47 protein-coding genes and 4 tRNA genes (1 of these 51 only partly in view) are annotated in these 45,770 nt (G+C 63.5%); 40 read left to right on the top strand and 11 right to left on the bottom strand.

The window, feature by feature from the left end; genetic code table 11:
- From ACN0YF_RS04555 to ACN0YF_RS04535, 5 genes are all read left to right on the top strand, one after another.
- The coding region (locus tag ACN0YF_RS04555; RefSeq protein WP_417493516.1) for an enoyl-CoA hydratase/isomerase family protein at positions 1-863 on the top strand (863 nt) is incomplete at its 5' end.
- Between the two features lie 48 nt (positions 864-911).
- Positions 912-1,805 carry a 3-hydroxyisobutyrate dehydrogenase gene (mmsB, locus tag ACN0YF_RS04550; protein ID WP_417493515.1) on the top strand — a complete coding sequence of 298 codons (894 nt, stop codon included), beginning with the start codon at positions 912-914 and terminating at the stop codon, positions 1,803-1,805.
- Between the two features lie 66 nt (positions 1,806-1,871).
- Entirely contained in the window at positions 1,872-2,363 is a 492-nt protein-coding gene (locus tag ACN0YF_RS04545) for a MarR family winged helix-turn-helix transcriptional regulator (protein ID WP_417481686.1), read from the top strand.
- A 127-nt stretch (positions 2,364-2,490) separates the two neighbouring features.
- Complete coding sequence (gene hemA / locus ACN0YF_RS04540; RefSeq protein ID WP_417493514.1) at positions 2,491-3,714, top strand: 5-aminolevulinate synthase; 1,224 nt, start codon at positions 2,491-2,493, stop codon at positions 3,712-3,714.
- 13 nt (positions 3,715-3,727) lie between these two features.
- Positions 3,728-3,964 (top strand): DUF6898 family protein, encoded by a 237-nt coding sequence (locus tag ACN0YF_RS04535; RefSeq protein WP_417481688.1) that lies wholly within the window; start codon positions 3,728-3,730, stop codon positions 3,962-3,964.
- A gap of 17 nt (positions 3,965-3,981) precedes the next feature.
- Here ACN0YF_RS04535 and ACN0YF_RS04530 read toward each other — a convergent pair whose 3' ends face one another.
- The gene (locus ACN0YF_RS04530) at positions 3,982-4,404 is read right to left on the bottom strand and encodes a MucR family transcriptional regulator (protein ID WP_417493513.1); all 423 of its coding nucleotides are present in this window, start codon (positions 4,402-4,404) and stop codon (positions 3,982-3,984) included.
- A gap of 274 nt (positions 4,405-4,678) precedes the next feature.
- On the opposite strand from ACN0YF_RS04530, the gene glyA reads away from it, so the two are divergent.
- The 10 genes from glyA (at position 4,679) to ACN0YF_RS04480 (ending at position 13,514) form a co-directional block, all read left to right on the top strand.
- Positions 4,679-5,986, top strand: coding sequence for a serine hydroxymethyltransferase (gene glyA, locus ACN0YF_RS04525; RefSeq protein WP_417493512.1), 1,308 nt, complete (start codon positions 4,679-4,681; stop codon positions 5,984-5,986).
- Positions 5,987-5,995: 9 nt separating this feature from the next.
- Positions 5,996-6,481, top strand: a complete 486-nt coding sequence (nrdR, locus tag ACN0YF_RS04520) for a transcriptional regulator NrdR (protein WP_417481691.1) — start codon at positions 5,996-5,998, stop codon at positions 6,479-6,481.
- Positions 6,478-7,056 carry a RibD family protein gene (locus ACN0YF_RS04515; RefSeq protein ID WP_417493511.1) on the top strand — a complete coding sequence of 193 codons (579 nt, stop codon included), beginning with the start codon at positions 6,478-6,480 and terminating at the stop codon, positions 7,054-7,056. Before nrdR ends, ACN0YF_RS04515 begins: the two co-directional genes overlap by 4 nt.
- On the top strand, positions 7,056-7,667 hold the full coding sequence (locus ACN0YF_RS04510; protein ID WP_417493509.1) for a riboflavin synthase: 612 nt from the start codon (positions 7,056-7,058) through the stop codon (positions 7,665-7,667). Before ACN0YF_RS04515 ends, ACN0YF_RS04510 begins: the two co-directional genes overlap by 1 nt.
- The gene (gene ribB / locus ACN0YF_RS04505; RefSeq protein WP_417493508.1) at positions 7,664-8,782 is read left to right on the top strand and encodes a 3,4-dihydroxy-2-butanone-4-phosphate synthase; all 1,119 of its coding nucleotides are present in this window, start codon (positions 7,664-7,666) and stop codon (positions 8,780-8,782) included. The genes ACN0YF_RS04510 and ribB overlap by 4 nt, the downstream gene beginning before the upstream one ends.
- Positions 8,782-9,213 carry a 6,7-dimethyl-8-ribityllumazine synthase gene (gene ribH, locus ACN0YF_RS04500; protein ID WP_417493507.1) on the top strand — a complete coding sequence of 144 codons (432 nt, stop codon included), beginning with the start codon at positions 8,782-8,784 and terminating at the stop codon, positions 9,211-9,213. The genes ribB and ribH overlap by 1 nt, the downstream gene beginning before the upstream one ends.
- On the top strand, positions 9,210-9,692 hold the full coding sequence (gene nusB / locus ACN0YF_RS04495) for a transcription antitermination factor NusB (RefSeq protein WP_417481696.1): 483 nt from the start codon (positions 9,210-9,212) through the stop codon (positions 9,690-9,692). The genes ribH and nusB overlap by 4 nt, the downstream gene beginning before the upstream one ends.
- A gap of 3 nt (positions 9,693-9,695) precedes the next feature.
- Positions 9,696-10,658: a thiamine-phosphate kinase gene (gene thiL, locus ACN0YF_RS04490; protein ID WP_417493506.1), complete on the top strand. Its 963-nt coding sequence runs from the start codon at positions 9,696-9,698 to the stop codon at positions 10,656-10,658.
- Positions 10,659-10,698: 40 nt separating this feature from the next.
- Positions 10,699-11,193 (top strand): hypothetical protein, encoded by a 495-nt coding sequence (locus ACN0YF_RS04485; RefSeq protein WP_417481698.1) that lies wholly within the window; start codon positions 10,699-10,701, stop codon positions 11,191-11,193.
- Positions 11,194-11,426: 233 nt separating this feature from the next.
- Complete coding sequence (locus tag ACN0YF_RS04480; protein WP_417481699.1) at positions 11,427-13,514, top strand: sodium-translocating pyrophosphatase; 2,088 nt, start codon at positions 11,427-11,429, stop codon at positions 13,512-13,514.
- 109 nt (positions 13,515-13,623) lie between these two features.
- Here ACN0YF_RS04480 and ACN0YF_RS04475 read toward each other — a convergent pair whose 3' ends face one another.
- The gene (locus ACN0YF_RS04475) at positions 13,624-14,121 is read right to left on the bottom strand and encodes an outer membrane protein assembly factor BamE (RefSeq protein ID WP_417481700.1); all 498 of its coding nucleotides are present in this window, start codon (positions 14,119-14,121) and stop codon (positions 13,624-13,626) included.
- 100 nt (positions 14,122-14,221) lie between these two features.
- On the opposite strand from ACN0YF_RS04475, the gene ACN0YF_RS04470 reads away from it, so the two are divergent.
- The 8 genes from ACN0YF_RS04470 to ACN0YF_RS04435 all read left to right on the top strand — a co-directional run bounded on the left by ACN0YF_RS04470 (position 14,222) and on the right by ACN0YF_RS04435 (position 19,634).
- Positions 14,222-14,758, top strand: a complete 537-nt coding sequence (locus ACN0YF_RS04470) for a ubiquinol-cytochrome C chaperone family protein (protein WP_417493505.1) — start codon at positions 14,222-14,224, stop codon at positions 14,756-14,758.
- A gap of 93 nt (positions 14,759-14,851) precedes the next feature.
- Positions 14,852-15,907, top strand: a complete 1,056-nt coding sequence (gene plsX / locus ACN0YF_RS04465) for a phosphate acyltransferase PlsX (RefSeq protein WP_417481702.1) — start codon at positions 14,852-14,854, stop codon at positions 15,905-15,907.
- Complete coding sequence (locus ACN0YF_RS04460; protein WP_417481703.1) at positions 15,904-16,884, top strand: beta-ketoacyl-ACP synthase III; 981 nt, start codon at positions 15,904-15,906, stop codon at positions 16,882-16,884. Before plsX ends, ACN0YF_RS04460 begins: the two co-directional genes overlap by 4 nt.
- Before the next feature lie 98 nt (positions 16,885-16,982).
- Complete coding sequence (locus ACN0YF_RS04455) at positions 16,983-17,288, top strand: integration host factor subunit alpha (protein ID WP_417481704.1); 306 nt, start codon at positions 16,983-16,985, stop codon at positions 17,286-17,288.
- A gap of 35 nt (positions 17,289-17,323) precedes the next feature.
- Complete coding sequence (locus ACN0YF_RS04450; protein WP_417481705.1) at positions 17,324-17,770, top strand: MerR family transcriptional regulator; 447 nt, start codon at positions 17,324-17,326, stop codon at positions 17,768-17,770.
- Between the two features lie 130 nt (positions 17,771-17,900).
- The gene (locus ACN0YF_RS04445) at positions 17,901-18,254 is read left to right on the top strand and encodes a hypothetical protein (protein WP_417493504.1); all 354 of its coding nucleotides are present in this window, start codon (positions 17,901-17,903) and stop codon (positions 18,252-18,254) included.
- A 157-nt stretch (positions 18,255-18,411) separates the two neighbouring features.
- Positions 18,412-18,488, top strand: a tRNA-Pro gene (locus ACN0YF_RS04440).
- 123 nt (positions 18,489-18,611) lie between these two features.
- Entirely contained in the window at positions 18,612-19,634 is a 1,023-nt protein-coding gene (locus ACN0YF_RS04435) for a COX15/CtaA family protein (RefSeq protein ID WP_417493503.1), read from the top strand.
- 75 nt (positions 19,635-19,709) lie between these two features.
- Here the strand turns inward: ACN0YF_RS04435 and ACN0YF_RS04430 are convergent, their stop codons facing one another.
- Both ACN0YF_RS04430 and ACN0YF_RS04425 read right to left on the bottom strand, forming a co-directional pair.
- Positions 19,710-20,717 carry a hypothetical protein gene (locus tag ACN0YF_RS04430; protein WP_417481708.1) on the bottom strand — a complete coding sequence of 336 codons (1,008 nt, stop codon included), beginning with the start codon at positions 20,715-20,717 and terminating at the stop codon, positions 19,710-19,712.
- Positions 20,696-22,111 carry an alkaline phosphatase PhoX gene (locus tag ACN0YF_RS04425; protein WP_417493502.1) on the bottom strand — a complete coding sequence of 472 codons (1,416 nt, stop codon included), beginning with the start codon at positions 22,109-22,111 and terminating at the stop codon, positions 20,696-20,698. Before ACN0YF_RS04425 ends, ACN0YF_RS04430 begins: the two co-directional genes overlap by 22 nt.
- Positions 22,112-22,326: 215 nt before the next feature.
- Between ACN0YF_RS04425 and rplM the strand changes: the two genes are divergently transcribed.
- The 3 genes from rplM (at position 22,327) to ACN0YF_RS04410 (ending at position 24,007) form a co-directional block, all read left to right on the top strand.
- The gene (gene rplM, locus ACN0YF_RS04420) at positions 22,327-22,791 is read left to right on the top strand and encodes a 50S ribosomal protein L13 (RefSeq protein ID WP_417481710.1); all 465 of its coding nucleotides are present in this window, start codon (positions 22,327-22,329) and stop codon (positions 22,789-22,791) included.
- Position 22,792: 1 nt separating this feature from the next.
- Positions 22,793-23,287 (top strand): 30S ribosomal protein S9, encoded by a 495-nt coding sequence (gene rpsI, locus ACN0YF_RS04415; protein ID WP_417493501.1) that lies wholly within the window; start codon positions 22,793-22,795, stop codon positions 23,285-23,287.
- A gap of 150 nt (positions 23,288-23,437) precedes the next feature.
- Complete coding sequence (locus tag ACN0YF_RS04410) at positions 23,438-24,007, top strand: HdeD family acid-resistance protein (protein ID WP_417493500.1); 570 nt, start codon at positions 23,438-23,440, stop codon at positions 24,005-24,007.
- Between the two features lie 64 nt (positions 24,008-24,071).
- Here ACN0YF_RS04410 and phaC read toward each other — a convergent pair whose 3' ends face one another.
- Positions 24,072-26,099: a class I poly(R)-hydroxyalkanoic acid synthase gene (phaC, locus tag ACN0YF_RS04405; RefSeq protein ID WP_417493499.1), complete on the bottom strand. Its 2,028-nt coding sequence runs from the start codon at positions 26,097-26,099 to the stop codon at positions 24,072-24,074.
- Positions 26,100-26,218: 119 nt separating this feature from the next.
- Between phaC and ACN0YF_RS04400 the strand changes: the two genes are divergently transcribed.
- From ACN0YF_RS04400 to ACN0YF_RS04355, 10 genes are all read left to right on the top strand, one after another.
- Positions 26,219-26,521: a hypothetical protein gene (locus ACN0YF_RS04400; RefSeq protein WP_417493498.1), complete on the top strand. Its 303-nt coding sequence runs from the start codon at positions 26,219-26,221 to the stop codon at positions 26,519-26,521.
- A 66-nt stretch (positions 26,522-26,587) separates the two neighbouring features.
- Positions 26,588-27,544 carry a class II fructose-bisphosphatase gene (gene glpX / locus ACN0YF_RS04395; protein ID WP_417481715.1) on the top strand — a complete coding sequence of 319 codons (957 nt, stop codon included), beginning with the start codon at positions 26,588-26,590 and terminating at the stop codon, positions 27,542-27,544.
- Positions 27,545-27,569: 25 nt separating this feature from the next.
- Positions 27,570-29,384 carry a single-stranded-DNA-specific exonuclease RecJ gene (gene recJ, locus ACN0YF_RS04390; protein ID WP_417493497.1) on the top strand — a complete coding sequence of 605 codons (1,815 nt, stop codon included), beginning with the start codon at positions 27,570-27,572 and terminating at the stop codon, positions 29,382-29,384.
- A 66-nt stretch (positions 29,385-29,450) separates the two neighbouring features.
- Positions 29,451-29,525, top strand: a tRNA-Glu gene (locus ACN0YF_RS04385).
- A 119-nt stretch (positions 29,526-29,644) separates the two neighbouring features.
- On the top strand, positions 29,645-30,163 hold the full coding sequence (locus ACN0YF_RS04380; RefSeq protein ID WP_417493496.1) for a 6-pyruvoyl trahydropterin synthase family protein: 519 nt from the start codon (positions 29,645-29,647) through the stop codon (positions 30,161-30,163).
- Positions 30,164-30,475: 312 nt separating this feature from the next.
- Positions 30,476-31,000 (top strand): cold shock domain-containing protein, encoded by a 525-nt coding sequence (locus tag ACN0YF_RS04375; RefSeq protein ID WP_417481718.1) that lies wholly within the window; start codon positions 30,476-30,478, stop codon positions 30,998-31,000.
- 74 nt (positions 31,001-31,074) lie between these two features.
- On the top strand, positions 31,075-31,686 hold the full coding sequence (locus ACN0YF_RS04370; protein WP_417481719.1) for a DUF192 domain-containing protein: 612 nt from the start codon (positions 31,075-31,077) through the stop codon (positions 31,684-31,686).
- A 39-nt stretch (positions 31,687-31,725) separates the two neighbouring features.
- Positions 31,726-31,802, top strand: a tRNA-Pro gene (locus ACN0YF_RS04365).
- Positions 31,803-31,851: 49 nt separating this feature from the next.
- A complete protein-coding gene (locus ACN0YF_RS04360) occupies positions 31,852-32,157 on the top strand; it encodes an ETC complex I subunit (RefSeq protein WP_417481720.1) in 306 nt (101 codons plus the stop codon).
- Between the two features lie 32 nt (positions 32,158-32,189).
- Positions 32,190-32,266 (top strand) — tRNA-Arg (locus ACN0YF_RS04355).
- 46 nt (positions 32,267-32,312) lie between these two features.
- Here the strand turns inward: ACN0YF_RS04355 and metC are convergent.
- From metC to ACN0YF_RS04340, 3 genes are all read right to left on the bottom strand, one after another.
- Positions 32,313-33,461, bottom strand: a complete 1,149-nt coding sequence (gene metC / locus ACN0YF_RS04350) for a cystathionine beta-lyase (protein WP_417493495.1) — start codon at positions 33,459-33,461, stop codon at positions 32,313-32,315.
- On the bottom strand, positions 33,458-34,297 hold the full coding sequence (locus ACN0YF_RS04345) for a sulfurtransferase (RefSeq protein ID WP_417493494.1): 840 nt from the start codon (positions 34,295-34,297) through the stop codon (positions 33,458-33,460). Before ACN0YF_RS04345 ends, metC begins: the two co-directional genes overlap by 4 nt.
- Positions 34,298-34,591: 294 nt before the next feature.
- Complete coding sequence (locus ACN0YF_RS04340) at positions 34,592-36,079, bottom strand: cryptochrome/photolyase family protein (protein ID WP_417493493.1); 1,488 nt, start codon at positions 36,077-36,079, stop codon at positions 34,592-34,594.
- A gap of 127 nt (positions 36,080-36,206) precedes the next feature.
- Between ACN0YF_RS04340 and kdsA the strand changes: the two genes are divergently transcribed.
- Positions 36,207-37,055, top strand: coding sequence for a 3-deoxy-8-phosphooctulonate synthase (kdsA, locus tag ACN0YF_RS04335; RefSeq protein ID WP_417493492.1), 849 nt, complete (start codon positions 36,207-36,209; stop codon positions 37,053-37,055).
- A 6-nt stretch (positions 37,056-37,061) separates the two neighbouring features.
- On the opposite strand, the gene ACN0YF_RS04330 is transcribed toward kdsA, so the two are convergent.
- Complete coding sequence (locus tag ACN0YF_RS04330; RefSeq protein ID WP_417493491.1) at positions 37,062-38,258, bottom strand: DUF3089 domain-containing protein; 1,197 nt, start codon at positions 38,256-38,258, stop codon at positions 37,062-37,064.
- Between the two features lie 149 nt (positions 38,259-38,407).
- Here ACN0YF_RS04330 and ACN0YF_RS04325 point away from each other — a divergent pair, with 149 nt between their 5' ends.
- A complete protein-coding gene (locus ACN0YF_RS04325; protein ID WP_417481726.1) occupies positions 38,408-39,082 on the top strand; it encodes a DUF502 domain-containing protein in 675 nt (224 codons plus the stop codon).
- On the opposite strand, the gene recG is transcribed toward ACN0YF_RS04325, so the two are convergent.
- Positions 39,079-41,163: an ATP-dependent DNA helicase RecG gene (gene recG, locus ACN0YF_RS04320; protein WP_417493490.1), complete on the bottom strand. Its 2,085-nt coding sequence runs from the start codon at positions 41,161-41,163 to the stop codon at positions 39,079-39,081. The two genes, ACN0YF_RS04325 and recG, sit on opposite strands and share 4 nt — an antisense overlap.
- Before the next feature lie 76 nt (positions 41,164-41,239).
- Here recG and ACN0YF_RS04315 point away from each other — a divergent pair, with 76 nt between their 5' ends.
- Together ACN0YF_RS04315 and mfd are read left to right on the top strand one after the other, a co-directional pair.
- Positions 41,240-41,533 carry a succinate dehydrogenase assembly factor 2 gene (locus tag ACN0YF_RS04315; protein WP_417481728.1) on the top strand — a complete coding sequence of 98 codons (294 nt, stop codon included), beginning with the start codon at positions 41,240-41,242 and terminating at the stop codon, positions 41,531-41,533.
- A gap of 58 nt (positions 41,534-41,591) precedes the next feature.
- Positions 41,592-45,095 carry a transcription-repair coupling factor gene (mfd, locus tag ACN0YF_RS04310; RefSeq protein ID WP_417493489.1) on the top strand — a complete coding sequence of 1,168 codons (3,504 nt, stop codon included), beginning with the start codon at positions 41,592-41,594 and terminating at the stop codon, positions 45,093-45,095.
- Here the strand turns inward: mfd and ACN0YF_RS04305 are convergent.
- A protein-coding gene (locus ACN0YF_RS04305) for a hypothetical protein (protein WP_417493488.1) crosses the window boundary here: on the bottom strand, positions 45,092-45,770 show its 3' portion. Its footprint extends 638 nt past the window's final position; 679 of the gene's 1,317 nt are visible here — the last part of the coding sequence; its start codon lies beyond the right edge, outside the window; the stop codon is at positions 45,092-45,094. The two genes, mfd and ACN0YF_RS04305, sit on opposite strands and share 4 nt — an antisense overlap.

The following is a 45,770-nucleotide window of genomic DNA, read 5'->3' as shown; positions in this document are numbered from 1 at the left end:
ATCTCAGCGGAGAAGACGCGCTTGAAATCCTGCTCGAGGAATTCTCCGGCGATCCGGGCGATAGCGATCTCGCGCTGGCGCGCACCCTGATCCACCACTATCCCAAACCCTATGTCGCGCTGATTGACGGGATCGTCATGGGCGGCGGCGTTGGCGTTTCGGTACATGGTTCGCACCGCGTCGCTGGTGACAAGACCATGTTCGCCATGCCGGAAACGGGCATCGGCTTTCACCCTGATGTTGGCGGTGCCTGGTTCCTGCCGCGACTCGATGGCGAGATCGGCACCTGGATGGGCCTGACCGGTGCGCGGCTGAAGGCACCCGATTGCATCGCGGCCGGCCTGGCGACGCATTACTGCCCCTCGGCGCAAAACGAGGCCCTGATCGCGGCGCTGGAAAGCGCGGATCTCAGCGGAGAAGACGCGCTTGAAATCCTGCTCGAGGAATTCTCCGGCGATCCGGGCGATAGCGATCTCGCGCTGACGCGCACCCTGATCGATGCCGCCTTCTCCGGCGACAGCGTCGAGCCGATGATCGAGCGCATGACGGCTGCCGGTGATGCCTGGTCGATGAAACAGCTCAAGATCCTGGCAGGCAAATCACCGACCTCGCTCAAACTCACCCTGGCCGCGCTGCGTGCCGGCAGTGATCTGAGCTTCGAGGGCGTGATGCGGCAAGATTTGCGGCTCAGCGCCTGGTGCCTGACCGGTACGGATTTCTATGAGGGCGTGCGCGCCGTCATTATCGACAAGGACAATGCGCCCGTCTGGTCGCCGGCGACACTGGCCGAGGTCGATGATCTCGCCATTGCTGCGGCCTTCGCACCGCTTGACGACGACCATGAAATGACTTTCCTCGGCTGAGGCCTCGACGCGCTCGCGAGCGCAATAATCAAATTCGGGAGATTTCACATGGCAGTGATCGCATTTATCGGCCTTGGCAATATGGGCTCGGGCATGGCGGCCAATCTCGTCAAGGCGGGCCATGAGGTCCATGCCTTCGATCTCAACGCCAGCGCGCTCGCGCATGCCGTCGAGAATGGTGCCAAGGCTGCCAAGTCCACCGCCGACGCCGTGACCGGTGCCGCCGCCGTCGTGACCATGCTGCCCGCAGGCAAGCATGTCCGCACGGTCTATGCCGACGACGTCTTCCCGAATGCTGCGCCGGGCACGCTGTTCCTCGATTGCTCGACGATCGACGTCGACAGCGCCCGCTTTGTCGGCAAGGCGGCGGTCGAGAAGGGCTTTCGTTTCGTTGATGCGCCGGTCTCCGGCGGGGTTGCCGCTGCGGCGGCCGGGACACTGACCTTCATGGTCGGCGGCGCCGAGGCCGATTTCGCGGTTGCCGAGCCGATCCTGCAGGCGATGGGCAAGGCGATCCTGCATGCCGGCGATACCGGTTCGGGCCAGGCGGCCAAGATCTGCAACAATATGCTGCTCGGCATCACCATGATCGGGACCTGCGAGGCCTTCGCCCTGGCCGAAAAGCTCGGTCTCGACCAGCAGAAATTCTTCGACATTTCCTCGAAAGCCTCCGGCCAGTCCTGGTCGATGACGAGTTATTGTCCTGTCGCGGGCCCGGTTCCGACGACGCCGGCCAACAAGGATTACAAGCCTGGTTTCGCCACGGCGATGATGCTGAAGGATCTCAAACTGGCGCAGGACGCCGCCCAGGCCTCTGGTGCGTCGACGCCACTGGGTGCCCAGGCCGAGGCGCTGTACGCGATGTTCGGCAATCTCGGCGGGCAGGACCTCGACTTTTCAGCCATCTACAAGATGCTTAACGGAAGCTGGAAGGCCGGTTAAGCGCTTTTTAGCCAGTCCCTGCTAGCTTGATGCCAAGGATCAGAACGATCAGGTGGAGTGGGTAAAATGGCATTGGCAGAGAATCTGGCACCGGTTCCGGGCGCAAACACGCAATATCTTGAGCTGTTGCAGCTGGTTGAACGCCTGCACCGTCAATTGCTCGACGTTGTGAAGGACGAGCTGGACCGCGACGGTCTCGACAATCTCAACAGCGTTCAGGCGTTGCTTCTGTTCAATATCGGCGACCAGGAGCTGACGGCCGGAGAACTGCGTACACGCGGCCATTATCTGGGCTCCAACGTCTCCTACAATCTCAAGAAACTCGTCGATGCCGGTTATATCCGGCATGAGCGTTCGGCGGTTGATCGCCGGGCCGTGCGGGTTTCCCTGACCGAAAGCGGCTGCGCCGTGCGTGCGAAACTGTCGGCGCTGTTCGATCGCCAGGGCGCTTCGCTGAGCCCGGTGGGCGGTGTCGATGATGACAGCCTGCCGGCCGTCAATATGGCGCTGACCCGCGTCGAGCGCTTCTGGGCCGACCATATCCGCTTCCGCATGTAGGCGTTTTCCGCCTGCTGACTGCGATTTTTCCCGGGTGCGGCGCTTCGTCCATTCGCAGGTCGCGTGTTAACGGTCTATACGTCGATTCAAACCTGAATGGACGAAGCAGACCGCTAACGAGGCCGGCATGGATTACCAGAACGCGTTTGAAGCGGCCGTGCGCCGTGTGAAGGCCGAGGGCCGTTACCGCGTATTCGCCAATCTTTTGCGCCGCAAGGGTGAGTTCCCGGTTGCGCGCTGGCGCGCCCCGGACGGTCAGGTCAAGGACGTCACCGTCTGGTGTTCCAATGATTATCTCGGCATGGGGCAATTGCCCTGCGTCGTGGAGTCGATGAAAAAAGCCATCGATGATGTTGGCTCGGGCGCCGGCGGCACCCGCAATATTTCCGGCACCACCCATTATCATGTCGAGCTCGAGCGCTCGCTGGCCGATCTGCACAACAAGGATGCGGCACTGCTCTTCACCTCGGGCTATATCTCCAACGAGGCGACGATTTCCACCCTCGGCAAGATCCTGCCCGGCCTGATCATTTTCTCCGATGAACTCAATCACGCCTCGATGATCGCCGGTGTGAAGGGCGCACGCTGCGAGAAGCATGTATGGCGCCATAATGATGTCGCGCATCTGGAAGAATTGCTGGCCGCCGCCCCCAAGGGTGCGCCAAAGCTGATCGCCTTTGAATCGGTCTATTCGATGGATGGCGATATCGGTCCGATCGAGGCGATCTGCGATCTCGCCGACAAATACAATGCCCTGACCTATATTGATGAAGTTCATGCGGTTGGCCTCTACGGCCTGCGCGGTGGCGGTATCGCCGAGCGCGAAGGCCTGATGCACCGGATCGACATCATCGAAGGCACGCTGGGCAAGGCCTATGGCGTGATGGGCGGCTATGTCGCTGCCAATGAAACCATTATCGATGCGATCCGTTCGCTCGCCTCCGGCTTCATCTTCACCACCGCGCTGCCACCGGCGCTCGCCGCCGGCGCCCGTGCCAGTGTCGAATACCTCAAATCAGCGCATGAATTGCGCGAGAAGCATCAGGAGCGCGCGGCGACCCTGAAGGCCCGGCTCGCCGAGGCCGGCTTCCCGGTCATGCCGTCGGTGACGCATATCGTCCCGGTGCAGGTTGGCGATCCGGTCCTGTGCAAACGCATGACTGACATGTTGCTCGACGAGCATTGCATCTATGTCCAGCCGATCAATTATCCCACCGTTCCCAAGGGGACGGAGCGTCTGCGCCTGACCCCGACCCCGCTGCATACCGACGCCATGATCGATGAACTGATCGAGGCCCTGCACGATGTCTGGCAGCGTGCGTCCGAGCAGGACGTGGCGGTGACGGGATGAGATGGGCGTCTCGATGAGTGGTCGCGAGATCTACGTCGAGACCCAGCAGGTCGGGGGCAGCGTGCGTGTCGCTGCTGTCGATGCGGCAACCGGTGAGGAAGTCGTCTTCCAGGTTCCGCCGCGCACGACCAAGGCCGAAATCGATCAACTCGCCATGGCCAAGCTGGCCTGGAAAATGAATCGTGGCGAATCCGCCGAGCCGGACGCAAAACGGCCGGGCACAAGGCCCGGCCGCGGTATTTCCGTCTGATCTGCGGTGAGGGCGCGTTACGCGTCCTTCTTGCCGCGTCCCAGGCCGATATCCTTGGCGAATTGCGACCGTTTGCGAGAATAGGCCGGTGCCACCATCGGGTAATCGGAAGGCAGATTCCATTTCCGGCGATAATCGTCAGGTGACATGTTGTATTGCGAGCGCAGGTAGCGCTTCAGCATTTTCAGCTTTTTGCCATCTTCGAGACAGACGATGTAATCATCGCTGATCGATTTCGCCACCGAAACGGCCGGCTTCGATTTCGTTTCCTGTTTCAGTTCAACGCCGGAAACTTCCTTCATTGCCGTGTGAACCGAGCGGATCAGGTCAGGCACATTGTCTGCCGGCATCGAATTGTGGGACAGGTAGGATGCGACGACATCGGTGGTCATCCGCAGCAATTCTTCCTGGTCGACTGCCATGATGTTTTCTTCTGACATATTTGAGGCCTTTCAAATTCGCTTGGCGTGTTCGGGGGAGATGGCGCAAGCCCAATAATTATTTCTTGATGTGTATTGTGAGTTGTTGCTCAGCTCAAGCACTAAAGCATGAATAGCGGTAATCGCTGAACGTATGGGTGGAGGATTGAAATACGCTGCAATCCAGTTGCCGGTTCTGAGTTTGTCCCTGCCGGCGCGGCAACTCGACGCTTGTTTGTCATGCGGACCGGCCTTATCAAGCCGGCAAGCGTGTGTGCGTTGAAGAGGACAGATTATGCCGGAAGATGTCGCGACAGCCGTTCCAGGGAACAGTTTTTTCACCCAGTCCGTGGTCGAATCCGACCGAGAGGTGGCGCACGCCATCCACGCGGAAATTCTTCGCCAGCAGAGCCAGATCGAACTGATCGCGTCGGAAAACATTGTCTCGCGCGCGGTGCTGGAAGCCCAGGGCTCGCCGCTGACCAACAAATACGCGGAAGGTTATCCGGGCAAACGCTATTATGGCGGCTGCGAATATGTGGATGTGGTGGAGCAGCTGGCAATTGATCGGGCCAAGGCCCTGTTCGACGTCCAGTACGCCAATGTCCAGCCGAACTCCGGCAGCCAGGCGAACCAGGGCGTCTTCCTGGCCTTGCTGAAGCCCGGCGACAAGATCCTCGGCCTCTCCCTGAGCGCCGGCGGCCATCTTACGCATGGCGCCAAGCCCAACATGTCCGGCAAATGGTTCGAGGCCCATGCCTATGGTGTGCGCGAATCCGATGCCCGCATCGATTACGACGCGGTGCGCAAACAGGCCAATGAGCTGAAGCCGCAAATGATCATCGCCGGCGGTTCGGCCTATCCACGCGAGATCGATTTCGCCGAGTTCCGCAAGATTGCCGACGAGGTCGGGGCCTATCTGATGGTCGACATGGCGCATATCGCGGGTCTGGTCGCCGGCGGGGCCATTCCCAGCCCGACGCCGCACGCGCATGTCTGCACCACCACCACGCACAAGACGCTGCGCGGCCCGCGCGGCGGCATGATCCTCTCCAACGATCTCGAGCTCGGCAAGAAGTTCAATTCCGCGATCTTCCCCGGCATGCAGGGCGGTCCGCTGATGCATGTCATCGCCGGCAAGGCAGTGGCCTTCGGCGAGGCGCTGCGGCCGGAATTCAAGACCTATGCCCGCGATGTGATCCGCAATTGCCAGGTCATGGCCGAGGCCGTCACGGCTGGCGGCTATGCCATCGTCTCCGGCGGCACTGACAGCCATCTCGCCCTGATTGATCTGCGGCCCAAGGGGCTCAAGGGCAATCTGGCCGAGCAGGCGCTCGAGCGCGCCTATATGACCTGCAACAAGAACGGCGTGCCCTTCGATCCGGAGAAGCCGACCGTGACGTCCGGGCTGCGTGTCGGTTCGCCGGCGGCCACCACGCGCGGCTTCGGCGAGGCCGAATTCCGCCAGGTCGGCGAGATGATCGTGCGGGTGCTCGACGCCTTGGTGGCCAGCCCTGAGGGCGATGCCGAGGTCGAGGGCCAGGTCCGCGAACAGGTGAAGGCGCTCACGGCGCGCTTCCCCATCTATCCAGAATTGGCCTAAGGTACCCGGATGCGTTGCCCCTTTTGCGGACATATGGACACACAGGTGAAGGATTCCCGTCCGGCTGAGGACGGGAATGCCATCCGCCGCCGCCGGCAATGCCCGGCCTGTTCAGCCCGTTTCACCACCTTCGAACGTGTGCAATTGCGCGAACTGACGGTGCTGAAGAAGTCCGGGCGCCGGGTCCAGTTTGATCGCGAAAAACTCAACCGCTCGATCCATCTGGCGATGCAAAAGCGCAATATCGAGCCGGAACGTATCGAGCAGATGATTTCGGGCATCGTGCGGCGCCTTGAATCCACCGGCGAGACCGATGTCACCTCCGACCGGGTCGGCGAACTGGTGATGGAAGCGCTGAAGAATCTCGATGCGGTGGCCTATGTCCGCTACGCCTCGGTCTACAAGGATTTCCACAAGGTCCAGGATTTCCGTGAATTCATCACCGATGAAGATCTCGCGCCGGGCAATCGGGATCCGGAAGACGAGACCGAATGAGGCCGGATGGTCGAGCGCGCGTCACCCTCAAACTCGCCACCTCGCTCGATGGCCGCATAGCCCTGGCGAACGGCGCGTCGAAATGGATTACCGGCCCGGAAAGCCGCGCCGAGGTCCACCGGATGCGCGCCGCCCATGGGGCCATCCTCACCGGTATCGGCACCATCCTCGCCGACGATCCGCAATTGACGGCGCGGCCCGATGGCATCGCAGCACCCGTCCAGCCGGATATCCTGATCATGGATACGGCCGGGCGCACGCCTTCCAGCGCGGCCGTCCATGCCGATATATCGCGCCGGGTGCGGATATTCTGTGATCGCGACCTGGCCGCCGCCATGGCCGGTTATGACAGTGTCATGATCGAGGCTGGCAGTGCCATTGCCGGCGCCGCGCTGGACGCGGGGCTGGTGGACCGCATCGAATGGTTCCGGGCGCCCGTGGTGCTCGGCGGTGACGGTCTGGCCGCGATTGCAGCGCTTGGCCTTGAGCGGCTGGAGCTGGCCCCCACATTCAAACGCGTTGCGCTGGTCGAGCGCGGCCGTGACCTGCATGAAAGCTATGAGCGGATCCTCTGATGTTTACCGGAATTGTCACCGCGCTCGGGCGCATACGCGCCATCAGCGGCGAGGCCGTGAAACGCTTCGAGATCGAGACCCCCTACGCCCCTGACGGCATCGAACTCGGCGCCTCCATCGCCCATGCCGGCGCCTGTCTGACCGTCGTCGACAAGGGTGAGGCGGGGACAGGCGGCTGGCATGCCGTCGAGGTTTCGCCGGAAACCCTGCGCCTGACGACCCTGGGTGACTGGCGCGTCGGCGATTCGGTCAATCTCGAACGCGCCCTGAAAATCGGCGACGAACTTGGCGGTCACCTGGTCACCGGCCATGTCGATGGCGTCGGTGAGGTCCGTGAGCGGCGCGAGGAGGGGGAGTGGATTGTCTTCACCATCACCCCGCCGCCAGTCCTTAATCGCTTCATTGCCCGCAAGGGCTCGATCACGATCGATGGCGTCTCGCTGACCGTCAATGCGGTCACGCCGGAGAGCTTCGACGTGATGATTATCCCCCATACCGCGAGTGCAACTACAATGGGTCAGCTGCGCAGCGGGGCGCGCGTCAACCTTGAGGTTGACCTCATGGCGCGCTACGCCGCGCGTCTGAGTGAATTTCCGGAGGCTTCCGCGTGAGTGATATCCCCCTGTCTCCGATCGAGGACGTGATCGAGGATGCCCGAAACGGGCGCATGTTCATCCTCGTCGATGCCGAGGATCGCGAGAATGAGGGCGATCTGGTCATTCCGGCCAAATTCGCCACGCCCGATGCGATCAATTTCATGGCCAAGCATGGCCGCGGCCTGATCTGCCTGGCGATGAGCCAGGAGCGTTGCGACACGCTCGGCCTGACCTTGATGGCCTCGGATAACCGTTCGCGTCACCAGACGGCCTTCACGGTATCAATTGAGGCACGCGAAGGTGTCACCACGGGCATATCAGCGCATGACCGCGCCCGCACCATCCAGGTCGCGACCGATCCGGCCCTGGGCGCCGATGATCTCGCCACCCCGGGACACGTCTTCCCGCTCGTCGCCCGCGATGGCGGCGTGCTGGTCCGCGCCGGACATACCGAGGCCTCGGTCGATGTGGCGCGGCTTGCCGGTGCTGGCTCGGCCGGGGTGATCTGCGAGATCATGAATGAAGACGGCACCATGGCGCGCCTGCCCGATCTGGTCGCCTTCGCGCAATTGCACGGTCTCAAGATCGGTACCATCGCGGATCTGATCGCCTATCGCCGCAAGCATGACCGCTTCATCGAGCGGCGCCTGGAAACCGAATTCGAGAGCGAGTGGGGCGGGCCGTTCAAACTGGTCGTCTTCCGCAATACGCTCGACGGTGCCGAACACGTCGCCCTGGTCAAGGGAATGCCCTCGGCCGAGGCGCCGACCATGGTGCGCATGCACAAGGTCAGTTTCGTCGATGATGTCCTCAAGGACTCCGGCGGCCGCGGCGGGTTGGTCGAAGCGGGAATCCGCTCGCTGGCAAACCACAGGGGCCCCGGCGTGATGGTGTTGATCCGCGAGACCAGCCATACGGCGATTGTCGAGCGGCTCGGCGCGCATCCGGCGCTGCCGGAAACCGAGCGCCATGCGCGGCGCCTGCGCGAATACGGTGTCGGGGCGCAGATCCTGCTCGATCTCGGCGTGCGCGACATGATCCTGCTGACGACCAAGCCGCAAACCATTGTCGGGCTTGAAGGCTATGGCCTGAGCGTCAGTGAAGAACGCCATTTTCCGGAGGAGTTGTGATGAGCCAGCGTCGAGTCCTGATTGTCGCGGCGACCTTCTATCGCGATATCGCCGATGCCCTGATCGCCGGGTCCATTGAGGCCCTGACCGCTGCCGGTGCCAGTTTCGACCTCGTCGAGGTGCCCGGTGCGCTGGAAATTCCCGGCGCAATCACACAAGCCGTGCTTGGCGAGGCCGGCTATGACGGATATGTCGCGCTGGGCTGCGTCATTCGCGGCGAGACGACGCATTATGATTATGTCTGCAGCGAATCGGCGCGCGGCCTGATGGACCTGTCCTTGCGGGGTATTCCGCTGGGCAATGGGATCCTGACGGTTGAAAATCGCGACCAGGCGCTCAGGCGTGCGATTGAAAAGAACAAGGGCGCAGATGTGGCCGGGGCCTGCCTCGCACTGATCGCGCTGAGAGACCGGTTCAGGAGAGCTCCATGAGCGCGCAGAACAAAGAAAACCCCTCCGACAATCGCGCCCGTCTGCGCCGCGCCGCCCGGCTGGCTGCCGTGCAGGCCCTGTACCAGATGGAAATATCCGGTCGCGGCGCTGCCGACGTGATTACCGAATTTCGCGATCACCGCTTTGGCCATGAAGGCGAAAACCCTGATTTCGTCGAGGCCGACGAGGCCTTCTTCGAAGCCCTGGTTGCCGGCGTTGTCGCCAAGCAGGCGACCGTGGATCTCGCGATCAATGCGCTGCTGGCCGAGGGCTGGCGTCTGGAACGTCTCGACGCGACGGTTCGCGCCATCCTCCGCTCGGGCGGCTATGAGCTGTTCGAGAAGACCGATGTCCCGGCCCGCGTCGTGATCGATGAATATGTCGATGTCGCTCACGCCTTCTTCGAGGGGGCCGAGCCGAAATTCGTCAATGCCGCGCTCGACAACTGCGCGCGCCAGGCCCGTCCCGGCGAGCTTTGAGCGATGGCGGGCGAGTTCGACTTTATTCGAACGCGTCTGGCACCGCTGACCCGTGGCCATCCGGCCGCGCTTGACCTGACCGATGATGCCGCCGTACTGACGCCGGCGCCGGGCTGCCAGCTGGTGGTTGCCAGCGATATGCTGGTCGCCGGCGTGCATTTCCTCGACAGTGATCCGCCGGAGGCCGTGGCCGAACGCTGCGTGCGCAGCAATCTCTCAGACCTTGCGGCGATGGGCGCCGAGCCCCTGGGATATCTCAGCTCCATTGCCTGGCCGCGCACGGTGTCTCAAGCCTGGCGCGAGGGCTTTGTTGACGGGCTCGCCAGTGCCCAGGGGGCCTTTTCCCTCAGCCTGCTCGGCGGCGACACGACGGCCGGACCGGGACCTCTCACCATCAGTCTCACCATGCTCGGCCAGGTGCCGGCCGGCGCGGCATTGCTGCGGCGCGGTGCCCGGCCCGGCGAAGATGTCTGGGTCTCGGGAAGTATTGGCGATGCGCGGCTGGGTCTGGAGGTCGCGCGCGGTGCGCTGCCGGCCGATCCCTACCTGCTGGAACGCTATTACCGCCCGTCACCGCGATTGGCGTTGGGCCAGGCCCTGCGCGGTGTGGCCACGGCCTGCCTGGACGTCTCTGACGGGCTGATGGCCGATGCGGGCCATATCGCGCAGCTCAACGGCGTCCGGCTTGAGCTGCAGGCGGCGTGCGTGCCGGTCTCTGCCCCGGCCCGGACCTGGCTGGCGGATCGGGGGCAGGCCGGGCTCGTGAACCTGGTCTGCGGCGGTGATGATTACGAATTGCTGTTCTGCGCCGCGCCGGCGCAGCGCGAGGCGCTGACGGCCCTGGCGGCCCGGCTCGGAGTGCCTTTGACGCGGATTGGCGAGGTCGCCGAAGGGCAGGGGGCAGTCCTGCGCGACGAACGGGGCGCCCTGATTGATACCGGGACAGGCGGATTCACGCATTTTTGACGCCCCTCTGCCATGATCACCGTTCAAGAACGAGGTGATCATGCGTATTTTTCTGGCGATACTCCTGTCGGTCTGGTTTTCGTCGGCGGCCCTGGCCAGCGGCGGTGGCGGTGGCGCCTCAGGATCAGGCTCGGGCAATCGCTTTGTGACCCTGTTCAACCTCTCCGGTGACGCGGAAGATGAGGACAGCGCGGAGGAAGAGGAAATGGCCGCCAATCCGCGGGTGTTTACCCTGCCTGCGGTTGTCGCCCCGCTTTCCGTCGAAGGCCGCCTGACCGGCTATGCCTATGTCCGTGTCCGCGTCCGCGCTGCTGACGGGCAAAATGTCTGGGACATGCAGGAACGGACCCATTTCGCGCTCGATGCCATGGTGCGGGCCGCCTCGCGAATCCCGCTGTCCAATGCCGATGGTTCCGGGCTCGACCTGGAGCTTGCGACGCGGGTCTGGGAATCGGTCCTGCGCGACTATTACGGTGCCTCGGCCATCGCCGAAATCCGGGTCGGCACTCCGGACACCCTCATGCTGCGGCGCTGATCGCCGCGCCCTGCGCCGCGTAACAGCTCCGGTTTCGGCCGGCCACTTCCGGTTCTAGATCTGTGCGAGCCGCGCTTTTTCCCTATCAAGAAGGCGTGTTGCGCCGCTCGATGGCTTTGGGCATAGTCCAGACCATCGGGGTGGCATGAACAGGTCGGCGTGATTCTCACGCTTGTGCTTTCCCCGCTTCCATTCTCGACCTCAGAGAAGAAAAAATAACGGGGATACATGCCATGAACATACTTTTGTTGGCCATTGGAGCGGGTCTTCTCGCCCTCATCTACGGCGTCATCCAGACGCAACGTTTGATGAAGGAGAGCGCCGGTTCGGAAAAGATGCAGGAAATTGCATCGGCCATTCAGGAAGGCGCAAACGCTTATCTCAAGCGCCAGTATACCACGATTGCCATCGTCGGGGTCGCCGTCGGCGTCCTGATCGCCTTTTTCCTGGGCTGGCAAGTCGCGGTCGGCTTTGTAGTCGGGGCTGTCTTGTCCGGCTCGGCCGGCTTTATCGGCATGCTGGTTTCGGTTCGCGCCAATGTGCGTACGACCGAAGCCGCGAGCAAAAGCCTCGCTGCCGGTCTGGACATCGCTTTCCGCTCGGGCGCCATCACGGGCATGCTCGTGGCCGGCCTCGCACTGCTGGGTGTGGCGGGTTATTACTGGCTCCTCACGAATGTCATGGGCTTTGTGCCGTCTGACCGCACTGTGGTCGACGCCCTGGTGGCCCTCGGCTTCGGCGCGTCCCTGATCTCGATCTTTGCCCGTCTCGGCGGCGGTATCTTCACCAAGGGTGCGGATGTCGGCGGTGACATGGTTGGCAAGATCGAAGCGGGTATCCCGGAAGACGATCCACGCAACCCGGCCACGATTGCCGACAATGTCGGCGACAATGTTGGCGATTGCGCCGGCATGGCGGCTGATCTGTTCGAAACCTATGCCGTGACCATCGTCGCGACCATGGTTCTGGCCTCGATCTTCTTCACCGGTGAACTCGGTGCGATCATGATGCTCTACCCGCTCGCAATTGCGGCGATCTGTATCGTGACCTCGATCCTCGGCACCTTCTTTGTCCGTCTGGGCAAGGGCACCAATGTTATGGGCGCGCTCTACAAGGGCCTGATCGCGGCCGGCGTGCTGTCGGTTGCCGGTCTGTGGCTCGTGACACGCTATGTCCTGCCAAACGGCATGGGCGATATTGCAGAAGTCTCCGGCCTTATGATTACGGGGCAGAACCTGTTCTTCTCCGGCCTCGTCGGCCTGGCGGTCACCGGTGCCATCATCTGGATCACCGAATACTATACCGGCACGGCCTATCGTCCGGTGCGTTCGGTTGCTGCGGCCTCGGTCTCCGGGCACGGCACCAATGTGATCCAGGGTCTCGCCGTTTCGCTTGAAGCCACGGCGATCCCGGCGCTGATCATCATCGGCGGTATCATCGCGACCTACTCGCTGGCCGGCCTGTTCGGCATTGCGATTTCCGTGACCACCATGCTGGCCCTGGCCGGCGTGATCGTGGCCCTCGACGCCTTCGGCCCTGTCACTGACAATGCCGGCGGTATCGCGGAAATGTCCGGTCTCGACGAGAGCGTTCGCAACACCACCGACACGCTCGACGCGGTCGGCAACACCACCAAGGCCGTCACCAAGGGCTATGCCATTGGTTCTGCCGGTCTCGGTGCCCTGGTGCTGTTCGCGGCCTATACGACCGATGTGGAACATCTCCTCCACCTCGATCCCGACTTCTCCCTGAAAAACCCGTATGTCATCGTCGGCCTCCTGTTCGGTGGGCTTCTGCCTTACCTGTTCGGCGGCATGTCGATGATGGCGGTTGGCCGGGCTGCTGGCGCTGTCGTCGCCGAGGTTCGTCGCCAGTTCAAGGAAATCCCGGGTATCATGGAATACAAGGCAAAGCCGGATTATGGCCGCGCCGTGGATATCCTGACCAAGGCGGCGATCCGTGAAATGATCGTGCCATCCCTCCTGCCGGTGCTGTCACCGATCGTGCTCTACTTCGCGATTGATGCGCTGGCCGGACAGGAACAGGCCCTCGCAGCCGTCGGCGCCATGCTGATGGGTGTGATCGTCAATGGTCTCTTCGTCGCGGTCTCGATGACTGTCGGCGGCGGTGCCTGGGACAATGCCAAGAAATACATCGAAGACGGCAATCATGGCGGCAAGGGCTCTGAGGCCCACAAGGCTGCCATTACGGGCGACACAGTCGGCGATCCCTACAAGGATACCGCTGGTCCGGCCGTCAATCCGATGATCAAGATCACGAATATCGTGGCTCTGTTGCTGCTGGCCTTCCTGGCCCGCTAGAGCGGGATCGGGCAGCGCGCCCTGGCGTCCTGCCCGTCTCATCGTCACACAGAGAAAAGCCCCGGTCGCGAGACCGGGGCTTTTCGTGTCTGATTTTTTGGGAGGGCGGCTATTCGTTGCGGCGTGGACCGCCGGCACCGCCGGGGAGATTGTCCTCGCCACCGAATTGCTGGCTCGGCAGGCCGCCGATATTGCCGAGCAACTGCTCCAGCAGGCTCAGCTCGCGGCCACGTGTCGGCGTTTCGCGGCTGACATAATCAACCATGCGTCCGTCTTCCAGCGTGTATTCGACGACATCGGTCACCGCGCCGGTCTCTTCATTGAAGCGGATGGCGACGATGCGGCGATCGCGTGTCACCGGGCGCAGATAGGCCAGGGATTCGCGGGTTGCCGAGACATAGAACCAGGTGTTTTCGTCGAATGTACCGCGCATGGACGGGTTGCCCAGGCGCTGCATGACCGAATCGCGTGTGTCCTCGTCAGGCATGATCGAGGGCTCCTGGCCAAGCGTGTAGCGATAGCCGTGGGAACGAAGGATCGGATTGCAGGCCGACGCACCGAGGGCGCAGGCGGCAATCAGGATGGACAGGCGAACGCGACGGCTCATGAAACACTCCTCGGGACCGCACCGGCGGTCTGTATGCCAACCTTGACCTAAACAAGCTGCAGCTTAGCTTCAAGCCCGAAGATAAGGGAGCCCCGATCACATGTGGCCCAACTGGTTCAGACCCCGGCCCGAAAAAGCGATCGGCAAGGCCCTCTACGCAAGCATTGTGCAGGCGGCGCGGGAGCCGGCCCTGTATGGAGAGGGCGCCGTCCCCGACACGCTGGAAGGACGCCTGGAACTCATCCTCCTGCATGCTGCGCTGACAATCCGCTCGCTGCGCCGTGATGGCGGAGAGCCGGGCCGGGCGGTAAGCCAGGTCGTGTTCGATACCATGTTCGAGGATTTCGATATCGCGATGCGCGAGCTCGGGCTGGGCGATTCCGCTGTCGGCAAGAAAATCCGTTTCATGGCCGAGGGCTTTTACGGGCGCGCGCACAGCTATGACAGTGCGCTTGATGCGCCCGAGGCGGAGGCGCTCGAACAGGTGCTGTCGCGTAATTTGCTGGGCAGCGAGGACATCGATCCGCGCGCTGCAGCACTCGCCGACCGTGTCCATGCCGTGCTGGCCGCGCTGGAAGCGACAGGCGGCGCAGCCATGGCGCAGGGCGAATTACCGGCTTTTCCGTCATCCCGATAACCGAGTTCGCGTCTTGCATCTCATCGGTCATCGGCTAAGTTCCGCCAACGTCCGGCGGCTAACACCGTCGTTTGGGACAGTTTTGCATTGCCGATGATCTCTGACACAACGATATCCGTAGACGCCATGGGCGGTGATCTCGGCCCGGTGGCCGTGGTCGAGGGGATCGGGTATGCGCTCAAGCGCTGGCCCGAACGCAAGACCCGTTATCTGCTGCATGGTGATGAAGCGCTGCTGAAGCCCTTGCTGGCCCAGCACCCCGATGTCGCCGCCGTTTGCGAGCTGCGTCACACCGACACCATGGTCCAGATGTCCGACAAGCCGTCGGAAGCCGTGCGCCGGGCGCGTGGTTCCTCGATGTGGAATGCGGTCCAGAGCGTCAAGACCGGCGAGGCCGATGCGATCGTGTCTTCGGGCAACACCGGCGCGCTGATGGCGATATCCAAGGTCATCCTGCGGATGAAGAAGGGTATTCACCGTCCGGCGATTTCGGCCAACTGGCCGACGCCCAAAGGTCATACCGTGGTGCTCGATGTCGGTGCCAATGTGCAGTGCGGCGCGACCCAGCTGGTCGAATTCGCCATCATGGGCGAGGCCTATCACCGCGCCGTTTTCGGCGGCGATCATCCGACGGTTGGCCTGCTCAATGTTGGCCAGGAAGAACTCAAGGGCAATGATACGGTCCGCGAGGCCGACGCGCTGATCCGCAATTCCGGTCTCGACATGGCCTATCAGGGCTTTATCGAAGGCAATGATATCAGCGCCGGCATTATCGATGTCGTCGTCACCGACGGCTTCACCGGCAATATCGCACTCAAGACCGCGGAGGGCACAGCCCGTCTCGTGGCCGGCTGGGTGCGCGAGGCTCTGACCAGCTCCTTCTTTGCCAAGCTTGCCGCCGGCCTGTTGGCCCTGGGCGCACTGGACCGGCTGAAGCGGCGGATGGACCCGCGTTATATCAATGGCGGCGTCCTGCTGGGCCTCAAAGGGATTGTGGTCAAGAGCCATGGCGGTGCTGATGGCGAGGGCTTCGCCTCTGCCCTCGGGCTCGCCCAGGTCATGGCCAAGAGCGATTTCATGAGCCAGATCCGCAAGAATCTCGACCGTTTTGCCAGTTTTGAAAAACAGGATATCGCTGCAGCATCATGAGTGAATTGAGAGCGCGTATTGCCGGGGTCGGCTCCTACTTGCCGGACCGGATATTGTCCAATGACGAGCTCTCGCAGATGGTTGATACCAGCGATAGCTGGATCCGCGAACGCACGGGGATCCGCCAGCGCCATATTGCTGCTGAAGGCGAAACCACCTGTGACCTTGCCGAGATGGCCTCGCGCCGCGCTATTGAGCAGGCCGGGCTTACCCCTGACGATATCGATCTGATCATTGTCGGCACCACCACGCCCGATTTCACATTTCCCTCGACAGCGACCCTGCTTCAGGCCCGTCTCGGCGTCAGCGGAGGTGCCGCATTCGATGTCCAGGCCGTGTGCTCGGGCTTCATCTACGGTCTGTCGATTGCCGACAATTTCATCGCCCGGGGACAGGCCCGCAATGTCCTCGTCGTCGGGGCGGAGACGATGTCGCGCATCCTCGACTGGACCGATCGCTCTACCTGCGTCCTGTTTGGCGATGGCGCCGGTGCCATGGTGCTGCAGGCCCATGAGCCGCAAGGTGACCCCGCCGACGAGCCCGGCATCCTCGCGACCTATCTGCGCTCGGACGGGCGCTTCAAGGACCTGCTCCATGTTGATGGCGGCCCGTCCTCCACCGGCACGGTCGGGCATCTGCGCATGCTCGGGAATCAGGTCTTCCGGCACGCGGTGACAAATATCGCTGAATCGATGAGCACCATTGCCACTCGCACGGGTATCAAGATCGCGGATATCGACTGGTTCGTGCCGCACCAGGCCAATCAGCGCATCCTCGAGGGTGTGGCGCGGCGCCTCTCGATTCCGACGCACAAGGTGATCTCGACGGTGGCCGATCACGGCAATACCTCCGCCGCCTCGGTGCCTCTCGCCTACGACCGGGCCGTGCAGGACGGGCGGATCAAGCCTGGCGACCTTGTTTTGATGGAAGCCCTGGGCGGCGGATTCACGTGGGGAGCCGTGCTTGTACGGGCTTGAGATCAATTATTGAAGGTTTCACGCGCCTATCCAAGACCTTGGCGTTGACCGGCGGGGCAATGCAGGCTTAACGTAGGGACTCTGATTTGGGGACTACTATGTCAGATAAAACTTTAACGCGTGCAGATCTGGCCGAAGCTGTCTACCGGGAGGTCGGATTGTCCCGGCAGGAGTCGGCAGATCTCGTGCAGTCAGTACTGTCTCTGATGTCGGATACGCTGGCATCGGGGCATTCGGTGAAGCTCTCATCCTTCGGTTCCTTCCTGTTGCGCGACAAGCGCGGCCGGGTCGGGCGGAATCCGAAGACCGGGATCGAGGTTCCGATCGAAGCCCGCCGGGTACTGGTTTTCAAACCATCCCAGGTGCTCAAGGAGCGCGTCGATTTGGCTCTGTCGAAAGACTAGCAACGGTTTGAGCCGAAGACCGATGCGAGACAGACATGTCGGTCACAGATAAATCGCCCGAAGCATTCCGGACCATCAGCGAAGCCGCTGATGAGCTTGATGTGCCTGCGCACGTCCTGCGCTTCTGGGAGAGCAAGTTCCCGCAAATCAGTCCATTGAAACGCGCGGGCGGCCGGCGCTTCTACCGGCCTGCGGATCTCGCCCTGCTGCGCGGAATCAAACGTCTCCTCTATGAAGATGGTTTCACCATCAAGGGCGCCCGCAAATTCATTGCCGAGCAGGGCGTCGCGGCTTTGCTCGATCCGGCCGGCACTGCCGTCACCCGCGAACCGGTCGCTGTCGATGCTGCCGATCTTGAAGCCCCGGCTGCGCCCTCACACGCGCCGCATGTCCCGGGCAGTCCGCAGCGCGGCCTCGCCGATGTGCTTGAGGAGCTGGAAAATGCGCGCGCCAAATTGCGCTCGGTTCTCGAGCCGCGCTAGCGACGGCGCACTTCGCCGTGACGGGTGAAAAGATTTCGATATCCCGCTTCCGAGGACAGGCGTAATGATGTGGCGCCGGTCCAGGGACCGGCGAGCGCCCTGTGGCGTTCCCCTTTTATGGAAACCTCCGATGACGATCCGTCTGTTTGCTGCCGCTCTGTTGAGTGCTGCAGCCGTGTGTGGCTCTGCATCTGCCCAGTCCGTCTATAGCCAGGTCACGGTCTATAACGGTTCCGGCGTGTCCATCACCGCCGTCTTTGCCGGCCCGTCCAGCCAACCGGACTGGGGGCAGAATACCCTCGACACATCGCAAGTCGCGCCGGGCGAGGATCTGGTCATCACCCTGAGCAATGAGGATGGCGAGTGCCTCTACGATCTGCGCTATGATTTCGCGGATGGAGATGTCTACGAAGAATACGAGGTCGATATCTGCGAGGCCGATGGTCAGCGCTTCGAGATCACCAGTGATAGCGGCGTCAAATAATGGATCTCAGCCAGTCGGGCCGGGGCGTGAGCGTCCCGGCCCGGTTCGGTCCGCCGTTCTGAGATTGTGCTGAACGCGGTGTTGCGGACATTCAGGCCTGTGCCTATAACCGCCTTCCCCGTTGAGGCTGGCTTTGGCCCGCCTGATCAAGGAAAGTCGGAGCGTAGCGCAGTCCGGTAGCGCACTCGCCTGGGGGGCGAGGGGTCGCGAGTTCGAATCTCGCCGTTCCGACCATTCCCCTGCCGCCGCTGTGCGGCGCTGCGCCCCCGATCCGGGGCTGCGACATCAAACCGCCGCCATTTTGGCTTGTCCGGAGCGTGTGATGCGTTACCAGACCTTCTGTGTGCAGGAGGTTCCATGTCCTATCGCTCCCGGTCCAGTCAGTCGGTCTCGAACTGGCTCTTCTTCGTCGCCCTGATGGTTTGCGCCATGATCCTGGTGGGCGGCGCCACCCGGCTTACCGACAGCGGCCTGTCGATCACGGAGTGGAAACCGCTCTCCGGCGCGATCCCGCCGCTGACCGCTGCCGACTGGCAGGCATCCTTCGAGCTCTATCAGCAGACGACCGAATTCCAGGAGCAGAATTCGGCCATGACGCTGGCCGATTATGAAACGATCTTCTGGTGGGAATGGGCGCATCGCCAGCTCGGCCGGATGATCGGCCTTGTCTACGCTCTCCCGCTTCTCTTTTTCTGGCTGCGCGGTTCGATCAGCGCCCATCTCAAGCCGCGCCTGCTGGCGCTGCTCGGCTTCGGTGCGCTGCAGGGCGGGATCGGCTGGTGGATGGTCGCCAGCGGCCTCGTCGACCGGCTCGATGTCAGCCAGTACCGTCTGGCCGTCCATCTCGGCATGGCCTTCCTGATTCTCGGCATGAGCGTCTGGCTCGGATTGACGGCGCGCTTCGGGCCGCCGCCGGTGCGACAAGGGCGTCTGGTAGGCGCGGCTGCCGCCTTGCTGGTGCTGATCTTCATCCAGATCCTGCTGGGCGCATTCGTCGCCGGGCTGGATGCGGGACGCATCTACAACACCTGGCCGCTGATGCATGGTCAGCTGGTGCCCGAGGATTATCTCGCCGGCCTGCCTTTCCTGCAGGCGATTTTCGAGAGCCATGCGGCCGTGCAGATGAACCATCGCTGGATGGGCTATCTGGTCGCCCTGGCGGTTCTGGCCTTTGCTATCGCGATCTGGCGGGAACCCCGCGTGGCCCTCAAACCGTTCATGATCGTGTTGCCGGCCTTGGTCATCGCCCAGATCGCGCTGGGAATTTCCGCGCTGCTCGCCGTGGTGCCGCTGGGTCTGTCGCTGGCCCACCAGGCCGGGGCAATCCTGCTCTTCATCGCGACGCTCGGCGCCACCTGGACCGCTCGCCGCGCGATGTAGGGGCACCACGCAAAAGGGCCCGTCCAGCGGACGGGCCCTCAAGCGTGAGATCATGCCCCGCAGGGCTGGTTGCGATCAGTCGGCGGTGACCAGGGCTCGGCTGGCCGCGTCGTGGGAGATCACCTTGATGCGCTGGTCGTCCTGGTCGAAGACGGCGATCATTCCGGAAATATACGCGGTGAAGCCATAGGATTCCGGCGTGATGGCGATGCCGGCTGGCTGTTCGATCCCCGGTGTGCTCAGACCATCGACAATCGTCAGCTCCGAGGCCGGTGCCAGGTCAAGGCCGTAGAAGGTGTGCACGCGACCGGTGGCGCCATCCGTGGCAAGGACCAGGCGTGATCCGTCGAAATCGCCGACAGCGAGACTGACGACCGACTGGTTGTTCTCGGCCTCGATCACGCCGTCCGGGCCCATGCGGGAAATGCCGCCGGCGGGACTGGCCAGATAGATGTCGCCATCCAGTGTGGCGCATTGGCGGGCCGGAGCCGACAGGGCGAAATTCTGACGCTGTTCGACGCTCAGCACATCATTGCCGGAATCGCGGATGCGCCAGATCTCGGCGGTGGCGCCATTGCCGAGCACCACCAGATCGACATAGCCGACACCCTCGCGATACAGGCACAGCCCGGCGACGCCGTCAGCCGGTGTGGTCTCGGCAAGCGGCAGGTCGAGGACGCGAATGCCGTCGGGGACGACGGCATAGCCGTAGACGCTGTTGTTTTCGGGCGAGGCACCGAAAATTAGGGGCAGGCTCTCGCCGCGCAGCTGGAAGCCCGGCGCGGTCGCCAGACCGGAGAGGCGCACGCCGGCATGGCGGGTGCGCAGTTCGCCATCGGCGTCGAACAGGTCGAGCCCGCCTTCGCGTGGCGCCGAGACGATCAGGCCGAGCGAGGCCGCATCGCGGTTGGGCAGGAAGGCGAGGGCGGCCGCACCGCCCTGGACGCTGACAAAGGCTGCCGTGACCAGGACTTCGCGATTGTTCGCCTCGATGGCGGCAGCTTCCTCGATCGCCTGCTCCGGGGTCGGACCGCAGGCTGCCAGGATGCTGAGGGCAGCGCCTACAAGGAGCGATCGCCCCAAGGCCCGCGAACCGCGAATGTGCGGCCGGGATAGCGCTGGATGTTGAAGAACAGGGTTGAACCATCGGGACTGAAACATGGACCGGTAATCTCACTCTTTTCGCCATCCGGGCCGGAGGCGGCGTTGCGGCCAATCGTATACACCTGACCGGCGGGCGTCACGCCGCGGATGTATTGATCGTCATTGCCGTCTTCAAGCACGATGAGGTCGCCCCAGGGCGCGACACAGATGTTGTCGCATCTTTCCATGATTTCCGGGGCGTCGCTCTGGACGAACAGCTGCAGCCGTCCAGGCTGTCCGGCCTCGCCGGGCTGGCCCTCCAGCGGGCTGGGCTGATATCGCCAGATCTGGCCCAGATGGGACGGTCCGCCATCCGTCGAGGTGAAATAGGTTTCGCCATCGCCCCAGTAAATTCCCTCGCAGCGGCTCATATGGGCCGCCCCGGCGCCGACGGCGCGGGACCAGAGATCCGCATTGGGCGATTCGACATCGTCGAGATCGATCCACTCGACTTCAAGCCAGTCGCCAACGGCGACCGTGGAGCCGGTTTCGGCCCAGTTGCGGATATCCATGCCCGGCCGGCCCTTGATTGCCAGGGCCTGCAGGCGGCCACCTTCGGCGAGCTGACCACGGACATTCGGCAGGAAGCGGTAGAAGCAGGAGCCGGCATATTCATCTTCGGTCTCGTAGACGATGCCGGTCTCCGGATCGACCGCCACGGCTTCGTGGCGAAACCGGCCCATGGCCTTGAGCGGCACCGGCTCCACAAGACCGGTTGCAGAGGAGGGCACTTCAAAGCAATAGCCATGCTCGACGCGGGCTGCATCACCGGGTCCGACCGTTGTTTCCTCGCAGGTGATCCAGCTGCCCCAGGGTGTCACGCCGCCGGCACAATTATTATAGGTGCCGACCAGGGAGAGATATTCGTCCTCGACCTCCAGGGTTTGTGGATTGAGCACGACATGGCTGGTGCCGCCCAGATTGGGCAGGCCATCGGCGGTCCAGTCGTGGACACGGCTGCGATCAATCAGGCCGATGCGTTCGTTATTGGCTCCGAATGGCGAGACCTCGGCCTGCCCCGGATTGAGCTCGTGATTGCGGACCAGAACCAGGCGTCCATCATCGCGGGAGAAGCAACCCATGCCGTCGAAATCGCCCGGTGCCAGAAGCCCGTCGGTCATTTCATCGCCGACGGTGGAGATGACCTGATAGGTGAAGCCGCGAGGGAGATCGAACAGGCTGGCCGGGTCCCGCTGCAGCGGGCCATAGCCGCGCACCTGGTTGAGATAGCCGGTGATCGCGTTCGACTGGCAGCCGGCGAGCGTGGCCAGGCCGGAGAAGGCGGCCGTTGTGGCGATCGAATTTCGCAGGAAAAGGCGGCGGGTGAGGGACATGTCTAGGCTCCGTACGATCGGGAATACCCTGCTAATACAAGTGCATCACGACAGGAAGATGACGATGGCAGTGTTATGCGGTATTATATAACCGCATCGCTAGCTGCATAAAAACGCAACGGAAATTCGCCCCCTGCTTGACCAAATGAAAAAGCCCGCCTACACCGCGCGCTCGAAACCAAACCCATGGCCAACAGGCTTGAGGCAGGACAGATATGAAAACCTATTCCGCAAAACCGGCGGACGTTGTCAACAAGTGGATCGTGATCGATGCAGAGGGGGTCGTTGTCGGCCGTCTTGCAGCCTTCGTCGCGACCCGTCTTCGTGGCAAACACCGCCCGGATTTCACCCCGCACACTGACACCGGTGACCACGTCATCATCGTTAATGCCGAGAAGTGCGTCTTCACCGGCAAGAAGCGTGACGACAAGCGTTACTATCGCCACACCGGTCACCCGGGCGGCATTAAGGAAACGAGCCCGGCCAAGTTGCTCGACGGTCGTTTCCCCGAGCGCGTTCTGGAAAATGCGATCAAGCGCATGCTTCCCAAGGACAGCCCGCTCGCACGCCAGCAATATTCCAAGCTGCGTGTTTATGCCGGGACCGATCACAAGCATGAGGCCCAACAGCCCGAGCTGATCGATTTCAAATCCATGAACTCCAAGAATTCGAGAGGCTGATATGTCTGAAGAAGCCCGCTCGCTCGACGACCTGAAGGTCGTCATGAAAGCTGCCGACGCCGTCAAGGTTGAAGCAGAAACCGTTCCTGTCGAACCTCAGATCGACGCCCTCGGCCGTGCCTACGCCACTGGCAAGCGCAAGAACGCGATTGCCCGTGTGTGGATCAAGCGCGGTTCCGGCAAGATCACGGTCAATGGCCGTGACCAGGAAACCTATTTCGCCCGCCCGGTTCTGCGCATGTTGCTGCAGCAGCCGCTGGAATGTGCCGAACGCGTCAACGAGTTTGACGTCATCGCCACCGTCAAGGGCGGCGGTCTGTCCGGCCAGGCCGGTGCCGTGCGTCACGGTATCTCCAAGGCTCTGACAGCCTTTGAACCTGGCCTGCGTGGCGTCCTGAAAGCCGGTGGCTTCATGACCCGCGACAGCCGCGTCGTCGAGCGCAAGAAATACGGCCGTGCGAAAGCCCGCCGTAGCTTCCAGTTCTCGAAGCGCTAATCGGTCACCCGATTATCGGTTACACGTTTGCGGGCGGTTCCTTCGGGAGCCGCCCGTTTTCGTTTGTGGTGCGACGATATGGCGGCGCGAATGGCGCTGACGGCGAGGGCGCATCGCGCTACACCGGGGCCAACCAATATGGAGCCTCCCATGAGCAATGATATCGACACCATGCCTGTCTTTGATCTCAACCGGCAGTGGGGGTGGTTTGTCGGACTCGGCGCCGTCTTCCTGTTGTTTGGACTGATCGCCTTCGGCAATCTCTTCGCCGCCACCGTCGCTTCGGTCTATGTCTTCGGGCTGTTGATCGGGGTCGCCGGCATCGCCTTTCTCGCTCACGCCTTCCAGGTGCGTGGCTGGCAGAATGTATTGTTCTGGGCCCTGAGCGGCGGTCTCTACACGATGGCCGGCCTGCTGGCCTTCCTCAACCCGACCCTGGCTTCAACCGTGATCACCCTGCTGATGGCCGTGTCCTTCATGGCAGCGGGCGGGTTTCGCGTCTGGTTCGGCCTGCAATTGCGGCCCGCTCCGGGCTGGCAGCTGATCGCGCTCAGCGGTGCCGTCACCGCCCTGATCGGCCTGATCATTGCCTTCAGCTGGCCCGCCAGTGGCCTGTGGCTGCTCGGCCTGATCCTCGCCGTCGATCTGACGGTGCAGGGCGTGATGATGGTCCTGTTCGGGCTGGGTCTGCGCACGGCCTTGTCGGCATTTGACGACTGAGCTGTCGTAACCTTCGCTGACCTGCAGCGGACGTCACGCATTATTGTCGTCATCCTGACGAAGGTCAGGATGACGAGCTTGGCGTCTTTGCGCGCGGTTTCGCCGGCTTTTTGGTGGACGCTTTCGCCCTCGGTTTTGCCTTGGCGGAGGCCTTCGCCTTGGGTTTGGCCGCAGGCTTCGCTTTCGTGGCCGGCTTTGCCTGTGCCGCAGGGGCCGGAGCCGCCGTCTCGGCCTTCACCCCGTCCTTCGCATCGCTCCGCACCAGCACATTTTCACCTGGTGCGTCACGGATCACCTTGAGCTTGCCGGCCCCCGGAGTTCGGGCCGGGACATCCTCGCCGGAGCGCTCATAGAGCCAGTCGCGCCAGTCGAGCCACCAGGAGCCGGGTGTTTCTGTGGCACCGTCCAGCCAGTCCTCGACGGTGTCGGGCAGGGTCTCATTGGTCCAGTACTGGTATTTATGGGCATCGGGGTGATTGATCACGCCGGCGATATGGCCCGAGCCGGCCATCATGTAGCGCACCGGGCCGCCAAAAAGTTTGGCGCCGCGGTAGACCGAGGGGTAGGGCGCGATATGGTCGTCGCGCGAAGCTTGCATATAGACCGGCGTCTTGACGTCGCCGAGCGCGAGGTTGACCCCGTCGAAATCCAGCTCGCCCTTGGCCAGCTTGTTGTCGCGATACATGTTCTTCAGATACCAGAGGTGTAGCGCCTTGGGCATGCGGGTCTGGTCGGCATTCCAGAACAGGAGGTCGAAGGCCTGCGGCTGCCGCCCGAGCAGGTAATTGTTGACCACGAAGGACCAGACCAGGTCGTTTGAGCGCAACAGATTGAACGTGTCCGCCATGGTGCGGCCGTCGAGCACGCCACCCTGGGCGTCCATCAGCCGTTCGATCTCCTCGATCCAGACATCATCGACGAAGAGCAGGAGTTCGCCGGCCAGTTCGAAATCGGTCTGGGCCGCGAAGAAGGTCGCCGAGGCGATACGCTCCGGCTTGCCGGTCGCTTCCAGCCAGGCCAGTGTTGAGGCGAGCAGCGTGCCGCCGACGCAATAACCCACGGCATTGACAGATGTCTCGCCGGTCGCGTCCTCGATGGCGTCGATCGCCGCGAGCAGGCCCTGGTGCATATAGTCTTCGAAGGTCTTGTCTTTCAAAGCCTTGCCCGGATTGACCCAGGAGATCAGGAAAACGGTGAAACCCTGCTTGGTCAGCCAGCGGATCATTGAATTCTTCTCGCGCAGGTCGAGAATGTAGAACTTGTTGATCCAGGGCGGCGCGATCAGGAGCGGACGCGCCTTCACCGTTTCGGTCGTCGGGGCATACTGGATCAGTTCGATAATCTCGTTCTGGAATACGACCTTGCCCGGCGTGGTCGCGAGATCGACGCCGACACGGAAACCGTCCGTATCCGTCTGGCGCAGGGCGAGGCGGCCATCGCCGGCCTCGAGATCCTCGACCAGGTTTTCCAGCCCTTGCGTCAGATTGGCGCCGTGGGTGCGCATGGTCTCGCGCAACACGTCCGGATTGGTCAGCGCAAAATTGGTCGGTGAGAGCGCATCGGTCATCTGCTTGGTGAGGAATTCGACCTTGCGCTTGGTACGCTCATCGACGCCCTCGACGCCCTGCACCAGCCCCATCATGAAATGCTGGTTCATCAGATAGGATTGCTTGATCGCGTCGAAGACCGGATTCTTCGTCCAGTCTTCGCTGCGCCAGCGCTTGTCACCCGCTTCCGGCTCGATGGCGGGCTCGACCGGGCCGTCGAAGACGCGCCGGGTCGTATTGGTCCACAGGTCGAGATAGCCCTTGGCCAGTTCCGCCTGGGCTTTCATCATCAGGTCGGGCTGGGTGGCAATGTGTTGCCAGACTTCCTTGAACTCCGGTGCGGAATGGAAGGGATCGGCCTGCGGCATCACCGCTTCGCCCTCGAGCGCCTTCTGCATGACGTTCGACATCAGCTTTTGCGAGTGCAGCGAGGCCTGCATCAGATTGCGCGAAACCGTGTCGAGCGCGTCGAGCTCGGCGGCTGTCAGATTCGCCCAGGGATGGGAGAGTTCGCTCTTGTCGTCGCTGCCGGACCCGTTGGTCATGCCGATTCCTTGTGTTCGAGTGGTGACTCAGGAGATGATGAGCGTATAGAAAGCACAACACGCGTCCAGCGTCAGGAGATAGCATGAAACGGCCTTTTCGCTCGGCAGTTTTACCGGTTGTGACAATGTGCCTCCTCGCCGGTGCCTGCACCGCTATCGAGCCGTTGACCGATCAGGCTGCAACGCCGGCATGGGTGCGCGAGCGTCTGGCCAATGACGTAGAGGGCCGCAAGGCACCGCCCTCCGTCCCCGTCAATGAATTGACTGCGGGCGATGCTGCCCAGCTTGACCAGGATGCGGCCGAGGTCCTGCGCCGCCGCGAGCGCCAGGCTGCCGAGATTGCCGCCATCGAGGCCGAGGGACGGCGTGAAGTCGAGGATTTTGTCGCCGAAGGGCGGACCCGCACCACGCCGCCGCAATAATCCAGTTTACGATTTGAAATCAGACCATGCGCCGCGACCTGCCGGCGCGCCACGGGAGAAATTAGCATGAGTGATACGCGCGCCTTGAGCAATCTGGCTCTGATGGCTGTCAATGCAGCGGAATCGGCGGCGATCGCCTCCTCGGCCTGGATCGGCCGTGGCGAAAAAGAATCGGCAGACCAGGCCGCCGTCGACGCGTTGCGGACGGGCCTGAATGCCATGCCAATGCGTGGCCGTATCGTGATCGGTGAGGGCGAGCGCGACGAAGCGCCGATGCTGTTCATCGGTGAGGAAGTCGGCACCGGCGAAGGTCCCGAAATCGATATCGCGCTCGACCCGCTCGAGGGCACGACCCTGACGGCCTGGGGCATGAACAACGCCCTCGTCGTGGTCTCCTTCAGCCCGCGCGGCGGTCTGCTCAATGCACCGGACACCTATATGGACAAGATCGCCATCGGCCCGGGCCTGCCGGCCGGTGTGATCGATCTCGACGCCTCCCCGGAAGAGAATGTGCTCAACCTGGCGAAGGCCAAGGGTGTGTCGCCGTCTGAAATCACGGTTTGCGTGCTCGAGCGCGAGCGCCATCAATACATCATCGACGGCGTCAAGTCCGTCGGCGGCCGGGTGCGTCTGATCAGTGACGGCGATGTTGCCGGGATCATGGGCGCGGCAGGGCTGGGCACCGGTGTCGACATGTATATCGGCCGCGGCGGCGCACCTGAAGGCGTGCTGGCGGCCTCGGCTTTGCGTTGTATCGGCGGTCAGATGCAGGCGCGCCTCTTCTTCCGTACTGATGACGAGCGCGATCGCGCCCGCCGCATTGGCGTCACTGATCTTGACCGGAAATACGACCTCGCCGAGCTGGCCTCGGGCCAATGCCTGTTCGTGGCGGCTGGTGTCACCCAGGGCGATCTGGTCGATGCAGTGAAGCGTTCCGACGGCATGGTGCATACGCACACGCTGGTGCTGGATTCTTCGGATCATTCCATCCGCCGCGTTCGCAGCGCCCGGCCGGAGGCCTGATCCGGCGCCAGGGGGCCGGGATCGCATGACCATTGAACTCGATCCACCGATGGACTTGCCGGACGCCTATCTCGGCGTAGAACGCTCGTTGACCGGCCGGCGCTGGATTGCGCGGCCGGTCGATGAAGGCGATGTCGCGGCCATCGCCCGGCAACAGCAGATATCTGACAGTCTGGCGCGGGTCCTGGCCGGCCGCGGCGTGGCACCGCCCGAGGCGGCACAGTTTCTGACGCCGCGTCTGAAGGACAGTTTCCCCGACCCGTCCGCCTTCCAGGATATGGACCGGGCCGCCGGTCTGGTCTGGGACGCGCTCGATGCCGGCAAGTCACTTGCGGTCTTTGCCGATTACGATGTCGACGGCGCGACCTCCTCGGCGCAACTGCGGCGCTGGCTGCGCGCTGTCGGGCATGAGGCCGCGCTCTATGTGCCTGACCGCATCGCCGAGGGGTATGGTCCCAGCGACGCTGCCTTCGACACCCTGAGCGAGAATGGTGCCGATCTGGTCATCACGCTCGATTGCGGTGCGACCTCGCATGGCCCGCTACAGCATGCCCGCGAGATCGGCCTCGACGTGATCGTGATCGACCACCACCTGATGGATGGCGAGCTTCCGCCGACGGCAGCCCTGGTCAATCCAAACCGGCCTGACGACACATCCGGCTGCGGTCATCTGGCGGCAGCTGGCGTGACCTTTGTCTTCCTGGTCGCGCTGAACAGGGAAGGGCGCCGGCGTGGCCGCTTCGACGACCGGCCCGAGCCGGACCTGATGCAATGGCTCGACCTGACCGCCCTGGGCACGATTTGCGATGTGGTGTCGCTGACCGGCATCAATCGCGCCCTGACGGCCCAGGGGCTCAAGGCGATGGGGCATTGGCACAATCCCGGCCTGCGCCAGCTCGCGCTCGTCGCCGGCATCAAGGACGATGCGGCCAACACCTACCATGCCGGCTTCCTGCTCGGACCGCGAATCAATGCCGGCGGCCGGGTCGGGCGCTCCGATCTCGGCGCGCGCCTGCTCGCCAGCGATGACGAGGAGGAGGCAGCGGGAATCGCCGCGGAACTTGACGCTCTCAATACCGAGCGTCGGGCGATCGAGGCTGAAGTTATGGAAGAGGCGATGGCGCAGATCGAGCGCCAGGGCCAGGACCGGGCGATTCTGGTCGCGTCGGGTGAGGGCTGGCATGCCGGCGTGATCGGGGTCGTCGCCGGTCGCGTCAAGGAACGCTATGGCAAGCCGGTGATCATCATCGGCCTCGACACCGGCGTTTCGCCGGTGCTGGGCAAGGGCTCAGGGCGTTCGGTGCCCGGGGTCAATCTCGGCGGCGCCATTTCGGCGGCGCGGCAGGCGGGCCTGCTGCTCGCCGGCGGCGGTCACGCCATGGCCGGCGGGCTGACCGTCGATGCGGAACGAATCCATGAGCTGGTCGCCTTCCTCGATGCCCGTCTCGCGCCTGAACTGGCTGCAGCCAGCGATGCGATGGCGCTGCGGCTTGACGGGCTGTTGACGGCGCCGGGTGTCTCGCCGGAGCTGGCTGGCAGTTTCCAGGCAGCGGGCCCGTTCGGGCAGGGTAATTCCGAGCCGCGCTTCGCGCTCGCCGATCTGCGGGTCAGCTTTGCCCAGCGAGTCGGCAAGGATCACGTGCGCTTCACGCTCACCGATAGCGGCGGGGCGAGCTTGCAGGGCATCTCTTTCCGCACCGCGGACGGGCCAATCGGCGAGGCACTTCTGGCCGCGGACGAGCGTCGCTGGCACGTCGCCGGGCGGGTCAAACTGGATCAGTGGAACGGCCGGAACCGGGCTCAGTTTCAGCTTGAGGATATGGCAACAGCAATTCGCTGAAGTTTTTTCACATCAGCATCTTGCCACACGCCTCGGGCTTACGTATTAAGCGGCCCTCATCGCGTTGGGCCCTTCGTCTATCGGTTAGGACGCTAGGTTTTCAACCTGGAAAGAGGGGTTCAACTCCCCTAGGGCCTACCACGCGATCTTCCACCCGATTATGTGTGCAATATCACCCCTTCCGGGGACCGGAATGGGGGATCGGGTACAGACATATCGGCAATGGTCTCGACGAGGCCGTCAGGCAGGGAGAGCGGGGCATGGCCCATCTTTCAACCAAGACCTATGGCAATGATCGCGGACTGTCCTGTTGCTCGCGGCAATGGGCGGCAGACAGCGATTGCCATCTGCTGCACGGCTACTCCTTCGGTTTCCACTTCGTCTTCGCCGCCGAACAGCTCGACCGGCGCGGTTGGGTGCTCGATTTCGGCCGCGGCGGTTTCGGCTTGATTCGTGACTGGCTGCACGAGATGTTCGATCACACGCTCCTTGTTGCCATTGACGACCCGGAACGCCCGGCGCTCGAAGCGCTCGGCGAGCGGGGTATTGCGCGCGTTCGCGTGGTCGAGGGCACCAGCTGCGAACGCATGGCCGAACTGACCTTCCGCCGCGCTGACGAGATCGTCCGCGAAGCCACTCAGGGACGGTGCTGGGTGGAATCGGTTGAATGTTCCGAACACGGAGCCAACAGCGCCATCTATCGCAGCCAGCCGGCGATCGAGCGCCTTGCCGAGGCGGACCGCATGCGTGCGGCGATCCAGGCCACCATTGCCGATTGATTCGTTTTGGTCTCGAAACCAGGGTTGGAATCAAGGTCTGCGACCCTAGGTTTTGCTGAAAACGGACAGTTTTCCACATAAAAACTCGCCTTTAAGGCGAAAAAGTTTTGGCACACCCGCCACAGAAAAGACGCATTTGGTTGCGGGTTCTTGCCTGGCACAACACAAGATGTGGTGGTTCTGGCGCTGCGAACCTCTCGCAACGGCAAGATATTGCGGATCGTTAAAGCAACCATTTGGTCGCTACGACTTCTCCTCTGCGAAGAAATTGTGTAAATTCCTTCATGTTGGGTTGTTGAAGCGAGTGATGTGATGGTTCTAGCGCACGATGTTTTTGAGGACACCGAGGTTGTCCGGCTTGAGGGCCGTATAAAATGGTATGATCCGGCCCGGGGCTATGGCTTCATCGATGCGGTCGACGGATCCGGCGATATTCTCCTCCATGCCAGTTGCCTGCGCCGCTATGGTCAGGGTCCGGCGCTGCCTGATGCCAAGGTGGTCTGCCACGCGGTGAAGGGTGAGAAGGGCCGCCAGGCGGTCGAGATCCTCGAAATGACCGGCGGCGATGGTGAGGCCGAACTGCGGCCGCGGCGCTTCCATCCCCATACAGTCGTCAACACGCCGTTCCATGCGGCGGTCGTCAAATGGTTCGATGCCCTGCGCGGTTATGGTTTCGTGACCTGTGAAAGCGTCGACGGTGACATCTTCCTGCACGCCGCCACCTTGCGCCGCGCCGGGCTTGAGGATGTCCAGCCGGGTGAAACGCTGCATATCCGTTGCGTCGAGGGACCCAAGGGTGCCCTGGCGGCGGAAATCCGGGCTGGCGGCAGTCTCTGAGACTGATGATGTCCGTGCATTCGGGACGGCGCGGCGCGATTGCGCCGCGGCTCCGGCTTGGCTAGCCTGAGCCTATGAAAAAACTGATCCTCATCTCCGCCCTGATTCTCGCCGCGCCCGCCTGGGCCCAGGACGAGGCTGCGCCGGCAGCGACTGCCGAAACCGCGACTGCCGCGGCCACGTCTGATGCGAGCCCTGCACTCGCACCGATCGCGTTTGGCGGTCCTGAGACAATGACCGTCGACACCGGCGAGTCGCAACATGTCTTCATGGCCGAAATCGCCTCGACGCCCGAACAGCTGGCGCGCGGGCTGATGAGCCGCGAAACGCTCGACCCTGATGCGGCGATGCTGTTCGTCTACATGCCGCCGCGCCGCGTCTCGCGAACGATGGAGGGCACGCTGATCAGCCTTGATTGGCTGTTCATTCGTGAGGATGGCACTGTCGTCAAACTCATTGCCAACGCGCAGCCCGGTTCGCAGCGCGCCCTGGAGTCCGATTTCGATGTCGCCGCCGTGCTGGCGATTGGCGGTGGCCGTGCCGCGGAGCTGGGGATTCGCCCCGGTGCGATGCTCCGCGATGAGGCCTACGGTTCTCTCGTTGCAGAAACTGCAGCCGGAGAAGGGCCTGAAACCACGGAAGATGAGGATGCTGCTGCACCTGAATCGGCTTCAGACGCTCAGTAGACTTGCCTAACTGCAAAAGCGCTTTCATAAGGGCGCCTTCGGGGCGTAGCGCAGCCTGGTAGCGCATCTGGTTTGGGACCAGAGGGTCGCAAGTTCGAATCTTGCCGCCCCGACCATTTTCAAGGCCCGCAACAGGCAGGGCCGCAGCATGATGGGGAGAACCGCATGTTTGCGAAGATTTACCAGCCGGCCCGCAATGCGATGCAGTCCGGCCGCGCACTCTCCAAACAGTGGCTGCTCGAATTTACCCCTGAAATGGCACAACGCCCGGATCCGCTGATGGGCTGGACCTCCAGCACCGATATGCGCGCCCAGATCCGCCTCAGCTTTGACAGCCAGGAAGAGGCTGTCGCCTATGCCCGCCGCCAGGGCATCCCCTATCAGGTGACGACGCCGCACGCGCCCAAGCGCTACGTCAAATCCTATGCCGACAATTTCGCCACCGACCGCAAACAGCCCTGGTCGCACTGACCCCGCTGGTCGCCAGTCGCGAATCTGTCCTTGCCTCCGTAGCTCAACTGGATAGAGCACCCGCCTTCTAAGCGGACGGTTACAGGTTCGATTCCTGTCGGAGGCACCATTTTCCAGAAATCCGGAGTCAGGGCCGTGGGGCCGCAGTCCCAGCTCTAACGAACCGCCGCAAAACCCTTCTCCAGGTCCGCGATCAGGTCCTCCGGCGCTTCCAGCCCGCAGGAAAAGCGGATCAGGGCGCCATCATGCTTGTGTGCCGTTGCGCTGCGCTTGAGTTGCGGGTCGCAATGGATGGCGAGGCTTTCATAGCCGCCCCAGGAGAAGCCGAGACCGAAGATGTCCAGCGCATCGAGGAAGCGTTCGCTCTTCGCGACGTCCCAGCCGGGCATCTCGACCGCGAACAGGCCGCATCCACCGCTGAAATCGCGCTTGAAGATGGCGTGGTCGGGATGATCGGAGCGCACCGGGTGACGGATGGCGCCGACTTCGGGGCGCGCTGCGAGCCAGTCGGCGAGAATGAGGCTGGTCGCTTCGCTGCGCTGCATGCGCAGGGCCATGGAGCGAAAGCCGCGCAGGGCGAGATAGGCGTCGTCCGGGGCGGTGTGGATGCCGAAGGCGCGCTCGGTCGCCTGCAGGCGTTGGGCCATGGCCTCGTCGCGCGCGATGACGGCGCCCATCAGCAGGTCGGAATGACCGCCGACATATTTGGTCAGCGACTGGGCGGCGAGATCGACGCCCAACGCGAGTGGTTTCATCGTCAACCCGGCCGACCAGGTATCATCAATAATGGTGGCGACACGCTTGTCCCGAGCCACTTTGGTGATTGCGGGAATGTCCTGCAATTCCATTGTCAGCGAGCCGGGCGATTCCAGCAGGATGGCCTGGGTATCCGATGTGATCAGATCGCTGATTTCGGCGCCCATGCGCGGTGCGAAGAAGGATGCCGTGACGCCGAAGCGCGGCAGGGTGTTGAGCAGGAAGCTGCGCACCGGTCCGTAAATGCAATCGGCTGCCAGCACGGTTCCGCCGGCCTCGACCACGGTCATGATGGCGAGCGTATTGGCCAAAAGCCCGGATGAGGTGAGGGCGCAACCGGCACCCCCTTGAAGCCCGTTCAGGGCCTCGCGCAGGGCGGTCTGGGTTTCCAGTCCGACACGGCCATAATGCGGCATGCCGGGCGGGAAATCATAGAGCTGGGCCGCCGAGGGTGCTAGAATCGTCGAGCCGCGCTCGACACCCGGATTGACCAGGCCGCGGCTGTCATGCGGTCGTCCCAGACGGGTGAGCCGGGTTTCGTCCCTCATCTGTACCGCCGTCCACCGCCCTTGACGATTGGCGTGTCGGTGCGTGACCCCCATTCCGACCAGGACCCGTCATAAACGGCCGAAGTGCGTCCGGAACGTTCCAGCGCCAGGGAGAGAATGCAGGCAGTGACGCCGGAGCCGCAGCTGGTGATCAGCGGCAGTTCCGGATCAATGCCGAGGTCCTCGGCCAGCTCTTCGTCGATCTCGATCAGATTATTGTCGTCATCGAACAGCATTTCATAGGGCAGGCTGGTGGAGCCCGGGATATGGCCGCTGCGCATGCCGGCCCGGCGTTCCGGCTCGAGACCGGCAAAACGACTCAGCGAACGTGCATCGAGAATCTGGTGCGAGGCGTTGCGGCTGGCGATCTTTACATCGGTGACCGTAGCGACGAGTTCGCGGCGATAGCTTGGCGTGTAGGTGCCCGGTTCGGCTTCGGTGGCAGGAAGGTCCTCGATCGGTCCGCCCGCGGCGATCCAGGCCGGCAATCCGCCCGCCATGACGCGGACATTGTCGTGCCCCATCACACGGAACGTCCACCAGACGCGCGGCGAACTGAACAGGCCGATACGGTCATAGACGATCAGTTCACTGTCATTGCTGATGCCCAGCGTTTCGACATGGCGCGCGAACACGTCCGGTTCCGGCAGCATGTGCGGCAGGGAGGAGCGTTTGTCCTTGACGGTGTCGATATCAAAGGCGAGCGCCCCCGGGACGAAACCCTCGCTCTCCACAGATGGGCCGCCATCATACGTCCAGCTGGCATCAATGAAGATGGTTCCCGGTTCGCCCAGACGGGTCAGGGCTTCGGTAGCGGTGATGAGCGGGTCGGTCATGAGTGAAGCCATGCGGGCACTGTGAGCCCCTTTTCGTGCGGGAAGAACAGAGTATCGAGCCTGGGCCGGGTGGGGCAGCCGCCCGCAGGGCGCATGGCACCATCCATCGCACGGTCCGCCCGGCGGGAGCCTGGCTGGGCGCGTAGGCGGGAGGGTGGGGGCGCGTGACCGGTGAGGTCGTCGGCGGATTGGCGTGCGGTCACGGTTTGGCTCATCGCCCCAATCTAGCACGGGATTACCCGTTCGTCGCCCATGCCGCGGCAAAAATGGCTGTGGGTCGTGCGTCGGGTTGGATCATCCTTGCACTGAGGCTTGTCCGGCCTCGCCGGGGTCGCGTTTGAGGCTGCGATAGGCATCCAGTGCGGCGTCGCGACCGGCCGCGAGATCGCAGAGCGGGTGCGGATAGGTCCTGCCGAGGATCAGTCCCGCGTCCTGGCGGACCGGCACCGGGGCGCTCCAGGGGGCATGGATCCAGCGTTTGGGCAGCCCGGCGAGTTCGGGCAGCCATTGGCGCACATAATCGCCCTCGGGATCGAAGCGCTCGCCCTGGCGGACCGGATTGAAGATGCGGAAATAGGGCGCGGCATCGGCGCCGGATCCGGCGACCCATTGCCAGCTGGCCGCATTTACGGCGCGGTCGGCATCGACCAGCGTGTGTTCGAACCAGGCCATGCCTTCGCGCCAGTCGCAACGCAAATGCTTGACCAGGAATGAGGCACACACCATCCGCACCCGGTTGTGCATCCAGCCCGTCGTCCATAGCTGCCGCATGCCGGCATCGACCAGCGGGATGCCCGTCTGGCCGCGCGTCCAGGCTTTGAAACCGGCGGAATCCTGGCGCCATGGGAAACCGTCAAAGGTGCGATTGAAGTTCGCCGTCCTGAGATCGGTGAAATGGTGCAGCAGATAATAGGCGAATTCGCGCCAGCCGATCTCCGCGAGGAATTTCTCGGCCGGCTGATAATTCGCACCGTCAGCCAGGCGCTGCTGCACGGCATGCCAGACCTGGCGCGGCGAGATTTCACCGGAGCCCAGATGCGGTGAGAGCCTCGATGTGCCCGACCGGTCCGGGCGGTCACGACCTTCAGGGTAATCGTTCAGAGCCGCATCGAGAAAGATTTCAAGGCGCGCAGCCGCGCCGGCTTCGCCGGGCTGCCATTCGGTCCGAAAACCACTGGCCCAGTCGGGATTCGCCGGATCAAGGCCCAGCGTGGCAAGCGGCGTCGCGTCCGGTATGGCCGGACCCGTCGCCAGACGCAGCGGCGCGGGCAGGGCCGGGTTTGGTTCGAGCTGGCGCAGGGCCGCGCGCCAGAACGCGCTGAACACCTTGTATGGCGTGCCTGATCCAGTGAGCAGGCGGGCCGGGTCGATCAGGGCCGTGCCGGCAAAGGCGTGCGGCTCGACACCGCTGCGCTGCAGGGTCTCTGCGATGCTCCGGTCCCGCTCATCGATGGCGGGTTCGCCGGAGCGATTCCAGAAGACTTCCGCCAGATCGTGATCGCGCGCCAGGGCAGGGATCATCTCCGCCGGGTCGCCACGCAACAGGTCTAGCCGGCCGCCGCGCGCGGTGATGTCGCCGTCCAGCGCGGTGAGCGAGGCCTGCAGCCACCAGTCCGCCGCCTCGCCCGGCGCGGAGCCGAGGGCGCGGTCGCGCTGGTCGATGAAAAGCAGGATCAACGGCCGGCCGGTGCGCAGCGCAGCACTCAGTGCTGCGTTGTCGGCGAGGCGAAGATCGCGACGAAACCAGACGAGCGCGGCGCCGGTGGCGGAAATGGTTGCCATGAAAGCCCTGTAGACAGATAACGGGTTGAACGGGATACGCGGGACACCAGATAATGGATCAGTCGCACGCCCCAGCCCTGACAGCGGCCGCCGCCGGACCGTTGGTATATTTCAAGAGGATTCCTTCGTGAGCCAGCCCAATGCCGTCATCTCCCTTGCCCGTCCAGGTCGCGATCCGATCGAGATTGGCAATGCCCGCAAGCTGACCATCATTGCCGGCCCCTGTCAGCTGGAAAGCCGTCAGCACGGCCTCGAGGTTGCCTCCGAATTGCGGGCCATTTCCGACCGGCTCGATATCGGACTGATCTTCAAGACCTCTTTCGACAAGGCCAACCGCACCAGCCTTTCCAGCCAGCGCGGCATGGGGCTTGAGGCCTCGCTGCCAGTCTTTGCCGAGATTCGTGAAAGCCTGGGGCTGCCGGTTTTGACCGACATCCACACGGCCGAGCATGCGGCGATCGCCGCCCAGGCGGTCGATGTGCTGCAGATACCAGCCTTCCTGTGCCGCCAGACCGATCTCCTGATCGCCGCGGCGCAAACCGGCAAGGTGATCAACGTCAAGAAGGGCCAGTTCCTGGCCCCCTGGGACATGAAGAATGTGCTCGCGAAAATCACCGATGCGGGCAATCCCAACGTCATGGCCTGTGAGCGTGGTGTGAGCTTCGGCTACAATACGCTGGTCAGTGACATGCGTTCCCTGCCGATCATGGCGGGTTTTGGCGCACCGGTCGTGTTCGATGCGACCCATTCGGTCCAGCAGCCCGGCGGGCAGGGTACGACATCGGGCGGTCAGCGCGAATTCGTGCCGACCCTGGCGCGTGCGGCCGTGGCTGTTGGCGTTGCCGCCGTCTTCATGGAAACCCATCCCGATCCGGACAATGCGCCGTCGGACGGCCCGAACATGGTGCCGTTGCACGAGTTTGAAGGCCTGCTGAAAACCCTGCTCGAATTCGATGCCATCGCCAAAGGGCTCTAGCGCGCTCTAGTAACGCCGTCCGTCGGGTATCGGGATCACCGGGGCGTCCTCGATCGCTTCCGGCGCATCGAGGGGCGGTGCCCATTGGCGTTCATCCTGCAGGATGGCGGCGAGGTTGAAACTGCGCCGCGTCACGTCGAAGCGGATATCTTCGTAGAACAGGTTGAAGGGCGGCAACCGGTAATCCTCGACCAGACGGCGAGGGCGGTGCAGGGCGCGCGAACGCGGTTGTTCGAAGAACAGCACACCATCGGCGCATTGCGCCCCGGTCTGGGCCGGGATCGGGGCCGGCACAACATCACCATCAAGCCCCTCGGCGGCGACACCGCCGCGGTGCTGGCGCGCCGAGGCGTAGTCATTGCTCACCGCCGATAGCAGCGGATTGACGCAAAGCAGGCCACGGCCATCGACGAAATCCAGCCCGCCCTCCGGCGCCCAGCTCATCGCGCGTTCGGTGAGGATGTGCAGACGGCCCTCTTCGGACGGCATCGCCGAGGAAAAACCATAGACGCAGCGCACCGCTTCCGGTGTCGTGCAGGGCGGCAGGGATTGCAGCGGGCCGGTGAACAGGTCCAGCGGTACCGGCGATTCGATCACATAGGCGGCGACAAGCCGCGCGGTCAGCGCTTCATCCCCGGCCACGCGATCGATCAGCAGGCCGAGTACGTCGAGCCCGCCCTGGCCATAGCCGGCCAGGATGATGGGGCGGCTGTCGCCGATCTGCTGTGTGAATGCGTCGAAGGCGCGCTGGATGTCGCCATAGGCAAACAGGCGTGCGCGCACGCTGTCCTCGCGATTATTCATGAAGGCGTAGAGCGAGGCCTGGCGATAGCGCGGCGCGAACAGGGCGCCGGAATTGGCGAAGGGCGCCGCATAATTGGGCAGCATGACGGATGTGACCATCTCGACCGAACGTGGCTTGTCGAGCTGGCCATTCCAGTTGGCCCCGCCGGAATAGGTGGTCGGATGCACGAAGAAGACGGCCGGTTCGTCCTCATCGCTGAAGCCCTCGCGCACATACCAGCCTGCCTCGTCGGCATAATCGGCACCAGGCGGCGGGGTGTAGGTCTGGAAGGGAACTCCCGGGTCCTGAAAGGTTCGGTAGACCTGGTCACGCAGGACCCAGCCGGCTGCAATCAGCAACACGGCAAACGCGATACAGGCAAACAGGAAGACATGCCGGGCAATAACGGTCGGACTCACAATCACTCCCCTGGAATCTGACCCTATCATCCCCGGCCCGCCATGGCTGTGCAACCGCTTGGCGCGGTCGATGGCTTCACGTATTGTGACCGCACTGGGCAGGGGGCTGACCGGGAGCGCGGACCGCGCAGATTGGGTGCTGAACCGGCATGTTTCGATGGCTTCGCAACAGTTTCCTGACCGGGATCGCGATCGCGACCCCGCTGGGCGTCACTCTCTTTCTCATCATCAGCTTCGTCGGTTTTGTCGATAATGTCGTCAAGCCGCTGATACCGGCACGCTATAACCCGGAGAGCTATCTGCCGGGCGACTTCACCATTCCCGGCCTTGGCGTGGTGATCGCCGTTGTGCTCCTGACCGTGGTCGGGGCGCTCGCCGCCAATCTGTTCGGGCGCACCCTGATCTCGATGGGTGAGCGGCTGGTCGATGGCGTGCCGCTGGTCCGTCATGTCTATGGCGCCCTGAAGCAGATCGTCGAGACGGTGTTTTCCGGAAAAGCCAATTCCTTCAAGGAAGTCGTGCTGATCGAATATCCGATGAAGGGGCTCTATGTGGTGGCCTTCGTCTCGGCCGAGGGGCGCGGGGCGCTGCAGGAAGTGATCGGTGATGATGTCGTCGGCCTGTTCGTGCCGACCACGCCCAACCCGACATCCGGCTTCCTGCTCTACACGCCGCGCGCCAACACCATCCATGTCGACATGACGGTGGAGGAGGCGGCCAAGCTGATCATTTCCTTCGGCATGGTCACCTCCGACAAATTGCCCAAGAGCGTGCGCGACACGCTGCCGCCCGATGTGCCCGGCGCCAGCGGTGTATCGGGCTAACCGGATTTGAGCAGCCGGATGCCGCGGTCCTGTTCGAACAGATAGAGCAAGATGCGCAGCGCCTCGCCGCGCGGCGTTGTCAGTTCGGCATCGCGATGTATGGCCAGCTTGGCGGTGTCATTGGCCAGGGCGATGAGATGGCCATGTGCCTCCATCTGCACGAGGGCGAAATCAGGCAGGCCGCTCTGGCGCAGACCCAGCGGATCGCCGGCACCGCGCAGGCGCCAGTCCTCTTCCGCGATGACAAACCCGTCATCGGTCTCGCGCATCATTTCCAGCCGCGCCTTGGCGGTCTCGCCGATAGGGCCCTTGTACAGCAGCAAGCAGGAAGAGGGCTTCTCGCCGCGCCCGACCCGGCCGCGCAACTGGTGCAATTGCGCCAGGCCGAAGCGTTCGGCGTGCTCGATGATCATGACTGTGGCGTCCGGCGCATCGACGCCAACCTCGATGACTGTGGTGGCGACCAGCACGTCCATCTGGCCTTCGCGGAAAGCCAGGGCGACGCTTTCCTTCTCCGCGGCCTTCATGCGGCCATGGATCAGCCCGACGCGATCATCGCCCAGCGCAGCGCGCAAATGGCGCCAGCGATCCTCGGCCGCGGAGAGCTCGGAGACCTCTGATTCTTCAACCAGCGGGCAGACCCAATAGACCCGGTCGCCCTTGGCGATGGCGCGCCGCACGCCTTCCACCACATCATCGAGCCGTTCCATCGGCACCAGGCGCGTATCCGGCGGGATACGGCCGGCCGGTTTCTCATCGAGCCGTGAGACATCGAGATCGCCATGCACCGCCAGCGCCAGCGTACGCGGGATGGGGGTTGCCGTCATCACCAGCGTGTCGGGACGATGACCCTTGGCCGTCAGTCGCATCCGGTCGGAAACCCCGAAACGGTGCTGCTCATCGATCACCACAAGGGCGAGATCGGCAAACTCGACTCCGTCCTGGAACAGGGCATGGGTGCCGCAGACCACGTCGACGGCACCGGTGCGCATCTGTTCGAGGATTTCTGCGCGGGCCTTGCCCTTGTCGCGGCCGGTGAGAATGGCGACGCGCAGGCCGGCCGGTCCCAGCAATTCGCTCAGGGTCTTGGCATGCTGGCGGGCGAGGATTTCTGTCGGTGCCATGATCGCGGTCTGGCAGCCGGATTCGGCGGCCTGGGCGGCGGCGAGGGCGGCGACGAAGGTTTTGCCGGCACCGACATCGCCGTGCAGCATGCGCGTCATGCGGGCAGGCTCCAGCATGTCGGCGCGGATCTCGGCGAAGGCGCGGCTCTGGGCACCGGTCGGTTTGAACGGGGCATGCCCGAGCACGGCCTCGACCTTGGTGCCGTCTCCGCCCAGGCTACGGCCGGGCAGCGCCTTGCGGCGGGCCCGGGCCAGTTGCAGCGCCATCTGGTGAGCCAGCAATTCGTCAAAGGCGAGACGTTCGCGGGCCGGATTCAGCGGTTCCAGATCGGCGGCCGTCTGGGGGTGGTGAGCGGCTGTCATGGCCGTCTTGAAATCGGGCCAGGCGTGCTCGGTGCACAGCGCCTCGTCTTGCCATTCCGGCAGAACCGGCAGCAGGCTCAGCGCTCCGGCGGCGGATTTGCGCATCACCTTGGCCGTGAGACCGGCGGTCAGGGGATAGACTGGCTCCAGCAGGGCGGTCTCGGCCGCCTCTTCTTCGCTCATCACCAGATCGGGGTGCACCATCTGGATCTCGGCCCCGAAGCGTTCGGCGCGGCCGGAGACGATGCGTGTCTCGCCGACAGGCAGTATTTTCTCGAGATATTCGCGGCGCGAATGGAAATAAACCAGATGCATGAAGGCGGTGCCGTCATACAGGCGCACCTTGTAGGGCTTGCCCTGGCGCGAGCTGGGAATGTGATCTTCGACCTTGGCCGTCAGGGTGACGATCTCGCCGTCGGGCGCCTCGGCGATGGATGTTGTCTGGCTCCGATCGACCAGTCCGGTGGGCAGCTGGAACAGCACATCCTTGACCCGCGGCCCGGCTGCTTTCGCCAGCAGGGCAGCCAGTCTCGGACCGATGCCGGGCAGGACAATAACGTCCTGGAAAAGGGGAAAGAGAATTTCGGGTCGCATGGTTTTGCACTCTAACGTCAAGTTCTGCATCTGCCACTGGTCGACGCGGGCTCATTCACCGACTATATCCGCCACCATGACCGAAACACTCGACAATCGCCGCAAGAAACTGCGCATCCGGGCCTGGCGCCGGGGCTTCAAGGAAGCTGACCTCATCCTCGGGCGCTATGCTGACCAGATGCTCGATACGATGTCGGAGACCGATGTCGCCGATTTTGATCGCCTGCTCGATCAGCTCGATGCCGACATCTATAGCTGGGTGATCGGCAGCGCGCCCACACCGGACGCGTTCGATACGCCGGTGATGGATGGACTCAAGACATTCCGTGTCGATCGCGACGCTGCCTTTGGTGACGGCCCCAAGATCTGAAGCCCGTTAAGACCGAAGCCCCATTTACCGAAGACCTCCAGAACCGAAGACTGGCGAGATGTCCGAAACCGAGATGATTGCCCGCGTCCAGGGCACTGCCACCGTCTGCGGCGCGCCCGAGGGGCTTGATGCGCTGGTCTTTGCGGATACGGCGCGGCTGCGCCGCGGCGTCAATGTCTTCATTGCGCGCGATGACAGCCGTGCGGCCGCCTTTGTCTCGGAATTGCGCTTCTTCGCGCCGGGTCTGGAAATCCTGCGCCTGCCCGCCTGGGACTGTCAGCCCTATGACCGTATCTCGCCATCGCCGCGGGTTGCGGCCCGCCGGGCGGCGACATTGGCGCGGCTGGCCTCGGGGGATCTGCCGGACACCTGTCTGATCGTCACGACGGTCAATGCCATGGCCCAGCGCTGTCCCCCAAAGGATGTGCTTGCACTGGCCGGGATCATCGCGCGGCCGGGCAATCGTGTTGATGTCGAGATGCTCAAACAGCATTTCACCATCAACGGGTATGCCCGTGCGGCGACCGTGATGGAGCCGGGTGATTATGCCGTGCGCGGCGGGGTGATCGATGTCTTTCCGCCGGGTGCTCCGGAACCGGTGCGGCTGGATTTCTTCGGCGATACGCTGGAATCAATCCGCTCCTTCGACCCGGAAACGCAGCGCTCGCTGCGGCAGCTCACCAGTATCGAATTCAATCCGGTCAGCGAAGTCCTGCTCGACGATGCCAGTATCTCGCATTTCCGCACCGCCTTCGTCAGCCGTTTCGGCGCGGCCAAGGGTGGCGATCCGATCTATGAGGCCGTCAGTGCGGGTGCCAGGCCAGCCGGGGTGGAGCATTGGCTTCCCCTGTTTCACGACAGCCTGGCAACACCCTTCGACTATCTGCCCACCACGGCACTGATCGCGATCGATCACCTTGCCGACGATGCCTTTGCCGAGCGCAACAAGCAGATCACCGATTATTACGAGGCGCGCCAGGAAGCGAGCAAGTCGGCGCACGAGTCGAGCCTGTCGGCGCCGACCTATCGCGCGCTGCCACCGAGCCAGCTGTATTTCGCCAAGGCCGAATGGGCCAGGACACTGTCCGCTCTCACCGTGCGCCGCTTCACCGCCTTCAACGAGGCAGGGCCGCAGACCATTGATGTCGGCGGCAAGCAGGGGCGGATCTTCGCCGCCGAACGTGCCGCGGAAAACACCAATGTGTTCGACGCCGCTGCCAGACATGTCCAGGCACTGGTCAAGGCCGGCAAACGCGTCGTGCTGGCCTCGTGGAGTGCGGGCGCGTCGGAACGCCTTGCTTCGGTTCTGGGCGATCACGGTGTCGGCAAGATCATCGCGGTAGAGCATTGGGACGAGGTCGCCAAGGCCCCGCCCAAGGCTGTGCTGCGGGCCATTCTGCCGGTCGAGCGCGGTTTCGAGACCGAGACCATCGCCATCCTTTCCGAACAGGACATTCTCGGCGACCGCCTGGCGCGGCCACGGCGTCGGCGCAAATCCTCCGACATCATCGTCGAGGCCGGAGCCCTGTCGCCGGGCGATCTGGTGATCCATGCCGATCACGGGCTGGGCCGTTTCATCGGGCTGAAGACGCTGCCGGTGCAGGATGCGCCGCATGATTGTCTCGAGCTGGAATATGCCGGCGCCGCGAAACTCTATCTCCCGGTCGAGAATATCGAACTTCTGTCGCGCTATGGCTCCGACAGCGATACGGCGCAGCTGGACAAGCTCGGCGGCGTGGCCTGGCAGGCGCGCAAGGCCAAGGCCAAGAAGCGCCTGCGCGACATGGCCGACGCGCTGATCAAGATCGCCGCCAAGCGCCTGGCGCGCACCGCCGATCCGATCGTGCCGGAGCATGGCCCCTGGGACGAATTCTGCACCGCCTTTCCCTTCGCCGAGACCGATGACCAGCTCAATGCCGTCGAGGATGTGCTCGGCGATCTGGCGCGTGGCCGGCCGATGGACCGGTTGATCTGCGGTGATGTCGGTTTCGGCAAGACCGAGGTGGCCCTGCGCGCCGCCTTTGTCGTGGCGATGAGCGGGCGCCAGGTCGCGGTGGTGGCCCCGACGACGCTGCTGGTGCGCCAGCATTTCAAGACCTTCAGCGACCGTTTCCGCGGCTGGCCGGTCAAGGTGCGGCAATTATCGCGTCTGGTCGGCACCAAACAGGCCAATGCCACCAAGGACGAGCTGCGCGAGGGCCAGGTGGAAATCGTGGTCGGCACGCATGCGCTGCTGGCCAAGACCGTCAAATTTTCCGATCTCGGGCTTCTGATCGTCGACGAGGAGCAGCATTTCGGGGTCAAGCACAAGGAAAGGCTCAAGGAATTGCGCGCCGACGTGCACGTCCTGACGCTTACGGCGACCCCGATCCCGCGCACGCTGCAACTCGCCCTGACCGGCATCCGTGACCTCTCCATCATCGCCACACCGCCGGTCGACCGACTCGCCGTGCGCACCTATATCGCGCCCTTTGACACTGTGACGATCCGCGAGGCGCTGCTGCGCGAGAAATATCGCGGCGGCCAGGCCTTCTTCGTGGTGCCGCGGATCAGCGATCTGGAGGAAATCATCACCTTCCTGCGCGAATCCGTGCCCGAGGTCTCCTTCGTCGCGGCCCATGGCCAGATGGCAGCGACCCAGCTGGAAGACATCATGACGGCCTTCTATGAGGGCCAGTATGACGTGTTGCTCTCCACCACCATCATCGAGTCCGGCATCGACATCCCCACGGCCAACACGCTGATCATCCACCGCGCCGACCGTTTCGGCCTTTCCCAGCTCTACCAGCTGCGCGGCCGGGTCGGGCGTTCCAAGACACGCGCCTATGCCTATATGACGACGCCGGCGCGGCAGAAACTGTCCGAAGGCGCCGAAAAGCGCCTCAAGGTGCTCCATTCCCTCGATGCCCTGGGCGCCGGTTTTACCCTGGCCTCGCACGATCTCGATCTGCGTGGCGGCGGCAATATGCTCGGCGAGGAACAGTCGGGCCATATCAAGGATGTCGGGGTGGAGCTCTACCAGTCCATGCTCGAGGAGGCTGTGGCCTCATTGCGCGAGGGCGGTGAGGAGCAGGATGAGGGCGAATGGACGCCGCAGATCAATGCCGGCGGCGCCGTGCTGATCCCCGACTATTACGTTTCCGATCTTGATGTGCGGCTGCAGCTCTATCGCCGCCTGTCATCGCTCGACAACAAGACCGATCGCGAGAGCTTCGCGGCCGAACTGATCGACCGTTTCGGGCCCCTGCCGTCGGAAGTCGAGACCTTGCTGCGGGTCGTGGCTGTCAAGACGTTGTGCAAGCGGGCCGGGGTGGAGAAGGTCGATGCCGGGCCAAAGGGCGCCGTGATCCATTTCCGCGGCGACACCTTCATCGATCCGGTCAGTCTGGTGGAGCACATCTCCAAGAACCAGGGCCTGTTCAAGGTGCGCCCGGATCACAAGCTGGTGCTGCGCGCGGAATGGGATGCGCCCGATGATCGCCTGCGCGCCATCGAGCGGGCACTGGCGCCGCTGGCGGACATCGCTGTCAGGGCCGGAAACCGGGCCGCGACGCCAGCCTAGCCAATGGCGGCGAGCGGGTCGTTGCGGCGCAGTTTCAACACGGCGCGCTCGATCAGCGCCTCGGCGGTTTCGTCAGCGCGAACCTCGACGGCGGCGGACAGGACACCCAGGCGGAAGGGTTGCAGCGGATCTTCGCTTTCGAAGGCGGTGCAGTCGGCGATCGCGGCCACCCGTGCTGCGACGCAATCAATCCCGACCGTGTCGGTAAAGGGCAGGATGGCCAGGAATGTGTCCGGACCGATCCGGGCGGCGGCATCCTCGGTGCGCAGCAAATGACGCAGCATGGCGGCAAATTGCCGTTTGGCCTTCTCCGTCGATGGCGCCTCTGCAGCGTCGCCGGTCATGGGCGAGACCACCTTGAGCGCCAGCACCGAAAGCGAGATCTCGTCGCGGGCGGCTGCCTGGATCAGGTCCTGCAGATGTGAGGTGATGAAGGCGGCGTGGAACAGGCCGGTTTCGATGTCCAGCGTCCGCGGCTCGCGACAGGCTTCAAGCGCCGCCTTGGCGCGGCGCCGCCGCCGGCGTTCGGCTGCGAGCGCGAGAATACGGTCGCGCATTTCCTCATCACTGGTGCGCGGGGAAATGATGTCGGAGACGCCGCGGGCATAGGCTTCTTCAGCACTGGCCGCGTCATCATCGCCGCCCATCAACAGAACCGGTGTGTGATAGAGGCGG

The organism is Maricaulis sp. (genome assembly GCF_048270265.1).
Classification (GTDB): Bacteria; Pseudomonadota; Alphaproteobacteria; order Caulobacterales; family Maricaulaceae; genus Maricaulis.
This window is presented reverse-complemented; position numbering and strand designations above follow the sequence as displayed.

What these genes read in the sequence shown, in the direction of transcription:
- mmsB (WP_417493515.1), top strand. Translation starts at nt 912, where the DNA reads ATGGCAGTGATCGCATTTATCGGCCTTGGCAATATGGGCTCGGGCATG.
- ACN0YF_RS04545 (WP_417481686.1), top strand. Translation starts at nt 1,872, where the DNA reads ATGGCATTGGCAGAGAATCTGGCACCGGTTCCGGGCGCAAACACGCAA.
- hemA (WP_417493514.1), top strand. Translation starts at nt 2,491, where the DNA reads ATGGATTACCAGAACGCGTTTGAAGCGGCCGTGCGCCGTGTGAAGGCC.
- ACN0YF_RS04535 (WP_417481688.1), top strand. Translation starts at nt 3,728, where the DNA reads ATGAGTGGTCGCGAGATCTACGTCGAGACCCAGCAGGTCGGGGGCAGC.
- ACN0YF_RS04530 (WP_417493513.1), bottom strand. Translation starts at nt 4,404, where the DNA reads ATGTCAGAAGAAAACATCATGGCAGTCGACCAGGAAGAATTGCTGCGG.
- glyA (WP_417493512.1), top strand. Translation starts at nt 4,679, where the DNA reads ATGCCGGAAGATGTCGCGACAGCCGTTCCAGGGAACAGTTTTTTCACC.
- nrdR (WP_417481691.1), top strand. Translation starts at nt 5,996, where the DNA reads ATGCGTTGCCCCTTTTGCGGACATATGGACACACAGGTGAAGGATTCC.
- ACN0YF_RS04515 (WP_417493511.1), top strand. Translation starts at nt 6,478, where the DNA reads ATGAGGCCGGATGGTCGAGCGCGCGTCACCCTCAAACTCGCCACCTCG.
- ACN0YF_RS04510 (WP_417493509.1), top strand. Translation starts at nt 7,056, where the DNA reads ATGTTTACCGGAATTGTCACCGCGCTCGGGCGCATACGCGCCATCAGC.
- ribH (WP_417493507.1), top strand. Translation starts at nt 8,782, where the DNA reads ATGAGCCAGCGTCGAGTCCTGATTGTCGCGGCGACCTTCTATCGCGAT.
- nusB (WP_417481696.1), top strand. Translation starts at nt 9,210, where the DNA reads ATGAGCGCGCAGAACAAAGAAAACCCCTCCGACAATCGCGCCCGTCTG.
- thiL (WP_417493506.1), top strand. Translation starts at nt 9,696, where the DNA reads ATGGCGGGCGAGTTCGACTTTATTCGAACGCGTCTGGCACCGCTGACC.
- ACN0YF_RS04485 (WP_417481698.1), top strand. Translation starts at nt 10,699, where the DNA reads ATGCGTATTTTTCTGGCGATACTCCTGTCGGTCTGGTTTTCGTCGGCG.
- ACN0YF_RS04480 (WP_417481699.1), top strand. Translation starts at nt 11,427, where the DNA reads ATGAACATACTTTTGTTGGCCATTGGAGCGGGTCTTCTCGCCCTCATC.
- ACN0YF_RS04475 (WP_417481700.1), bottom strand. Translation starts at nt 14,121, where the DNA reads ATGAGCCGTCGCGTTCGCCTGTCCATCCTGATTGCCGCCTGCGCCCTC.
- ACN0YF_RS04470 (WP_417493505.1), top strand. Translation starts at nt 14,222, where the DNA reads ATGTGGCCCAACTGGTTCAGACCCCGGCCCGAAAAAGCGATCGGCAAG.
- plsX (WP_417481702.1), top strand. Translation starts at nt 14,852, where the DNA reads ATGATCTCTGACACAACGATATCCGTAGACGCCATGGGCGGTGATCTC.
- ACN0YF_RS04460 (WP_417481703.1), top strand. Translation starts at nt 15,904, where the DNA reads ATGAGTGAATTGAGAGCGCGTATTGCCGGGGTCGGCTCCTACTTGCCG.
- ACN0YF_RS04455 (WP_417481704.1), top strand. Translation starts at nt 16,983, where the DNA reads ATGTCAGATAAAACTTTAACGCGTGCAGATCTGGCCGAAGCTGTCTAC.
- ACN0YF_RS04450 (WP_417481705.1), top strand. Translation starts at nt 17,324, where the DNA reads ATGTCGGTCACAGATAAATCGCCCGAAGCATTCCGGACCATCAGCGAA.
- ACN0YF_RS04445 (WP_417493504.1), top strand. Translation starts at nt 17,901, where the DNA reads ATGACGATCCGTCTGTTTGCTGCCGCTCTGTTGAGTGCTGCAGCCGTG.
- ACN0YF_RS04435 (WP_417493503.1), top strand. Translation starts at nt 18,612, where the DNA reads ATGTCCTATCGCTCCCGGTCCAGTCAGTCGGTCTCGAACTGGCTCTTC.
- ACN0YF_RS04425 (WP_417493502.1), bottom strand. Translation starts at nt 22,111, where the DNA reads ATGTCCCTCACCCGCCGCCTTTTCCTGCGAAATTCGATCGCCACAACG.
- rplM (WP_417481710.1), top strand. Translation starts at nt 22,327, where the DNA reads ATGAAAACCTATTCCGCAAAACCGGCGGACGTTGTCAACAAGTGGATC.
- rpsI (WP_417493501.1), top strand. Translation starts at nt 22,793, where the DNA reads ATGTCTGAAGAAGCCCGCTCGCTCGACGACCTGAAGGTCGTCATGAAA.
- ACN0YF_RS04410 (WP_417493500.1), top strand. Translation starts at nt 23,438, where the DNA reads ATGAGCAATGATATCGACACCATGCCTGTCTTTGATCTCAACCGGCAG.
- phaC (WP_417493499.1), bottom strand. Translation starts at nt 26,099, where the DNA reads ATGACCAACGGGTCCGGCAGCGACGACAAGAGCGAACTCTCCCATCCC.
- glpX (WP_417481715.1), top strand. Translation starts at nt 26,588, where the DNA reads ATGAGTGATACGCGCGCCTTGAGCAATCTGGCTCTGATGGCTGTCAAT.
- recJ (WP_417493497.1), top strand. Translation starts at nt 27,570, where the DNA reads ATGACCATTGAACTCGATCCACCGATGGACTTGCCGGACGCCTATCTC.
- ACN0YF_RS04380 (WP_417493496.1), top strand. Translation starts at nt 29,645, where the DNA reads ATGGCCCATCTTTCAACCAAGACCTATGGCAATGATCGCGGACTGTCC.
- ACN0YF_RS04375 (WP_417481718.1), top strand. Translation starts at nt 30,476, where the DNA reads ATGGTTCTAGCGCACGATGTTTTTGAGGACACCGAGGTTGTCCGGCTT.
- ACN0YF_RS04370 (WP_417481719.1), top strand. Translation starts at nt 31,075, where the DNA reads ATGAAAAAACTGATCCTCATCTCCGCCCTGATTCTCGCCGCGCCCGCC.
- ACN0YF_RS04360 (WP_417481720.1), top strand. Translation starts at nt 31,852, where the DNA reads ATGTTTGCGAAGATTTACCAGCCGGCCCGCAATGCGATGCAGTCCGGC.
- metC (WP_417493495.1), bottom strand. Translation starts at nt 33,461, where the DNA reads ATGAGGGACGAAACCCGGCTCACCCGTCTGGGACGACCGCATGACAGC.
- ACN0YF_RS04345 (WP_417493494.1), bottom strand. Translation starts at nt 34,297, where the DNA reads ATGACCGACCCGCTCATCACCGCTACCGAAGCCCTGACCCGTCTGGGC.
- ACN0YF_RS04340 (WP_417493493.1), bottom strand. Translation starts at nt 36,079, where the DNA reads ATGGCAACCATTTCCGCCACCGGCGCCGCGCTCGTCTGGTTTCGTCGC.
- ACN0YF_RS04325 (WP_417481726.1), top strand. Translation starts at nt 38,408, where the DNA reads ATGTTTCGATGGCTTCGCAACAGTTTCCTGACCGGGATCGCGATCGCG.
- recG (WP_417493490.1), bottom strand. Translation starts at nt 41,163, where the DNA reads ATGCGACCCGAAATTCTCTTTCCCCTTTTCCAGGACGTTATTGTCCTG.
- ACN0YF_RS04315 (WP_417481728.1), top strand. Translation starts at nt 41,240, where the DNA reads ATGACCGAAACACTCGACAATCGCCGCAAGAAACTGCGCATCCGGGCC.
- mfd (WP_417493489.1), top strand. Translation starts at nt 41,592, where the DNA reads ATGTCCGAAACCGAGATGATTGCCCGCGTCCAGGGCACTGCCACCGTC.